General features: G+C 65.4%; 55 protein-coding genes and 1 tRNA gene (2 of these 56 cut by a window edge). 23 read left to right on the top strand and 33 right to left on the bottom strand.

The features are described 5' to 3' along the window. From RLN94_RS08105 to RLN94_RS08095, 3 genes are all read right to left on the bottom strand, one after another. Window positions 1-1,430, bottom strand: the 5' portion of a protein-coding gene (locus RLN94_RS08105; protein WP_350065598.1) for a hypothetical protein. It extends 58 nt beyond the left edge of the window; the window shows 1,430 of its 1,488 coding nt (coding positions 1-1,430); its start codon is at window positions 1,428-1,430; its stop codon lies beyond the left edge, outside the window. 71 nt (window positions 1,431-1,501) lie between these two features. Next, window positions 1,502-3,067 carry a DUF6538 domain-containing protein gene (locus tag RLN94_RS08100; RefSeq protein WP_350065600.1) on the bottom strand — a complete coding sequence of 522 codons (1,566 nt, stop codon included), beginning with the start codon at window positions 3,065-3,067 and terminating at the stop codon, window positions 1,502-1,504. A 91-nt stretch (window positions 3,068-3,158) separates the two neighbouring features. Next, window positions 3,159-3,235 (bottom strand) — tRNA-Ile (locus tag RLN94_RS08095). A gap of 294 nt (window positions 3,236-3,529) precedes the next feature. Here RLN94_RS08095 and purM point away from each other — a divergent pair. The 3 genes from purM to rnd all read left to right on the top strand — a co-directional run bounded on the left by purM (window position 3,530) and on the right by rnd (window position 6,467). Then, entirely contained in the window at window positions 3,530-4,576 is a 1,047-nt protein-coding gene (gene purM / locus RLN94_RS08090) for a phosphoribosylformylglycinamidine cyclo-ligase (protein WP_350168769.1), read from the top strand. Beyond that, on the top strand, window positions 4,573-5,184 hold the full coding sequence (gene purN / locus RLN94_RS08085) for a phosphoribosylglycinamide formyltransferase (protein WP_350125282.1): 612 nt from the start codon (window positions 4,573-4,575) through the stop codon (window positions 5,182-5,184). Before purM ends, purN begins: the two co-directional genes overlap by 4 nt. 125 nt (window positions 5,185-5,309) lie before the next feature. After that, complete coding sequence (rnd, locus tag RLN94_RS08080) at window positions 5,310-6,467, top strand: ribonuclease D (protein WP_350125307.1); 1,158 nt, start codon at window positions 5,310-5,312, stop codon at window positions 6,465-6,467. A 34-nt stretch (window positions 6,468-6,501) separates the two neighbouring features. On the opposite strand, the gene RLN94_RS08075 is transcribed toward rnd, so the two are convergent. Then, window positions 6,502-7,089, bottom strand: a complete 588-nt coding sequence (locus RLN94_RS08075; protein ID WP_350125285.1) for a hypothetical protein — start codon at window positions 7,087-7,089, stop codon at window positions 6,502-6,504. A 130-nt stretch (window positions 7,090-7,219) separates the two neighbouring features. Here RLN94_RS08075 and RLN94_RS08070 point away from each other — a divergent pair, with 130 nt between their 5' ends. Beyond that, the gene (locus RLN94_RS08070; protein ID WP_350125288.1) at window positions 7,220-7,630 is read left to right on the top strand and encodes a SufE family protein; all 411 of its coding nucleotides are present in this window, start codon (window positions 7,220-7,222) and stop codon (window positions 7,628-7,630) included. A 63-nt stretch (window positions 7,631-7,693) separates the two neighbouring features. On the opposite strand, the gene RLN94_RS08065 is transcribed toward RLN94_RS08070, so the two are convergent. Together RLN94_RS08065 and RLN94_RS08060 are read right to left on the bottom strand one after the other, a co-directional pair. After that, a complete protein-coding gene (locus RLN94_RS08065) occupies window positions 7,694-8,329 on the bottom strand; it encodes a DUF1638 domain-containing protein (RefSeq protein ID WP_350125291.1) in 636 nt (211 codons plus the stop codon). 69 nt (window positions 8,330-8,398) lie between these two features. Beyond that, window positions 8,399-9,103 (bottom strand): cobalamin B12-binding domain-containing protein, encoded by a 705-nt coding sequence (locus RLN94_RS08060; protein ID WP_300894508.1) that lies wholly within the window; start codon window positions 9,101-9,103, stop codon window positions 8,399-8,401. Window positions 9,104-9,308: 205 nt separating this feature from the next. On the opposite strand from RLN94_RS08060, the gene RLN94_RS08055 reads away from it, so the two are divergent. Then, window positions 9,309-10,403, top strand: a complete 1,095-nt coding sequence (locus RLN94_RS08055; protein WP_350125295.1) for a PA0069 family radical SAM protein — start codon at window positions 9,309-9,311, stop codon at window positions 10,401-10,403. 6 nt (window positions 10,404-10,409) lie between these two features. On the opposite strand, the gene bmt is transcribed toward RLN94_RS08055, so the two are convergent. Both bmt and RLN94_RS08045 read right to left on the bottom strand, forming a co-directional pair. Beyond that, a complete protein-coding gene (gene bmt, locus RLN94_RS08050) occupies window positions 10,410-11,435 on the bottom strand; it encodes a betaine--homocysteine S-methyltransferase (protein WP_350125298.1) in 1,026 nt (341 codons plus the stop codon). A gap of 151 nt (window positions 11,436-11,586) precedes the next feature. Next, on the bottom strand, window positions 11,587-11,901 hold the full coding sequence (locus RLN94_RS08045) for a DUF1476 domain-containing protein (protein ID WP_350125301.1): 315 nt from the start codon (window positions 11,899-11,901) through the stop codon (window positions 11,587-11,589). A gap of 186 nt (window positions 11,902-12,087) precedes the next feature. Here RLN94_RS08045 and purC point away from each other — a divergent pair, with 186 nt between their 5' ends. The 8 genes from purC to RLN94_RS08005 all read left to right on the top strand — a co-directional run bounded on the left by purC (window position 12,088) and on the right by RLN94_RS08005 (window position 21,551). Next, entirely contained in the window at window positions 12,088-12,849 is a 762-nt protein-coding gene (gene purC / locus RLN94_RS08040) for a phosphoribosylaminoimidazolesuccinocarboxamide synthase (RefSeq protein ID WP_350159169.1), read from the top strand. A gap of 20 nt (window positions 12,850-12,869) precedes the next feature. Continuing rightward, a complete protein-coding gene (purS, locus tag RLN94_RS08035) occupies window positions 12,870-13,109 on the top strand; it encodes a phosphoribosylformylglycinamidine synthase subunit PurS (protein ID WP_350128412.1) in 240 nt (79 codons plus the stop codon). Next, window positions 13,109-13,624 (top strand): hypothetical protein, encoded by a 516-nt coding sequence (locus RLN94_RS08030; RefSeq protein ID WP_350128409.1) that lies wholly within the window; start codon window positions 13,109-13,111, stop codon window positions 13,622-13,624. Before purS ends, RLN94_RS08030 begins: the two co-directional genes overlap by 1 nt. After that, complete coding sequence (gene purQ / locus RLN94_RS08025; protein ID WP_350128406.1) at window positions 13,621-14,289, top strand: phosphoribosylformylglycinamidine synthase subunit PurQ; 669 nt, start codon at window positions 13,621-13,623, stop codon at window positions 14,287-14,289. The genes RLN94_RS08030 and purQ overlap by 4 nt, the downstream gene beginning before the upstream one ends. 40 nt (window positions 14,290-14,329) lie before the next feature. Continuing rightward, window positions 14,330-16,117, top strand: coding sequence for a sensor histidine kinase (locus RLN94_RS08020; protein ID WP_350128403.1), 1,788 nt, complete (start codon window positions 14,330-14,332; stop codon window positions 16,115-16,117). Between the two features lie 21 nt (window positions 16,118-16,138). Further along, window positions 16,139-17,473 carry a sigma-54-dependent transcriptional regulator gene (locus tag RLN94_RS08015; RefSeq protein WP_350128400.1) on the top strand — a complete coding sequence of 445 codons (1,335 nt, stop codon included), beginning with the start codon at window positions 16,139-16,141 and terminating at the stop codon, window positions 17,471-17,473. A gap of 61 nt (window positions 17,474-17,534) precedes the next feature. Beyond that, window positions 17,535-18,290, top strand: a complete 756-nt coding sequence (gene budC / locus RLN94_RS08010) for a meso-2,3-butanediol dehydrogenase (protein WP_350128397.1) — start codon at window positions 17,535-17,537, stop codon at window positions 18,288-18,290. Window positions 18,291-18,773: 483 nt separating this feature from the next. Beyond that, the gene (locus RLN94_RS08005; RefSeq protein ID WP_350128394.1) at window positions 18,774-21,551 is read left to right on the top strand and encodes an Rne/Rng family ribonuclease; all 2,778 of its coding nucleotides are present in this window, start codon (window positions 18,774-18,776) and stop codon (window positions 21,549-21,551) included. 61 nt (window positions 21,552-21,612) lie between these two features. Here RLN94_RS08005 and RLN94_RS08000 read toward each other — a convergent pair whose 3' ends face one another. Continuing rightward, window positions 21,613-21,843: a sulfurtransferase TusA family protein gene (locus RLN94_RS08000; RefSeq protein ID WP_350128391.1), complete on the bottom strand. Its 231-nt coding sequence runs from the start codon at window positions 21,841-21,843 to the stop codon at window positions 21,613-21,615. A gap of 92 nt (window positions 21,844-21,935) precedes the next feature. Between RLN94_RS08000 and RLN94_RS07995 the strand changes: the two genes are divergently transcribed. The 3 genes from RLN94_RS07995 to RLN94_RS07985 are packed head-to-tail and all read left to right on the top strand — an operon-like array spanning window position 21,936 to window position 25,317. Next, a complete protein-coding gene (locus RLN94_RS07995) occupies window positions 21,936-22,688 on the top strand; it encodes a cytochrome c biogenesis CcdA family protein (RefSeq protein ID WP_350128388.1) in 753 nt (250 codons plus the stop codon). Between the two features lie 53 nt (window positions 22,689-22,741). Continuing rightward, window positions 22,742-23,956 carry a hypothetical protein gene (locus RLN94_RS07990; RefSeq protein ID WP_350128385.1) on the top strand — a complete coding sequence of 405 codons (1,215 nt, stop codon included), beginning with the start codon at window positions 22,742-22,744 and terminating at the stop codon, window positions 23,954-23,956. Next, window positions 23,953-25,317: a cytochrome P450 gene (locus tag RLN94_RS07985; protein WP_350128382.1), complete on the top strand. Its 1,365-nt coding sequence runs from the start codon at window positions 23,953-23,955 to the stop codon at window positions 25,315-25,317. The genes RLN94_RS07990 and RLN94_RS07985 overlap by 4 nt, the downstream gene beginning before the upstream one ends. 199 nt (window positions 25,318-25,516) lie before the next feature. On the opposite strand, the gene RLN94_RS07980 is transcribed toward RLN94_RS07985, so the two are convergent. The 4 genes from RLN94_RS07980 to ppk2 form a co-directional block, all read right to left on the bottom strand. Next, window positions 25,517-25,993, bottom strand: coding sequence for an arsenate reductase ArsC (locus RLN94_RS07980; RefSeq protein ID WP_350128379.1), 477 nt, complete (start codon window positions 25,991-25,993; stop codon window positions 25,517-25,519). 46 nt (window positions 25,994-26,039) lie between these two features. Then, complete coding sequence (locus RLN94_RS07975) at window positions 26,040-26,156, bottom strand: lipoprotein (RefSeq protein ID WP_177228371.1); 117 nt, start codon at window positions 26,154-26,156, stop codon at window positions 26,040-26,042. A 32-nt stretch (window positions 26,157-26,188) separates the two neighbouring features. Further along, complete coding sequence (locus RLN94_RS07970; protein ID WP_350128376.1) at window positions 26,189-28,021, bottom strand: extracellular solute-binding protein; 1,833 nt, start codon at window positions 28,019-28,021, stop codon at window positions 26,189-26,191. 275 nt (window positions 28,022-28,296) lie between these two features. Beyond that, on the bottom strand, window positions 28,297-29,217 hold the full coding sequence (gene ppk2 / locus RLN94_RS07965; protein ID WP_350128373.1) for a polyphosphate kinase 2: 921 nt from the start codon (window positions 29,215-29,217) through the stop codon (window positions 28,297-28,299). Window positions 29,218-29,406: 189 nt separating this feature from the next. On the opposite strand from ppk2, the gene RLN94_RS07960 reads away from it, so the two are divergent. Together RLN94_RS07960 and RLN94_RS07955 are read left to right on the top strand one after the other, a co-directional pair. Next, window positions 29,407-30,180 (top strand): 3-hydroxybutyrate dehydrogenase, encoded by a 774-nt coding sequence (locus tag RLN94_RS07960; RefSeq protein WP_350128370.1) that lies wholly within the window; start codon window positions 29,407-29,409, stop codon window positions 30,178-30,180. A gap of 37 nt (window positions 30,181-30,217) precedes the next feature. Further along, window positions 30,218-31,234 carry a patatin-like phospholipase family protein gene (locus tag RLN94_RS07955; protein ID WP_350128368.1) on the top strand — a complete coding sequence of 339 codons (1,017 nt, stop codon included), beginning with the start codon at window positions 30,218-30,220 and terminating at the stop codon, window positions 31,232-31,234. A 3-nt stretch (window positions 31,235-31,237) separates the two neighbouring features. On the opposite strand, the gene RLN94_RS07950 is transcribed toward RLN94_RS07955, so the two are convergent. From RLN94_RS07950 to RLN94_RS07940, 3 genes are all read right to left on the bottom strand, one after another. Then, on the bottom strand, window positions 31,238-31,936 hold the full coding sequence (locus tag RLN94_RS07950) for a DUF502 domain-containing protein (protein WP_350128365.1): 699 nt from the start codon (window positions 31,934-31,936) through the stop codon (window positions 31,238-31,240). A gap of 72 nt (window positions 31,937-32,008) precedes the next feature. Then, complete coding sequence (locus RLN94_RS07945; protein ID WP_502949444.1) at window positions 32,009-32,923, bottom strand: pseudouridine-5'-phosphate glycosidase; 915 nt, start codon at window positions 32,921-32,923, stop codon at window positions 32,009-32,011. Window positions 32,924-32,928: 5 nt separating this feature from the next. Continuing rightward, window positions 32,929-33,822, bottom strand: a complete 894-nt coding sequence (locus RLN94_RS07940; protein WP_350128360.1) for a PfkB family carbohydrate kinase — start codon at window positions 33,820-33,822, stop codon at window positions 32,929-32,931. 232 nt (window positions 33,823-34,054) lie between these two features. On the opposite strand from RLN94_RS07940, the gene RLN94_RS07935 reads away from it, so the two are divergent. Then, window positions 34,055-34,672, top strand: coding sequence for a hypothetical protein (locus RLN94_RS07935; protein WP_350128357.1), 618 nt, complete (start codon window positions 34,055-34,057; stop codon window positions 34,670-34,672). Between the two features lie 7 nt (window positions 34,673-34,679). Here RLN94_RS07935 and RLN94_RS07930 read toward each other — a convergent pair whose 3' ends face one another. Together RLN94_RS07930 and RLN94_RS07925 are read right to left on the bottom strand one after the other, a co-directional pair. Further along, window positions 34,680-35,876 (bottom strand): leishmanolysin-related zinc metalloendopeptidase, encoded by a 1,197-nt coding sequence (locus RLN94_RS07930; RefSeq protein ID WP_350128354.1) that lies wholly within the window; start codon window positions 35,874-35,876, stop codon window positions 34,680-34,682. 156 nt (window positions 35,877-36,032) lie between these two features. Continuing rightward, window positions 36,033-36,299, bottom strand: a complete 267-nt coding sequence (locus tag RLN94_RS07925) for a hypothetical protein (RefSeq protein WP_350128351.1) — start codon at window positions 36,297-36,299, stop codon at window positions 36,033-36,035. 211 nt (window positions 36,300-36,510) lie between these two features. Here RLN94_RS07925 and rpsB point away from each other — a divergent pair, with 211 nt between their 5' ends. Beyond that, a complete protein-coding gene (rpsB, locus tag RLN94_RS07920) occupies window positions 36,511-37,401 on the top strand; it encodes a 30S ribosomal protein S2 (protein ID WP_350123756.1) in 891 nt (296 codons plus the stop codon). A 76-nt stretch (window positions 37,402-37,477) separates the two neighbouring features. Then, on the top strand, window positions 37,478-38,356 hold the full coding sequence (gene tsf, locus RLN94_RS07915; protein ID WP_350123753.1) for a translation elongation factor Ts: 879 nt from the start codon (window positions 37,478-37,480) through the stop codon (window positions 38,354-38,356). A 390-nt stretch (window positions 38,357-38,746) separates the two neighbouring features. Here tsf and RLN94_RS07910 read toward each other — a convergent pair whose 3' ends face one another. The 3 genes from RLN94_RS07910 to RLN94_RS07900 form a co-directional block, all read right to left on the bottom strand. After that, window positions 38,747-39,502, bottom strand: coding sequence for a LuxR family transcriptional regulator (locus RLN94_RS07910; protein ID WP_350123750.1), 756 nt, complete (start codon window positions 39,500-39,502; stop codon window positions 38,747-38,749). After that, the gene (gene aroQ / locus RLN94_RS07905; protein WP_350123747.1) at window positions 39,499-39,942 is read right to left on the bottom strand and encodes a type II 3-dehydroquinate dehydratase; all 444 of its coding nucleotides are present in this window, start codon (window positions 39,940-39,942) and stop codon (window positions 39,499-39,501) included. Before aroQ ends, RLN94_RS07910 begins: the two co-directional genes overlap by 4 nt. A 328-nt stretch (window positions 39,943-40,270) precedes the next feature. Further along, window positions 40,271-41,188, bottom strand: coding sequence for a LysR substrate-binding domain-containing protein (locus RLN94_RS07900; RefSeq protein WP_350158557.1), 918 nt, complete (start codon window positions 41,186-41,188; stop codon window positions 40,271-40,273). 96 nt (window positions 41,189-41,284) lie between these two features. On the opposite strand from RLN94_RS07900, the gene RLN94_RS07895 reads away from it, so the two are divergent. Then, entirely contained in the window at window positions 41,285-42,274 is a 990-nt protein-coding gene (locus tag RLN94_RS07895) for an ornithine cyclodeaminase family protein (RefSeq protein ID WP_350123741.1), read from the top strand. A gap of 47 nt (window positions 42,275-42,321) precedes the next feature. Here the strand turns inward: RLN94_RS07895 and RLN94_RS07890 are convergent, their stop codons facing one another. Next, window positions 42,322-43,545 carry an acyl-CoA dehydrogenase gene (locus RLN94_RS07890; protein WP_350123738.1) on the bottom strand — a complete coding sequence of 408 codons (1,224 nt, stop codon included), beginning with the start codon at window positions 43,543-43,545 and terminating at the stop codon, window positions 42,322-42,324. 103 nt (window positions 43,546-43,648) lie between these two features. On the opposite strand from RLN94_RS07890, the gene RLN94_RS07885 reads away from it, so the two are divergent. Next, complete coding sequence (locus tag RLN94_RS07885; RefSeq protein WP_350123735.1) at window positions 43,649-44,560, top strand: LysR substrate-binding domain-containing protein; 912 nt, start codon at window positions 43,649-43,651, stop codon at window positions 44,558-44,560. Between the two features lie 3 nt (window positions 44,561-44,563). Here the strand turns inward: RLN94_RS07885 and RLN94_RS07880 are convergent, their stop codons facing one another. From RLN94_RS07880 to RLN94_RS07830, 11 genes are all read right to left on the bottom strand, one after another. Continuing rightward, window positions 44,564-44,740, bottom strand: a complete 177-nt coding sequence (locus tag RLN94_RS07880; RefSeq protein WP_350123732.1) for a hypothetical protein — start codon at window positions 44,738-44,740, stop codon at window positions 44,564-44,566. Between the two features lie 90 nt (window positions 44,741-44,830). Beyond that, entirely contained in the window at window positions 44,831-45,520 is a 690-nt protein-coding gene (gene phoB, locus RLN94_RS07875) for a phosphate regulon transcriptional regulator PhoB (RefSeq protein ID WP_300895477.1), read from the bottom strand. A 47-nt stretch (window positions 45,521-45,567) separates the two neighbouring features. After that, a complete protein-coding gene (gene phoU / locus RLN94_RS07870) occupies window positions 45,568-46,284 on the bottom strand; it encodes a phosphate signaling complex protein PhoU (RefSeq protein ID WP_350123728.1) in 717 nt (238 codons plus the stop codon). A 9-nt stretch (window positions 46,285-46,293) separates the two neighbouring features. Next, window positions 46,294-47,091 carry a phosphate ABC transporter ATP-binding protein PstB gene (gene pstB, locus RLN94_RS07865; protein ID WP_350158558.1) on the bottom strand — a complete coding sequence of 266 codons (798 nt, stop codon included), beginning with the start codon at window positions 47,089-47,091 and terminating at the stop codon, window positions 46,294-46,296. Between the two features lie 15 nt (window positions 47,092-47,106). Beyond that, a complete protein-coding gene (gene pstA, locus RLN94_RS07860; protein WP_350126991.1) occupies window positions 47,107-48,435 on the bottom strand; it encodes a phosphate ABC transporter permease PstA in 1,329 nt (442 codons plus the stop codon). Then, a complete protein-coding gene (gene pstC, locus RLN94_RS07855; RefSeq protein ID WP_350126988.1) occupies window positions 48,432-49,904 on the bottom strand; it encodes a phosphate ABC transporter permease subunit PstC in 1,473 nt (490 codons plus the stop codon). The genes pstA and pstC overlap by 4 nt, the downstream gene beginning before the upstream one ends. Before the next feature lie 93 nt (window positions 49,905-49,997). Continuing rightward, on the bottom strand, window positions 49,998-51,038 hold the full coding sequence (locus RLN94_RS07850; RefSeq protein ID WP_350126985.1) for a substrate-binding domain-containing protein: 1,041 nt from the start codon (window positions 51,036-51,038) through the stop codon (window positions 49,998-50,000). A 194-nt stretch (window positions 51,039-51,232) separates the two neighbouring features. Next, window positions 51,233-52,291 carry an ATP-binding protein gene (locus RLN94_RS07845; protein WP_350126982.1) on the bottom strand — a complete coding sequence of 353 codons (1,059 nt, stop codon included), beginning with the start codon at window positions 52,289-52,291 and terminating at the stop codon, window positions 51,233-51,235. An 18-nt stretch (window positions 52,292-52,309) separates the two neighbouring features. After that, window positions 52,310-52,831, bottom strand: coding sequence for a gamma carbonic anhydrase family protein (locus RLN94_RS07840; RefSeq protein ID WP_350126979.1), 522 nt, complete (start codon window positions 52,829-52,831; stop codon window positions 52,310-52,312). Next, window positions 52,828-53,469, bottom strand: a complete 642-nt coding sequence (gene gmk / locus RLN94_RS07835; RefSeq protein ID WP_350126976.1) for a guanylate kinase — start codon at window positions 53,467-53,469, stop codon at window positions 52,828-52,830. Before gmk ends, RLN94_RS07840 begins: the two co-directional genes overlap by 4 nt. 62 nt (window positions 53,470-53,531) lie before the next feature. Further along, window positions 53,532-54,120 carry the 3' portion of a YicC/YloC family endoribonuclease gene (locus tag RLN94_RS07830; RefSeq protein ID WP_350126973.1) on the bottom strand. It continues 302 nt past the right edge of the window, so the window shows 589 of its 891 coding nt (coding positions 303-891); its start codon lies beyond the right edge, outside the window — the gene reads right to left on this strand; the stop codon is at window positions 53,532-53,534.

The raw sequence follows: 54,120 nt of genomic DNA, 5'->3' as shown, positions 1-54,120 counted from the left end.
GGAGCCCTCAAGAAGAATTTTTTAATCCTGTTGGTTCCAGAGAAGATCTTTGAAATACACAAGGATGAGATAGCCAAGAGGATTATCGCAAAGTAAAAAAATGTGGTTGGTAGTATACTGGTAATGAAGAGCGTGTTGAACGGCGCACGGTAGCCCTCGATATCCCGACCGACTACTGCAAGGTCAGAATTAACCCCAGTGGCCCAAAATGAAGTTACGGTCAAGAACTGCTCACAACTGTTCAGTATCTCGACTGTACTAGAGTTAATTCTCAGCCTTTTCGTCAAAGCCCCGTCATCGAAACAAAGCGCTATCCGATCTTGACTGAGCTCCGAACCTACAGCGCTTTTGATCAACATTGATAAAGACTGTAGGTCAGTAGGGCCCAATACCGACGCAGGAAACGCATCCTCAAGCATGTCCGTCATAAAAAATGCCGATGTGTAAGCATCGGTCAAAGTACCACCCCTAAATACAGATCCATCTACTTCTGCGTTCAGTTTCAGTATTTTATGCTCGGAATCCTCACTGCCGAAATCTGCGAAGGAATCCATTTTGTTTATCAGTTCTTTGTAGACACGAAGTTCTTCGGGTTGCGAAACAAAAGAAGCTTCCAAATTAGTTAAATTTTGACTGGAGATACCCGTGAATACTGCCGCGCGGACGAGAGCGTCTCTGGGGTCAAAAGTGGAATAATAGTAAACTACAAGTTTTTCGGCGGTCTCTGGTGCTCCTTTTTCGATAAGGGCGCCCGTGATAGGACCCCAATACTTTATTCGGCCAACAAACTCTTCGTCCCGAAGCTCGTCGAATCTATGCCTATCTTCTTCTATATTGATTTCCATGCCCGGTCTGGCGTCTGGGACAACTAGCGATGCTTGGACAGGAGTCCAAACAAACCACTGCACGACGACCAATACGAAGAACGCGTAACATATAATAAACGTGTTCATCGTGACGATTAGATCAGCGCCGATAAAAACAAGCGAGCGAAAGATGCTTCTCGCAGACAAGGATGTTTCAATAAAAATTTTGGTTTGAATTATTGTCAGATAGTCGAAACAGACATTGAATCCTATAAAAGCGGAAAACAACGCAACTTGAAGTCCGTCGAATGGGATATTCGCGAACAGTTCAGGGAACATGTAAAGCTGTATTCCAATGACGATCGCAAACGAGATTACAGAGATCGTTGCAGCAGATGCGAAGAAACCTATTGAGAACAATCTTGAAGAGAAAAAACGACCGAAAATTATTGAATGAGCTCTCTCTAAGAATCTTGAAAATCTCTGGCTAAGGGAGAGGTCGTCACTGTTGGACTCAAGATACTCGGAAAGGCTTTTCCGTTCGGTCGACGAAACAAAAATACTGTCCAAAATTGCGCCCAACCCGCCTAGTAGCGCAATGTCAGTAAGAAACGAGTTAAGCATCGGGAGCTGATCTCATGGATTCGGCTTGCGGAAATACAATCAGTTGTAGAAAAGTGACGCTAAGCATACAACTAATTCATCACGAAGGCATAATTCGGTAGCGCCTCAATCACCCTCTCTTTTGCCTTCAACGTCACGTCGCCGTAGTTGTCGCCGGCTGTCCTGCCAGCATGACCACAAATCGCGTCTGTGACACGATCTGACGCACCAATCTCACGCGCGACGGTCTTGAACCGGTGCCGCCACGCATGGTTAGGCCAAACCCCCTCGGGTAAAAGGCCGGAATTGCGCAGCCATTTGGCGACCTGATCTGATACGCTACTCGCCGCCGTGGCGTATTTCTCGGGATCCTTGCCGGCATGGAACAGGGGGCCGGGCGAGGCGGCTTTGACAAAGTCGGCGAAGCCCAGCTCAATCACCTGGGGGTGCAGCGGCACATCGCGGTAGTTGCCCGCCTTCAATGAACCGGCGTCGGGCGTGATACGGATGATCCACCAGTCGCCCTCTTGGCGCACGTCCTCTTTACGAAGCTGCGTAATCTCTGAAATCCGGGCGCCGGTGAATGCGCAGATGATCGGGCACCATTTCTTCGCGGCCGCTTGGTGCGGCGTCTCACTGCGGCCGACCTCGTTGATTTTCCGCTTGTAGGAGAGGGCGGCGTTGAACACCGCGAGGGCCTCCGCGTCGGTGTATCCTCGTTCGCGGCCGTGCTGGCGGCGCGGTCTCGGCTGTCTCACGGTCGCGGCCACGTTGGCCGGCAGACGTTCGTTTTCTTCGGCCCACCCTAAGAGAGACCTGACCGTCGAAAGGTAGATATCGCTGACCGTCTTGGGGCCTCTTGTCTCCAAAAGTTTGTCGCGCCACGCCAATAGGTCTTTCTTGGTGATCCGCGCCGCATCGCTATGGCCAAGGTGCTGGCGCAGGTTCTCAATCACCGGGTTCTGGCGCCGCCCGTTGTCCTTCATGAAGCCAGCTTGCTTGCGGCTCGCCTTGTAGTCGCTCCAAAGCAGGGCGAGGTTGACCGGCGCAGGGGCATCGTCGGGCGGCTGGGCGTTCTTTATGAGGGGGTCTGAGGGTTGGCCGGCGAAGTCGCCCTCGTCGCGCTCTGCGGCCCTTGCCAGCGCCTCTAGCTCGGCGCTGCACAAGGCACGGGCCACGATCCGCCATTCGTCTGAGCCCGGCTTGGCCGACAGGTTGCCGGCTTTGCGGAATTGCTCGATCTGATAGCCGACCAGCTCGCGCAGCTCGTCGTCGCTGGCCCGGCCGGCGATGGCTTCGCGCAGCCGGGATACCAGAAGCTCGTCAACCGGGACTGAGGCATAGCGTGGATCGTTGCGCAGCTCGTCGTCGAATTCGAGGCGCCGCATGTAGTGACTGTGCGCGATCTGGTCAGGCGCCAGCGGATACCGCGGCGCCCCGATGCTGCGCTTGGTGCTGGCCTTCCGCTCGGCAAGGGCAATCTGGTGCTGTAGTTCAGCGACCGCGCCGGGCAACAGCCTGAGCGCGTGGCGGTAGTCACCGCCCAGCGGGGCGCGCAATTCCGTCTTGCCGACTATCGGGCGCAGGTCTTTCGGCACCACGAGTCGCGCGTGATATCGCCCACTGCGATTGATTAGGTGCCTGACTTTCCCGGCCATTGTCATCCCCGTTTTGTAACCAAAGTTGTAACCATCAAACGGACAAAGCCCTTGAAAGGCAAGGGTTTTGTTTAATTTCAAAGGGATAGTTTGGTAGGCCCGGAGGGACTCGAACCCCCAACCAAAGCGTTATGAGCGCTCTGCTCTAACCAATTGAGCTACAGGCCCGACCTGGAAGAACTGGTAGGCAAGGAGGCGGGGGGCGTCAAGACTTAGCGGGGGTCGTCAAGTCCTGGCGGGGGAGGGAGGGCGACCGCCCCACCGCACGCCCCGTTAACCCGGTCTCCCCACCGAAAAGAACACCGACAAAATACCGACGTTATACCGACGTGATACCGACACCCGGTTTTCCCGCCGTTTCAGCAGGTTAACCCCGATTCCCCGCCCCATGCCACGCAAGGTACTTCCCTTCACGTTACGCATAAGCTAACCCGGCGCCACCAAGCGGCGAGAGGTCTGACGATGAGCAAGGGCAGGAACGGCATCACCTATGCCGAGGCAGGCGTGGATATCGACGCGGGCAACGCCCTGGTCGAGCGGATCAAGCCCGCCGCCAAGCGTACTGCTCGCCCCGGCGTCATGGCGGGCCTCGGCGGCTTCGGCGCGCTGTTCGACCTCAAGGGGGCAGGGTACCAGGACCCCATTCTCGTCGCCGCCACCGACGGCGTCGGCACCAAGCTGCGCATCGCCATCGACACCGGCAATGTCGAGACCATCGGCATCGACCTTGTCGCCATGTGCGTGAACGACCTTGTCTGCCAGGGCGCCGAGCCCTTGTTCTTCCTCGATTATTTCGCCACGGGCAAGCTCGAGACCGAAACCGCCGCGCGGATCATCGAGGGCATCGCCGAGGGCTGCGCGCAATCCGGATGCGCGCTGATCGGCGGCGAGACGGCCGAGATGCCGGGCATGTACGAGGCGGGCGATTTCGACCTCGCGGGTTTCGCCGTGGGCGCCATGGAACGCGGCGCCGACCTGCCGGCAGGCGTTGCCGCGGGCGATGTCCTCCTCGGCCTCGGCAGCAGCGGCGTGCATTCCAACGGCTACAGCCTGGTGCGCAAGCTGGTCGAGCTGTCCGGCCTGGGCTGGGACGCCGATTGCCCCTGGTCCGACGGCACGCTCGGGCAAGCCCTGCTGGCCCCCACGCGGCTCTATGTCCGGCAGGCGCTCGACGCCGTCCGCGCCGGCGGCGTCCACGCGCTGGCCCACATCACCGGCGGCGGGTTGACCGAGAACCTGCCCCGCGTCCTGCCGGACGACACCGGCGCCGAAATCGACCTCGACGCCTGGGAATTGCCCGGGGTTTTCAAGTGGTTGTCCGAGACCGGCGGCATGGCGGAAGCCGAGATGCTGAAGACCTTCAACTGCGGCATCGGCATGATCCTCGTCGCCGCCCCCGACCGGGCCGAGGCGCTCACCGCGCTGCCGCAGGAGGCGGGCGAGACCGTCCACACCCTCGGCCACGTCGCCGAAGGGCAGGGCGTGCGCTACACCGGCGCGCTGCATTGACAAGACGGGTCGCCATCCTGATCTCCGGCGGCGGCTCGAACATGGTGGCGCTGGTCGACAGCATGACCGGCGAGCACCCGGCGCGGCCCTGCCTCGTGCTGGCCAACTCCGCCGATGCGGGCGGGCTGGCCAAGGCCGAAGCCCGTGGCATCCCCACCGCCGTGGTCGATCACCGCCCCTTCAAGGGCGACCGCCCGGCCTTCGAATCCGCCCTCCAGGCCAAGCTCGAACAGGCCGGCGCCGACATCCTCTGCCTCGCCGGTTTCATGCGCATCCTGACCGAGGGCTTCGTCCGCCATTGGCAGGGGCGCATGCTCAACATCCACCCCTCGCTCCTGCCGAAATACCCCGGGCTCGACACCCATGCCCGTGCCCTCGACGCCGGTGACACCCAGGCCGGCTGCACCGTGCACGAGGTCATCCCCGATCTCGACGCGGGCCCCGTGCTGGGGCAGGCCACCGTCTCCATCCGCCCCGGTGACACGCCCGACACGCTGGCCGCCCGCGTCCTGACACAGGAACATATCCTCTACCCGGCCGTCTTGCGCCGCTTCGCCTCGGGCGACCGCGCCCCGCTCACCATCGACGCCCGCGACATGCCCGGATAACCGGCGCCCGCACCCCCGCTGCGGGAGATTTCAACCATCGCCTTTTCTTTGCCGATCTGCTGTCATATACCGTGCCGAACTGGGGGCGAAGAGGCAGAATGACCAAGGAAAAAACCCGTTCGCGGATCACCACCATCACCACGACCGAGGCGCTGGCAGAGTTCTGCGCCCGCGCGGCCGACTGCGATTACGTGACCGTCGATACCGAGTTCCTGCGCGAGCGCAGCTATTATTCCAAGCTCTGCCTCGTGCAGTTGGCGCTGCCGACCCGGGGCGAGGACGATGCCGTTCTGGTTGACCCGATCGCCGGCGACCTGTCGCTCGAGCCGCTCTACGAGCTCTTCCGCGACAGCTCGGTCGTCAAGGTCTTCCACGCCGCCCGGCAGGATCTCGAGATCTTCCACGTCGATGCCGGGGTGATCCCAGAGCCGCTCTTCGACACGCAGGTCGCGGCCATGGTCTGCGGCTTCGGCGAGCAGGTGGGCTACGAGACCCTCGTTCGCCGCATCGCCCGGCAGTCGCTCGACAAGACCTCGCGCTTCACCGACTGGTCGCGCCGGCCGCTGACCGAGGCGCAGATGACCTACGCGCTGGCCGACGTGACCCACCTGCGCGACATCTACGAATACCTCGCCGACAAGCTGGCCGAGACCGGACGCGAGAAATGGGTGGCCGAGGAGATGGAGATCCTCAAGGATCCGGAAACCTACATCATCCGGCCGGAAGACGCCTGGAAACGGGTGAAAACCCGCAACGCCTCGGGCCGGTTCCTCGCCATCGTGCGCGAACTCGCCCGCTTCCGCGAGGACTATGCCCAGACCCGCAACGTCCCCCGCAGCCGGGTCTACAAGGACGACGCGCTGGTCGAGCTGGCCTCGACCAAGCCCGGCTCGCTCAACGAGCTGTCCCGCTCCCGCCTGCTGCTGCGCGAGGCCCGCAAGGGCGAGATCGCCGACGGCATCCTCGCGGCGGTGAAGGCGGGGCTCGAGACGCCCAATGACGATGTGCCCAAGCCCGACCGCTCGCGCGAGAAGCTGCAGGTCAACCCGGCGCTCGCCGACCTGCTGCGCGTGCTGCTGAAGGCCAAGACCGAGGAATTCGGCGTGGCCTCCAAGCTCATCGCCAGCGCCGCCGATCTCGATGCCATCTCCGCCGGCGAACGCGACGTGCCGGCGCTCAAGGGCTGGCGCGACGAGGTGTTCGGCCGCGACGCGATGCGGCTCTGTCAGGGCAAGGTGGCCCTGGCCACCAAGGGCAAGTCGATCGTGGTGGTCGACCTCTGAAGCCCAGATTGGCGCGAGACGGTAGCGACAGTCCCTAGCGGCGGGCGCTCTGGCGGGTGTTGCGCTTGGCGATCACCCGGATCGTCCGGATCTTCTCAAGGTCGCCATGGCTGAGCGGCTGCGCCGCCTGGATGCGGCGGGTGTGCTCGGGGCCCTGCGGCGTGTTGATCGGCTGCAGCGCCAGGAATTCGTAGGTCAGCACGCCATCCACCGGTTCGCCGTCGAACAGCGGGAAGAGCCGCACGTCATAGGCGCCCTGCCGCGTGGTGACGCCGACGGCGCGCACGATGGCGCCGGTGGCCGTCGGCTCGATCGTGAGGTCGGTCACCTGGCTGATCAGCGTGCCCTGGTAGATGACTTCCTTCTTGCGCCCGAAAAGGCCCGTGCGCTCTGTCGTCACCTTGCGGTTGGCCGCGCTCAGCTGCGAATACCCGCGCTCGCCGATCAGCGGGTTCACCTCCTGCACGCGCCCGTCCGCCGTGCGCACCATGGCCGGCTCCGTCTCGACCGAGGTGCTGCGCCCGAACCAGTTGGCCGGGTTCAGCCGCGAGTCTCGCAGGCCCCCGCCGCAGGCCGAAAGCAGCAAAGTCGAAAGGATGAGGGCGACAACAGTGAAACGCATGCACGATGACCTTTCCTTGGCTTTCCGCCTGTTACCGCAATTGGCGTGACTTGAAAAGCGCCCTTGGGGCTGGACGTGCCGCAAATCCGCGCCTAGGTGTCTGGGAGCGCAAGGAAAAGGGACCGGACCGTTGGCCACCGAGGCATTTGAGGAGATCGTCGAGGATTTCGAGTTCCTCGAGGACTGGGAAGACCGCTACCGCTACGTGATCGATCGCGGCAAGGCGATGGAGCCGCTCGACGACGCCCTGAAGGTGCCGGCCACAAAGGTCGACGGCTGCGCCAGCCAGGTCTGGCTCCACCCCCGGATCGAGAACGGAACCTTCAGTTTCGAGGGCGAAAGCGACGCGATGATCGTGCGCGGGCTGATCGCCGTGCTCAAGGCGCTCTATAACGGCCGTCCGGTGGCCGAGGTGCCGAAGGTCGACGCCCATGGCGAACTGGCCCGGCTGGGGCTGAACGACCACCTCTCCTCGCAGCGCTCCAACGGCCTGCGCGCGATGGTCGAGCGCATCCGCAACGTTGCGGCCGAGGCGGCCTGAGCGGGGAAGGGGCGCTGCCCCTCTTGGCCCTGCGGGCCAATTCACTTCAGAGGAAGCGGCAGGTCAGGCCCGGGCGGCGAGCGCGGTCTTAAGATCTCCGTAACCGGTGAAGCGATACTCGTAGTCGAGCCCGAGTCGCGCGGCGCAGTCCCGCGCCTTCGCTTCAAGCGCCGGGTCGTTAACCTGCGCTTGATAAACCAGCTTGGTGTAATTGCCGAAGATCATGTCGCGCAGCTCGGGGTGCCGGTCGAGGCCCATGGGCTTCCACACGAAGGCGTCGAACTGCTTCACCAGGAAATCGGTGAGATAGAAAGCGGTGATCTCGTCGCGCGCGGCGAAGGTGTCGCTGCCCTCGAAGAAGGAATAGCAATGCGGGCCCGCCACCATCTCGACCCCCAGCTCGGCACATTTCGCCTGCAAGAGGCCGCCGGTGCCGCAATCGGCATAGACCACGAAGATCTCGTCATAGGCGTCGCGGTTCTCGCGCACCGTCTCCTCTACGGCCTGCGTGATCTTCTCGGGGTAGAGGTGATACTTCGCCGGCAGGCATTGCAGCACCATGTGCTCCCAGCCATTGGCCCGCTTGAGCGCCAGGATCTCCCGCGCCAGCGCCCCGCAGGCGATGAGCAGGATGCGGCCCCGCGCCGGCTCGGCGAAGCCGTCCTCGGTCAGGGTGGTGTCGCTCGGCAATTCGGTCATCACGTCATCCCAAACAGAAACGGCCCGCACGATCCGGCGGGCCGTTCCGAATGCCTCTCTGGCGGCGGCTCAGCCCGTGGCGCCCTGGTTGTGCTTGCGGCTGACGAAGGTCTTGGCGGTTTCCACCGCCACGGCCGCGTCGCGGCAGTAGGCGTCGGCGCCGATCGCCTTGCCGAATTCCTCGTTCAGCGGCGCGCCGCCCACCAGTACGATGTAATCGTCGCGCACGCCCTGTTCCACCATCGTGTCGATCACGACTTTCATGTAGGGCATGGTCGTGGTCAGCAGGGCCGACATGCCGAGAATGTCCGGCTGTTCGGTTTCCAGCGCCTCGAGATAGTTCTCGACCGGGTTGTTGATGCCGAGGTCGACCACCTCGAACCCGGCGCCTTCCATCATCATCGAGACGAGGTTCTTGCCGATGTCGTGGATGTCGCCCTTGACCGTGCCGATCACCATCTTGCCCACGCGGGGCGCGCCGGTTTCGGCCAGCAGCGGCTTGAGGATGGCCATGCCGCCCTTCATCGCGTTGGCCGCCAGCAGCACCTCGGGCACGAACAGGATCCCGTCGCGGAAATCCTTGCCGACGATGGTCATGCCGCCGACCAGCGCCTCGGTCAGGATCTGGTAGGGTTGCCAGCCACGCTCGAGAAGAATGTTCACCCCCTCCTCGATCTCTTCCTTGAGACCGTCATAGAGGTCGTCGAACATCTGCTGGACAAGTTCCTCGTCGTCCAGTTCCGACAGGATGATGTCGTCTTCTTCGTCGGACATGAGCCGTTCCTTGCATTCGCTGGCGCCGCGCGCGTGTGTTTCTCGCGAAGCTATCGTCAATTTGTCGCAGGCGCACTTTCCGAATTACGACACTGCCGGTCTCGCTTCCGACGCGTCGCGCGATTTCGCGCCGGGGCTGGCGTCTTCACCCCAACCTGATCCATGGGTTATTGCAAATGTTCCCCTAATGTTCCATGAATGACCCATGGATCAGGACCTGCCCGATACCGTCGACCCGAGGCTCCGGCGCCGCGCCCGCGGCGCCCGCAGCAATGCCGCCGGCCGGTACGAACGGCATGGCCGGGTCTACGAGGATGATGGCTGGAACCGGGACCCCGAGGAGGAGGCGCCGCTGCGCACCCAGGTCAGCCTCGAGGTGCCGCGGCGGATGATCACCTACAACCGCTCACCCGACCTGCCGTTCGACCGCTCGATCAACCCCTATCGCGGCTGCGAGCATGGCTGCATCTACTGCTTCGCCCGGCCCAGCCACGCCTGGCTCGGCCTGTCGGCGGGGCTCGATTTCGAGACCCGGCTGGTGGCCCGCCCCGACGCTCCCGAGGTGCTGACGCGGGAGCTGTCGAACAGACGCTACCGGCCTGCCACAATCGCCATCGGCACCAATACCGATCCCTACCAGCCGATTGAAAAGTCACATGAAATCATGCGCGCCTGCCTCAAGGTGCTGAGCGATTTCAACCACCCCGTGGGCATCGTCACCAAGGGACCCCTGATCGAGCGCGACATCGACATCCTGTCGGACATGGCCGCCCGCGGGCTGGTGCGCGTGGGGCTTTCGGTCACCACGCTCGACCCCGAACTTTCCCGCAAGATGGAACCTCGCGCGCCGTCGCCCGCCCGCCGGCTGAAGGCAATTGAGCGGCTGAGCGCGGCCGGCATCTCGGTCAGGATCATGACCTCGCCCATCGTCCCGGCCATCAACGACCACGAGATCGAGGCGCTGCTCAAGGCCGGCAAGGACGCCGGCGCCGAGGGGGCAAGCTGGGTCATGCTGCGCCTGCCGCTGGAGGTGTCGCCGCTGTTCCGTGAATGGCTCGAGACGCATTTCCCCGACCGGGCCGCGCGGGTCATGGGGCTCGTGCGCGGCATGCATGGCGGCAAGGATTACGAGGCGCAATGGGGCCGCAGGATGCGGGGCGAGGGGGCCCATGCCGAGATGATCGCAGCCCGCTTCCGCGTGGCCGCCGCCCGGCTGGGGCTCAACAAGCGCCTGCCGCCACTCCGCACCGATCTCTTCGCCATACCGCCCCGCGCGGGCGACCAGCTCGCGCTGTTCTGAGGCGCCTCAGCCCCGGCGCCGACGCCCGCCACGGCCCCGGCGGGCCGATTGCGGATCGCTGTCCTCTTCCGTGCCGTCGACGGCCGACGAGAACGGCCCCAGCGCCTCGGTGATCCGGTCCAGCGTCGGCCGCCCGCCGCGCTCCCGCGTCTCCAGCGCCTCGCGCATCTGCGACAGGTGCTCGGGCATCGTGCCACAGCAGCCCCCGATGATCGTGGCCCCCGCATCGCGGGCCAGCACGGCGTATTCCGCCATCAGCTCCGGCGTGCCGTCGTAATGGATGTGCCCGTCCACGTATTTCGGGATACCCGCGTTGCCCTTGGCGATGATCGGCCGCCCGGTGCCCTGTGCCACGAAGCCCAGCACCGTGCGCATCAGGTCCGACGCGCCCACGCCGCAATTCGCGCCGTAGGCGAGCGGCGGCGTGTCGAGCTTCTCGACCATCTCGGCCATCCCGGCCGAGGTCAGGCCCATCATCGTGCGGCCCGCCGTGTCGAAGCTCATCGTGCCGCACCACGGCATCCCGGCCAGCCGGAACGCCTCGGCCGCGGCCTGGTATTCCTCGGGCGCCGAGATGGTCTCGAGCCACAGCACGTCGGCCCCGCCTTCCTTCAACCCGTCGGCCTGCTCGTGGAAAATCTCCACCGCCAGCTCATGGGTGAGCTTGCCCATCGGCGCCATGATCTCGCCCGTCGGGCCCACCGAACCCGCCACGATCACCGGGCGGTCCCGCCGGTCGGCCACCTCGCGCCCGATCTCGGCCGAGATGCGGGACAGTGCCCGCGCCCGTTTCTCCGCCCCGTGCAGCTTCAGCCGCGCGGCGTTGCCGCCGAACGAGTTGGTCAGGAACAGGTCGCTGCCCGCGTCGACGGCCATGGAATAGAGCGTCTCGATCCGGTCCGGATGCTCCTCGTTCCACATCTCGGGCGCGTCGCCAGAGCTGAGCCCCATGTTGAAGAGGTTCGTGCCCGTGGCGCCATCGGCCAGGATCCAGTCGCGGGTTTCCATCATGCGGGAGAGGGCGTCGGTCATTCGGATATCCTGTGAAAAGACTGAGGTTTCATCTGTCACGTTCCCGCTTTGCACGCAAATACAAAACATGCATCATTTACATGAGCGCGGCATGAAAAAGGGGCGCCCCCGCAGCCGCGAAAACGCCCCTCTAAGTTTGCAGATCAGGGGCTTACGCCTCTTTCATCACCTGGTCCTTGGCGATTTTCAGAAGCTCGTCCATCTTGCCGCGGATCGTGTCGGCATCGGCCAGGTCGCCCAGGTCGCCCGCGACCTTGCGCACCACGTCCTCGTGGCCGGCTTCCTCGAAATCCGATTTCACCACCTCGACGGCATAGGCGTTGGCATCCTCGCCGGTCTTGCCCAGCAGCTCCGCCGCCCAGAGGCCCAGAAGCTTGTTCCGGCGCATCTCGGCCTTGAACTTCATCTCCTCGTCATGGGCATACTTGTTTTCGAAGGCGTTTTCGCGATCGTCGAATGTGGTCATGTCTCCGCTCCCAGGCAAAGCGTTTCGGTTTCCCCTTGGGTATGCCCTCAGGGGCCGCGTTCCGCAAGGGGGCAGGGCGCCGCGGGGCCCTTGTCCCCGGTGCTTGCGGCAGAGGGTCCCATGCCTTATGGAGAGCGCAAAGGCAGGACGGGGAGTCGCCCGGCACCTGCAGTATCTGGAGTCAGCATGGCGCGTCGCAAGAAAATCTACGAAGGCAAGGCGAAAACCCTGTACGAGGGGCCGGAACCGGGCACCATCGTGCAGTATTTCAAGGACGACGCCACCGCCTTCAACGCCGAGAAGAAGGACGTGATCGAAGGCAAGGGCGTGCTCAACAACATGCTGAGCGAGTATTTCATGACCGGGCTGACCAACGTGGGCATCCCGAACCACTTCCTGAAACGGCTCAACATGCGCGAACAGCTCGTCCGCGCCTGCGAGATCATCCCCCTCGAGGTGATCGTGCGTAACTACGCCGCGGGCTCGATGGCCAAGCGGCTGGGCATCGACGAGGGCACGCAGCTTCCCCGCCCGATCGTGGAATACTGCCTGAAGAACGACAAGCTGGGCGATCCGCTGGTCACCGAGGAACACATCGCCGCCTTCGGCTGGGCCACCCAGCAGGACATGGACGATATCCTGAGCCTCGCGCTGCGGGTCAACGACTTCCTGTCGGGCGTGATGTTCGGCGTCGGAATCAAGCTGGTCGACTTCAAGATCGAGATCGGCCGCGTCTACGAGGGCGATTTCATGCGCCTGATCGTGGCGGATGAAATCTCGCCCGACAGCTGCCGGCTGTGGGATATCGAAACCGGCCAGAAGCTCGACAAGGACGTGTTCCGCCGCGACCTCGGCAGCCTGACGGATGCCTATTCGGAAGTGGCCAAGCGGCTGGGTGTCATGCCCAAGGCATCGACCCCGATGACCAAGCCACACCTGATCAACTGAGCAGAAGAGGGGCAGGGCCGATGAAGGCACGTGTGCAAGTGATGCTGAAAACCGGTGTGCTCGACCCGCAGGGCGAGGCGGTGCGCCACGCGCTTGGGTCGCTGGGCTTCGACGGGGTCGAGGGCGTCCGCCAGGGCAAGGTGATCGAGATCGACCTCGCCGAGACCGACAAGACGAAGGCCGAGGAAACCGTCACGCAGATGTGCGAAAAGCTGCTCGCCAACACGGTTATCGAAAGCTACACGGTCGAGATCGCCTGATGGACCGCCCCCGGGGCTATACCGGGGCAATCGTGGCATGGGCCCTGTCGGGCCGGCTCGCACGGATGACCTGGCGCCAGCGCGTCGCGGTGATCCTCTTCGCCTTTCCGGTGCTGATGCTGCTTGCGGCGGCGCTCTTCGGACTGGAAAGCGCGGTCTACGTGCTCCGCTCCGAACGCGTCATCGGCACGGTCGTGGAACGCTACGAATGGCCGGGCGAGACGATCTTCGACCGCGGCACGGTGAATTACGAACCGGTCTTCACCTACGAGATCGACGGCGCCCCCCGCCGCGCCAGCGTCGGCAGCGCGCATGCCTCCTTCGACATCGAGGTGGGCGAGACCGCCGCCATCCGCGCGATTCCCGCCTCCCGCGGCAACGTGCGGCTCGACACCTGGCAGGGCTTGTGGTTTATGCCCGTTATCCTTGGGCTCATCAGTCTTGTCGGCTGGGCCGTCGCCGGTCTGCTCTGGCTCGCCACCGACAGGATCTTCTTCAGAAAGGACACGACATGAAAGCGGCAGTGGTGGTCTTTCCCGGCTCGAATTGCGACCGGGACCTGAAAGTGGCTTTCGAGAACGCCGGGGCCGACGTGACGATGGTCTGGCACAAGGACACGCAGATGCCCTCCGGCATCGACGTGATCGGCGTGCCGGGCGGCTTCTCCTTCGGCGACTACCTGCGCTGCGGGGCGATCGCGGCGAACTCGCCCATCTGCCAGTCGGTCATCGCCCATGCCGAGCGGGGCGGCTATGTCCTGGGCGTCTGCAACGGCTTCCAGGTGCTGACGGAAACCGGCCTTCTGCCGGGGGTCCTGCTGCGCAATGGCGGGCTGAAGTATGTCTGCAAACCCGTTGAACTCAAAGTGGAAACCGCCGACAGCGCCTATACCTCAGGCTACAGCCAGGGCGACACGATCACCATCCCGATCGCCCACCATGACGGCAACTACTATGCCGACGAGGACACGCTCAAGCGCCTCAACGACGAGAACCGCGTCGCCTTCCGCTACGTGCAGAACCCCAATGGCTCGCTTGAGGACATCGCCGGCATCCTGTCGGAAAACCGCCGCGTGCTGGGCATGATGCCCCACCCCGAGCGGATGGCCGACCCCCTGCACGGCAATACCGAGGGGCGCATCCTCTTCAACAGCCTCGTCGACCAGTTGCAGACCGCGTGAGCCCTTGTTGCAACGGCTGCGGCGGCGTATCCTGACCCGCATGGCAACGTCGTCGGACAAAGAGCCCTCGGGCGGCTCTCGCAGGCGGTTGCGCACGCTGAGCTGGCGGGCGCGGCTTGCGCTTGCGATCCTCGTGGTGCTCGCTGTCTCGACCGTGGCGGTGACCAACAGCCTGCTGACCGACCGCTTCACCGAGACGACGCGCAACCGGGCCGAGCTGCGGCTGGTGCTCTACAGCGGCAACCTTCTGAGCGAGCTGCGCCAGAACGCCATCGTCCCGCAGCTCCTGTCGCGTGACCCGACGCTGATCTCGGCGCTGGCCACTTCGGATTTCTCGCAATCCTCGCAACGGCTTATCTCGTTCAACGAGGAGATTTCGGCGGCCTCGCTGACGCTTCTGGGCAATGACGGCCGGGTGGTCGCCTCGACCGACCGGGAATCGATCGGCCAGTCCTACCGCGAGTCGCCCGTGTTCATCGAGGCGACGCGCTCGAAAGACAACATTTTCAACATCCTCCGCGACGATGCCGGCCGCTTCCGCTTCTTCTATTCCCGCCGGGTGGAGACACAGGCGGGGCTGGCGGGCGTGATCCTCGTCGAGGTGGGGCTGGGCAAGTACGAACGCGCCTGGGCCGGTATTTCCGACGCCGTCCTCGTCACCGACAGCGAAGGGCGGATCATCCTTGCCACCGAACCCCGCTGGCGCGGCCTGACCGAGGAGGAGGCGCTCGCCAAGGAGCCGCCCTCCAGCGCCATCCAGCGCGCCCTGCAGGCCACCGCCGACTGGAACACGCTGCCGCCCGACGCCTATGTCCAGGGCGAGGCGGTGATGCGCGTGGGGGGCCGCGTGGCCTTCCGCGGGTGGCGCATCGCCAGCTTCACCACCTATGCCAGCGTGCGGGAAAAGGTGAACGGTTTCCTCGCGCTCGAGATCATGTGCTTCGCCATCCTGCTGGCGCTGGCCTTCTATTTCCTCAACCGCAAGGCCACCGTGCGGATGGCGCTCTTCCAGCGCGAGTCGGCGGAGCTTCGCGCACTGAACATGCGGTTGCAGCGGGAAATCGCCGAAAGACAGAGGGTTCAGGAAAACCTCGCGGTGGCCGAACAGACGCTGGCGCAAAGCTCCAAACTGGCCGCATTGGGCGAGATGTCGGCGGCGGTCAGCCACGAGTTGAACCAGCCGCTGGCGGCGATGAAAACCTATCTCGCCGGCGCCCGCCTGCTGCTCAACCGCAACCGCCCGGAGGAGGCCATCTCCTCCTTCCAGCGGATCGACGACCTGATCGAGCGGATGGGCGCGATCACCCGGCAGCTCAAGTCCTACGCCCGCCAGAGCGGCGACGAGCTTGCGCCTGTAAACATGGCCGATGCGCTCAATTCCGCCCTTGCCATGATGGAGCCGCAGCTGCGCCAGCGGCAGGTCAAGATCACCCGCACGCTGCCCGACGGGCCGGTCATGGTGATGGGCGACCGGGTGCGCATCGAGCAGGTGATGATCAACCTGCTGCGCAACGCGCTCGACGCCACCAGCACCGTGCCCGACGCCACCATCGACATCATCCTCGCCGCGGGCGAGACCGCCGTGCTGACCGTCCGCGACAACGGCATCGGCATCGAGAACATCGAGAACCTGTTCGAGCCGTTCTACACCACCAAGCAGCCGGGCGAGGGGGTCGGGCTGGGCCTTGCCATTTCCTCGGGCATCGTGAACGACTTGGGCGGGCGCCTGACGGCACGCAACGCCGCATCGGGCGGGGCTGTATTTGAAATGCAGCTACCTATCTTACCGGAAGACACGCAGACGGCCAAACGGCCGGCCGCAGAATAATTGGCAGCGGAGAAGAACAAGATGCCAAGCGCCATGAAGATCGCGATCATCGACGACGAAAAGGACATGCGCCAGTCGATCAGCCAGTGGCTGGCTTTGTCCGGCTACGACACCGAGGCCTTCCCATCGGCCGAGGAGGCGCTGAAGGTGCTGGGCCCGGATTACCCCGGCATCGTCGTCACCGACATCAAGATGCCCGGCATGGACGGGATGCAGTTCCTCAAGAAGCTGATGGGCACCGACTCGAGCCTGCCGGTGATCATGATCACCGGCCATGGCGACGTGCCCATGGCGGTCGAGGCGATGCGGATGGGGGCGTTCGACTTCCTCGAAAAGCCCTTCAACCCCGACCGGATGAACGAACTGGCCAAGAAGGCCGCCAATGCCCGCCGGATGACGCTCGATTCCCGGGCGCTGCGGCGCGAGCTGTCGGATGGCGGCCAGCTCATGAAAAAGCTGATCGGCCAAAGCCCGGTGATGGAGCGCCTGAAAGAGGACATCCTCGATCTCGGGCAGGCCGACAACCACGTGCTGATCGAGGGCGAGACCGGCACCGGCAAGACGCTGGTGGCCCATGCCCTGCACGCCGTGGGTGCCCGGGCCGGCAAGAAGTTCGTGCTGATCTCCTGTGCCGCGCTGGAACAGGACGTGCTGGTCAAGCGCCTGCTGGGCCCGATGAACCCCGAGGACAACCAGCTTCCCGCGGTGGAAGAGGCCCGTGGCGGCACGCTGGTGCTGGAAGACATCGAGTCGCTCAGCGACGCGGCACAGGCCAAGCTGCTTACCTTCATCAACGACGAGGGCACGCCGCCGGAAACCCGGATCGTGGCCATCTGCAACCTTCAGGAACAGGACCGCACCTGCGAAGACGCGCTGCGGCCTGACCTGTTCTACCGGCTGGCCAGCCTGCGGATCACCGTGCCGCCGCTGCGCCAGCGGGGCGAGGATATCCTGACGCTCTTCACCCGCTTTTCCGACCAGTTCGCCGAGGATTACGGCTGCGACGCGCCGCAGGTCAGCGCGCAGGAAGCCGCCCAGCTGCTGCAGGCCCCGTGGCCCGGCAACGTCCGCCAGCTCATCAACGTGGCCGAGCGCGCCGTGCTTCAGGCCCGGCGCGGCAGCGGCACCATCGCCTCGCTGCTGATGTCGGATCACCAGGACATGCAGCCGGTGATGACGACCGAGGGCAAGCCGCTCAAGGAATATGTCGAGGCGTTCGAGCGGATGCTGATCGACAACACGATGCGCCGGCACAAGGGCTCGATCGCCTCGGTGATGGACGAGCTGTGCCTGCCGCGCCGGACGCTGAACGAGAAGATGGCCAAGTACGGGCTGCAGCGGTCCGACTACCTCTAGCGCGCCGGAACCAGCCCGCGGACCACGCGTTCCTCCTTCAACACGAAAAGGAGAGAGCAGCATGACCCGCACCGCCATCATCACCGGCGCCGGCTCAGGTATCGGCGCCGCCACGGCCCGGCGGTTTGCCGAGGACGGCTGGAACGTCGTCCTCAACGGTCGGACGAAGGAAAAACTTCAGGACGTCGCCAAGGACCTGCCCGAGATGCAATGTCATGTCGTGCCGGGAGACGTGTCGTCCGCCGCCGAGGTCGAAAAGCTGGTCGAGGAAACGGTCGCAACCTTCGGCGGCCTGACCTGTCTGGTCAACAATGCCGGCATCGCCCGCGGCGGCGGCCCGGGTGAGCTGTCCCATGACGACTTCGAGGAGACCATGCGCATCAATGCCGGGGGTGTCTTCAACTGCGTCACCGCCGCGCTTCCGCATCTTCGGAAAGCGGAGGGCGCCTGTATCGTCAATACCTCCTCGGTTTCGGGCGAAGGTGGCGACTGGACGATGTTCGGTTACAACGCGTCCAAGGGCGCGGTCAGCAACATGACCCGCGCCATGGCGCTGGACCTTGCGCCGGATATCCGCGTCAACGCCGTGGCGCCGACGATGACCGAGACCGCTATGTCGGAAGGAATTCGCGAGGATGACGCCCTGATGACGCGCTTCAAGGACCGCATCCCGATGGGCCGCGGCGCCCAACCCGAAGAGGTGGCCAGCGTGATCGCGTTTCTCGCCTCGGCCGACGCGCGTTTCGTCAACGGCGTGGTCCTGCCGGTCGATGGCGGGCTCATGGCGTCGAACGGTCAGCCCAACTTCTCCGCCTGACCGGACTGGCGCCCGCGCGGGCCAGTGCCTCGCAGGCGAAACGTCTCCGCGCATTTCGCGCCCCGGTGAGCCCCGACCAGCCCCGCCGCGCGTGCGCGAATTGGCGCGCGGTCACGATTACCCATTGTGTTTTACCGCCGTCCCCCGTTATTTAGGAGACATGATCCACCGATGGTGGACCATTTCAGAGTTTCGCTGCCTCAGCCCGAAAAACGGATTGCGAGGCAACCGATTGGGTCCTTTGATGGACCACGAGACGCCGACACATCCCGAATGATGATGCGGCACATGAACGGGGGCGGGGGCCGAGGCTCCGCAGCCCTGGAGAAGAACCGCGATGACGCGCGCGAGAACATCGACGTTCCACGGAAAGACCCGATCCGGTCGGGCCTTCCGCGCGTTGCATATCGCTTCAGAAAGACATGACCAACGCCCGCTCGCACCCCCGGGGTGCAGGCGGCCCTTGTCGTGCAACGGACATAAATGGCTAAGAAGATGCTTATCGATGCCACCCACGCGGAAGAGACCCGCGTCGTGGTGGTCGACGGAAACAAGGTCGAGGAATTCGATTTTGAATCCGAGAACAAACGGCAGCTCGCCGGAAATATCTACCTCGCAAAGGTAACGCGGGTCGAACCGTCGCTTCAGGCGGCCTTCGTCGATTACGGCGGAAACCGGCACGGCTTCCTCGCGTTTTCGGAAATCCACCCGGATTACTACCAGATCCCCGTGGCCGACCGCGAAGCCCTGCTCGAGGAAGAGCGCGCCTATGCCGAACAGCAGCGCGCCCGCGAGGATGACGACGAGAAGCCCAAGAAATCCTCCTCGTCGCGCCGCTCGTCGTCGCGCTCGAAGGCCGCGAAGGCGAAATCCGACGATGCCGTGACCTCCTCCGAGGAAATCTCGGGCATGGAGACGATCGAGCTCGACGAGGGCACCGGGGCAGGGGACGAGGAAGGCCTCTCGCCGATGGAGACCGTGGCGGAAACCCCGGTCGAGGAACCCGAAGAGGACAGCGCCGGCGCGGAGACGTCGGAAGGCGACGACAAGTCTGCGGCCAAGGACGCCAAACCGGCCGAGGACGATCACCAGGATCATGCCCACGACGACAACGGCAACGGTAACGGCAACGGCGCGTCCAAGGGCCGGACCTCGTCGAAGCGCTCGGATGCGGCGTCGAAGGACGACACGATCGAGTCGATCGCCGACGATGACGACACCGACGACATCCGCCCGCCGCGCAAACCCCGCCCGCGCCGCTACAAGATCCAGGAGGTCATCAAGGTCCGCCAGATCCTGCTGGTGCAGGTCGTCAAGGAAGAGCGCGGTAACAAGGGCGCGGCGCTGACCACCTACCTGTCGCTGGCCGGCCGGTACTGCGTGCTGATGCCCAATACCGCCCGCGGCGGCGGCATTTCCCGCAAGATCACCAATGCCGCCGACCGCAAGAAGCTGAAGGAAATCGCCTCCGAGATCGACGTGCCGAAGGGCGCCGGCCTGATCGTGCGCACCGCAGGCGCCAAGCGCACGAAATCCGAGATCAAGCGCGACTACGAATACCTGCAGCGCCTGTGGGAGCAGATCCGCGAGCTGACGCTGCAATCCATTGCGCCCGCGAAGATCTACGAGGAAGGCAACCTGATCAAGCGGTCGATCCGCGACCTATACAACCGCGACATCGACGAGGTGCATGTCGAGGGCGAGGCCGGCTATCGCGTGGCCAAGGACTTCATGAAGATGATCATGCCGTCCCACGCCAAGAACGTGAAGCATTACGGCGACCAGATGCCGCTTTTCGCCCGTTACCAGGTGGAAAGCTATCTCAGCTCGATGTTCAACCCGACGGTACAGCTCAAGTCGGGCGGCTACATCGTGATCGGCGTGACCGAGGCGCTGGTGGCGATCGACGTGAACTCCGGCCGGGCCACCAAGGAAGGTTCGATCGAGGAAACCGCGCTCAAGACCAACCTCGAGGCCGCCGAGGAAGTGGCCCGCCAGCTGCGCCTGCGCGACCTTGCCGGCCTGATCGTGATCGACTTCATCGACATGGACGAGCGCAAGAACAACAACGCCGTCGAGAAGAAGCTGAAGGACAAGCTGAAATCCGACCGCGCGCGCATCCAGGTCGGGCGCATCTCGGGCTTCGGCCTGCTGGAGATGAGCCGCCAGCGCCTGCGCCCCGGCATGATCGAGGCGACCACACAGGCCTGCCCGGCCTGCCACGGCACCGGCCTGATCCGCTCGGACGACAACCTCGCCCTGTCGATCCTGCGCCAGATCGAGGAGGAAGGCGTGCGCCGCCGTTCGCGCGAAGTGCTGGTGAAATGCCCGGTGGGCATTGCCAACTTCCTGATGAACCAGAAGCGCGAGCATGTCGCCCAGATCGAGATGCGCTACGGCCTGTCCGTGCGGATCGAGGGCGACCCGGTTCTGATCAGTCCCGACTTCAGCATCGACAAGTTCAAGACCGCCACCCGCCACGTGCCCGAGGCCGCGCCGGTGGTGTCGGTCGACAGCTCGCTGATGGACGATGTCGACGAGGACGAAAGCACCGAGGAGGATCAGGCCCAGCAGGCCGAGGAGGCCCCCGCGTCGAACAACGGCGAGGATGACGGCAAGCCCAAGAAGCGCCGCCGCCGGCGCCGCCGCCGGTCCAAGTCACGCTCGGGCAATGGCGAGGATCAGAGGACCGAGGACGCATCGGAGGACAGCAAGTCTTCGGAAGATGCCGGTTCGGAGTCCGATGCCAAGCCGGAGGCCGCGGCAGAGACAGCCGGTGACGATCAACCCGAGAAGACCGAAACCGCAGAGGCGAAGGCCGAAGAGGCCGAGCCCGCCGCGAAGCGCACGGTGACGCGCAAGCCGCGCAGCTCGTCGAAATCCAAAGCCAAGGCCAAGACCGAAGCGGCCGAGGCAACGCCGGAGGCAGCGGAGGCCGCAGAGGCCAAGCCCGAAGAGGCCAAGCCGGAACCGGAAGCGGCCGAGGCATCGGACAGCGCGGAGGACGGGGCCGCCAAGAAACCGGCGCCGAAGAAGACCACCCGGTCGCGCGCGAAGAAGGCCGAGCCGGCGCCTGAACCGGCGCCGGAGCCCGAGCCCGAAGCCGCGCCTGAAGCGGTCTCGGAACCGGCCCCGGCAGAGCCTGCCAGCGCGCCGGAACCCGAACCGGAGCGTCAACCGGAACCCGCCAACGCCACGGCGGAACCGGCCGAGGAAGACGACAAGCCGAAACGCCGCGGCTGGTGGTCGATCGGGCGGTAGATCCGGTCAGAGAAACGAATGATCCCGGCCCCAAGCGGCCGGGATTTTCATGTCCGGCGCCTCAGCCGGACTTGCGCACGCGGTAGGCGGTAAAGCCGTCCTGCTCGTCCATCCCGAGGAAATCATGGCCGGATTCGCTGCAGTAATGCTGTACGTCGATCACCGCGGCCGGATCGTCGGCCCACAGCTCGAGCACGGCGCCAATCTCCAGTGACTTCAGCCGCTTGCGCAGTTTCAGCACCGGCAGCGGGCAGAGCAATCCGCGGGCATCGAGGGTGAGATCGGCTTCCATGCGCGCGGGATAATCCACGCATCACGGCAAGTCTACAGGGTTGTGACAGATGGCCTCGTGACCCGGCCCCGCGAATGGTCTATGTGAGCGCCATGTTCGGAATCGAGATCATCGACGCGGCCCTTCTTCCGGCCATGGCCGTGGCGCTTGCCGCGGGGATCATTTCGTTTCTCAGCCCCTGTGTTCTGCCCGTGGTGCCGCCCTACCTGGCTTATATGAGCGGGATCACCGTGGGGGATCTTTCCGCCTCCGGACAGCCGCGGTCACGGGCCGTTCTGCCGGCGCTGTTCTTCGTGCTGGGGCTGTCGACGGTGTTCCTCCTGCTGGGGTTCGCGGCTTCGGCGGCGGGCATGGTGTTCCTGCAATACCAGGGTTATTTCAATACCTTGGCGGGCGTTGTTGTGATGATCTTCGGGGCGCATTTCGTGGGCGTCTACCGGATCGGCTTTCTCGACCGCGAGGCGCGGATGGATGTGGGCGACCGGGGCGGATCGTCCTTCGGGGCCTATGTTCTGGGCCTGGCCTTCGCCTTTGGCTGGACGCCCTGCATCGGCCCGCAGCTTGGGGCGATCCTGTCGCTGGCGGCGTCGGAAGGATCCGTCACGCGGGGAACAGCGCTGCTGGCGGTCTATGCCGTGGGGCTGGGCGTGCCGTTCCTGCTGGTCGCGGCCTTCCTGCCAAGACTGGGCGGGCTGATGGCGTGGATGAAACGGCACATGGAACAGATCGAACGGGTCATGGGCCTGCTGCTCTGGACCATCGGGCTCTTGATGCTGACGGGGGGCTTTTCGGCCTTTTCCTTCTGGCTTCTCGAGACATTCCCGGCACTTGCCACCCTCGGTTAGGTCTTACTCTTGCCAAAAAGCTGCGCTAGGCTGTCGCCCAACAGAGGTGAGGTATGAGCAGCTTGCCCCAGCAAACCGTGCGCCGCCGGCGCGTCTTCTACATCCCGGGCTATGACCCGATCCATCCCCGCCGCTATCGCGAGCTCTATCGGAAAGAGGGCGCGGAGCAGGCGGATATCTCGGGCTATGCCATCGACCTGCAGGCCAAGCGCGGCAAGAAGCGCTATGGCTGGAGCGTCCGGGGCGAGATCGATGGCGCGACGGTCGATGCCGAGTTCGACGTGCTGGTCTGGTCCGATATCGTGCGGGACAGCATGGAGCGGGGCATCGTGGGGACCTACCTGCTGATGATCCGCACGGCGTGGGTCTATATCGCCTCGGGGGCGCTCTTTCGCCTGATGCGGCTGCGCAAGGGGCCGGTGATAGCGGCACTTTACCCGGTGGGGTTCCTGCTGGTGCAGTTGCTGATCGCGCTGGGGCTGGCCTGGGGACTGGGGAGCCTGTTGGCGGCCTATGTGCATTCCTGGCTGTTCTGGGTGGGGCTCGTCGTGGCGCCCTTCGCGCTGGAGTGGTTTCGCAGGAAGGACAACAAGTTTTTCGCCTATTACCTGATGCATGACTATGCCTATTCCGCCCGGCACCGCGGCGCCGAGCCGCCGGAGCTGGAGACACGGATGGCGCGGTTCACGGCAGAGATTGCCGATGCGATGAGGTCGGATGTGGACGAGGTGCTGGTCGTCGGGCATTCCTCGGGGGCGCATCTGGCGGTGTCGGTGCTGGCCGACCTGATCCGGCTGGGATACGTGCCGGCGAACGGGCCGACGCTGTCGTTCCTGTCGCTGGGGCAGGTGGTGCCGATGGTGTCTTTTCTGCCTGATGCCAAGAGGTTACGGCGCGATCTTGCGTTCCTATGCACCCGGGACGAGCTGACCTGGGTCGATGTGACGGCGCCGGGGGATGGCTGTGCCTTTGCGCTGTGCGACCCGGTGGCGGTGTCGGGCGTGGCGCCGGAGAAGGGCAAGCGCTGGCCACTGATCCTGTCGGCAGCGTTCACGCAGACGCTGAGCCCGGAGCGGTGGAAGGCGTTGCGCTGGCGGTTTTTTCGGCTGCATTTTCAATACCTTTGCGCCTTCGACCAGCCGGGGGATTATGACTATTTCCGGATCACCGCCGGGCCGATGACCCTGTCGGAGCGGTTCGAGAACCGCCCGCCATCGCCCAGCCGGATCGAAATCGCTGCGTCGAAATACACGAGCACGGCGGCATGACCCTGCCGCCCAAGCCCCCCGCGCGGGAGGGTGCGGTATCGCTTCGGCGGTATATGCGGTTGTTTCGGCAGGATATTTTGTCGGCCCAGCCGGCAAGATTGTACCGGGCCTGGATGGCGGAATACCGGACGCCGTTCTTTCGGTCTTTCCTTTGCAATCAGCCGGAACTGGTCGACCTGATCCTGAAGGAACGGCCGGACGATTTCCCGAAATCGGACCGTATTCGGGAGGGGTTGAGGCCGCTTCTGGGGAACTCGGTGTTCGTGACGAATGGCGAGGTGTGGAAGCGGCAGCGGCGGATCATCGATCCGTCTTTCGAGGGCGGGCGGCTGCGCGATACGTTCCCCGCGATGCTGGAGGCGGGGCAGGGTGCGGTGGCGCGCGTGAGGGCGAGGGCCGATGGAGAACCCATTGAAATAGAAGAGGAAACCAGCCACGCGGCGGCGGACGTGATCTTTCGCACGCTGTTCTCGATCCCGATCGAGCATGCGGTGGCGCGGGAGGTCTTTGCGGAGTTCAAGGAGCATCAGCGGAGCCAGCCGGTGCTGAACCTCGGGGCGCTGATCCCCTTGCCACGTTGGTTTCCGCGGTTTCACCGGAGGAAGACGAAGGCTACGGCGGCGACGATCCGGCGGCTGATCACGCAGTTGACCACGGAGCGGATGGCGGAGATCAAACGGGGGGAGGCGCCGGACGATCTGGCGACCAAGATCATGACCACGGCGGACCCGCAGACGGGAGAGCGGTTCGACACGGAAGAGATGGTCGATCAGGTGGCGATCTTCTTCCTGGCGGGGCATGAGACGAGCGCCTCGGCGCTGGCCTGGGCGCTGTATCTGCTGGCGCTTTATCCGGAGTGGCAGGAGAAGCTGGCAGCGGAGGCAATTGAGGTCTACGGCAACGGGGTTCCGGGCTTTTCCGACATGGGCAAGCTGCGGGTGGCGAGGGATATTTTCCGTGAGACTCTAAGGCTTTACCCGCCGGTGCCGATGATGGTGCGGGAGGCCGCGTGCCCGGAGAGGTTCCGCGACAGGGAGGTGCCGAAGGGCAGCCAGATCGTGCTGAGCCCATGGCATTTGCAGCGGCATGAGAGGCTTTGGGAAAGGCCCGACGCGTTTGACCCGGCGCGGTTCGCGACGGAGAACGGGAAAGAGTGTTTGCGCCATGCCTATATGCCGTTTTCGGCGGGGCAGAGGGTGTGTACCGGGGCCGGGTTCGCGATGATCGAGGGGCCGCTGATATTGTCGCTGCTGGTCAGGGAACGCCGGTTCGAGGTGGTGCCGGAACGGCCGGCGATGCCGGTGGCGCATCTGACGGTCAGGGGGAAGGACGGGATCTGGCTGAGGGTGACGCCGCGGTGATTTCGGAGCTGTCGACAGGGATTTCGGGCGAATCGGGTTAACGGGCTTATTTTGCTGTGGATGCCGTGTCGGTATCGCGTCGGTAATACGTCGGTATCACGTCGGTGTTTCGGTCAGTTTCGCTTGGTGTTGATGCGCCGTACAGCGCGCAACAGGCAAGATGTTGTGTGCCGCGCAACAGGGGCGATTGGCAGGTGGGTCAGCCCTGCTGACCAATGCGGTCGAGCATGGCCTTCAACTCGCCCTGTTCCATGGTCTCGAAATTCATGTCGAGCAGGGCCAGGGCGCGGGCCTCCAGCTTGTCGTAGGCCTCGTTGAACGCGGCCTCCCATTCCGCCTCGGGCGCCTTGGCCGGGTCGTCCACGCCCCAATGCGCGCGGACCGGGGCGCCGGGCCAGACGGGGCAGGTTTCGCCCGCCGCCGAGCCGCAGACGGTGATCACCATGTCCATCAGCGGCGCGTCGTCGGCGGCGAATTCATCCCAGCTTTTGGAGCGGGCATGGGTGATGTCGTGGCCCTTCTCCTCGAGCAGCCTGAGCGACTGGGGATGCACCCGGCCGGCCGGTTGCGAGCCGGCGGAGAACGCGCGGACGCGGCCGACGCTTTCGGTGTTCAGGATCGACTCGAGCAGGATCGACCGGGCGGAATTGCCGGTGCAGAGGACAAGAATATTCATGCCTCGCGCCCTAGCGGAAGCATGTGACAATCAGATGACGCTGGTCCTAGAACCAGCTTTGAACGCCGCGTGCCGCGCCCGAGATATCCCGGCCGACACCGTCGACCGTTGCGCAGCCTGACACGGCTACAGCGATCAGCGCCAAAGCAATCAGCCTTTTCATTGGTCCACCCTCGTGGTTTCTTGTTTTGCCTGTTATCGGTCTTCTGCCTCGTACCACCAGACCTGCGGGAGGAACCAAACCCCGTCCCCGTAGACTGGAAGGTGGTCCTGTGGATAACTCAATTCCTTCAAATGCGCAATCCGGCCCTCGGAATATTGATGGATCGGAATGACATAGCGACCCGAAATCAACACCCGGTCGAGCGCCTGGACGGCGGCGAGGAAGTCTTCGCGGCTGCGGGCGGAGAGCATTTCGTCGATCATTGCGTCGGCGGCGGCGGATTTCATGCCCATCAGGTTGCGCCCGCCGGGCTGATCCGCGGCCTCGGCGCCCCAGTAGAGGCGCTGTTCGTTGCCGGGCGAGAGCGAGAGGTCGCGGCGCATGAAGGTGATGTCGAAATCGTACTCCGCCTCGCGGGCGAGATACTGGGCGTTGTCGATGGTCTCGATGCGCAGGTCGATGCCGAGCCGTTCGAGCGCCTGTTTGTAGATCTCCATGTAGGTGGTGACCTGGCTGAGGAGCGCGTCCTGCCGGAGGAGGACGTTCAGCACGAAGGGGCGGCCCTCGGGGTTCTTGAGCACGCCGTTCTCGACGCTCCAGCCGGCCTCGTTCAGGAGTTTCATGGCGGCGCGGATGTTGCCGCGGTTGCGCTTGGTGCCGTCGCCCTCGGGCAGATGGTAGCCTTCGAGCGTGCCGGGGGGCAGGGTGTCGGCGAAGGGCTCCAGCAGCTCGCGGACGCGGCCCTTGGCGGGGCCGGGCTGGAGGGCGAGGTCGGAGTTGGAGAAATAGGAGGTGATGCGCGGCTGGCGGCCGCCGGTGAGCGTGTCGTTGACGTATTCGAAATTGAAGGCGCGGATCAGCGCCTCGCGCACGCGCCAGTCGTCCAGCGGGGGGCGGCGGGTGTTGAAGACGAAGCCGGTGATGCCGGAGGGTTTCTGGTGCGGGATCTCGGTCAGCACGATGTCGCCGCGTTCGACGGTGGGGAAGTTGTACTGTGTCGCCCAGCGTTCGGCGTTGAATTCGCGCAGATAGGAGACGGCCTGGGCCTTGAAGGCCTCCTGCAGGACGGTGTTGTCGCCGTAGAATTCGATGCGGATCTCGTCGAAATTCATCGTGCCGCGGCGGAAGGGGAGGTCGTTGCCCCAGTAGTCGGGGTTGCGCCGGAGGGTGACGTGGCGGCCGATCTCGTAATTCTCGACCGTGTAAGGGCCTGTTCCGATTGGGATATCCTCGAGCCGGGAGGCGGCGAAATCGAGCTCGTTCCATTGCGATTTCTTGAGGATGGGGCGCATGCCGGCGAGGAGGGCCAGTTCACGGTCCTCGGTGGTGAAGGTGAGGCGAATGGTGCGCGGGCCGGTGGCCTTTATCTCGCCCACCTGGGACCAGAAGGCGCGGTATTTCGGATGCCCTTCCTCGCCGATGGTGCGGTAGGACCAGATCACGTCCTCGACCGTGACGGGGGAGCCATCGGAGAAGCGGGCGTCTTCGCGGAGGGTGAATTCGACCCACTCGCGATTCGGGCCCGTCTCGACCGATTCGGCGAGAAGGCCGTAGAGCGTGAAGGGTTCGTCGTAGGATCGGCCCATCAGCGACTCGTGCGTGAGGTAGGATAATTGCCACGGCGCCTCGCCCTTCAGGGTGAAGGGATTGAGGGTGTCGAAGGTGCCCACGTTGCCGGTCACCACGGCGCCGCCGCGGGGGGCGTCGGGGTTGGCGTAGGGCAGGGACACAAAATCCGGGGGGAGGGCGGGATCGCCATACATAGCTATGCCATGCGCGGGCTCTGCGAGGCTTGCGGAGGCGGAGAGGACGAGGGCGGCGGAGGCGACGCAGAACCGGGCGCGCCTGAAAAATTCTGATCTCATTTCGGCAACAATCCCGTGAGGACTTTGTATGGCTGGCCGGGACCGTAAAGACGGATTCACGTCTTTTCAAACTTTTAGCTTGGATCGCGGCGCCGGATTGCTTATAAAGGGGTTACTGCTCGATAGGTTTCTTGCCTGTATGAAACCTGCCTCAATAACTTAACGCCGGCCTCGTGCCGGCGTTTTTTTTGGTTTGCGGGTTGGGTCATCGGGCTTCCCCCTTCAACGAGAAAGGGCGCCGAAGCGCCCCCTGCATCGCGGCCCTGGCGGGCCGGTCAGTATTTCTGTGGAACGTACAGGTCGTCGGGTAGCACGCGGCGTTCGTAATCGGAATTGTAGACGCGGTCCGGCAGGGTCACTTCCTCGTGTTCGACGGGTTCGTAGGGGATCAGGCCCAGCAGGTGGTCGATGCAGTTGAGGCGGGCGCGCTTCTTGTCGTTGCCCTGGACGATGTACCACGGCGCCTCGGGGATGTTGGTGCGCTCGAGCATCTCTTCCTTGGCCTTGGTGTAGGCCTCCCACTTGACGCGGCTTTGCAGGTCCATCGGCGAGAGCTTCCACTGTTTCATCGGGTCGTGGATGCGCATGAGGAAGCGGAGCTGCTGTTCCTCGTCGGTGATGGAGAACCAGTATTTCACCAGCCTTATGCCGGAGCGGACGAGCATCCGTTCGAATTCGGGCACGTCGTGGAAGAAATCCTCGACCTGGCCCTCGGAGGCGAAGCCCATGACGCGTTCGACGCCGGCGCGGTTGTACCAGGAGCGGTCGAAGAGCACGATCTCGCCGGCGCCGGGGAGGTGGGGGACGTAACGCTGGAAATACCATTGCGTCTTTTCCCGGTCGGAGGGGGCGGGGAGGGCCACGACGCGAACGATGCGGGGGTTGAGGCGCTGGGTGATGCGCTTGATGACGCCGCCCTTGCCGGCGCTGTCGCGGCCCTCGAAGATGACGACGATCTTTTCGCCGGTGGCCTGGACCCAGTCCTGCAGCTTGATGAGTTCGGATTGCAGGGTGAGCAGCTTGACGAAGTAATCCTTGCGCTCGAGCGAGGGCGGGTGCGCCTCGCGGTAGATGCGGCGGATTTCCATCGACAGGGCGGGTTCGGACATCTCGAGCTCGACATCCTCGTCGAGGGCGTCGGCGAGTTCGGCGGCGAGCCAGTCGGAGGGGCCGTCTTCGTGGTCAAAGTCGTGCATGGTGTGATCTTTCCGGGTCGTCTGGGGTTTGTCCTGACGGTTAAACACGGTGAAATCAACAAAACTGTGAAATCGGCGCGGGGCGGGGGATAATCACGTTTATTTTGCACGCGCAGCATGGCAGGCTCCGGCCGCAGGGCTTATGTGAGGGCCCTGGACCAATTGAAACCGCTTCCGGAGGGAAAAACCATGTCAGTTTCGGGCAAGACAGCAATCGTCACGGGGTCGAATTCGGGGATCGGGCTTGGTGTGGCGCGGGAACTGGCGAAGGCCGGGGCGGAGGTGGTGATCAACTCGTTCACCGACAACGAGGAGGATCACAAGCTGGCCCGTGACATCGGCGAGGAGTTCGGCGTGAAGGTGCGCTATATCCAGGCCGACATGTCGGACCCCGACGCCTGCCGCAAGCTGGTGGAAGAGGCCGGGCGCTGCGATATCCTGGTCAACAACGCCGGCATCCAGCATGTCGCGCCGATCCAGGATTTCCCGGCGGCGAAGTGGGATGCGATCATCGCGATCAACCTGAGCTCGGCCTTCCATACCACGGCCGCCGCGCTGCCGATGATGCGCAAGGCGGGCTGGGGCCGGGTGGTCAACATCGCCTCGGCGCATGGGCTGACGGCGAGCCCCTACAAGTCGGCCTATGTGGCGGCCAAGCACGGGGTCGTGGGGCTGACCAAGGTCACGGCGCTGGAGACGGCGGAGGAGCCGATCACGGCCAATGCGATCTGTCCCGGCTACGTGCTGACGCCGTTGGTGGAAGCGCAGATCCCGGACACCATGAAGGAATATGACATGGGCCGCGAAGAGGTGATCAAGAACGTGATGCTGACGCGCCAGCCCTCGAAGGAGTTCGCCACGGTCGAGCAGATCGGCGGCACCGCGCTTTACCTGTGCTCGGACGCGGCGGCGCAGGTGACGGGCACCACGATCAGCGTGGATGGCGGCTGGACGGCGCTGTAAGCCGGGTGGCGCGCGGTCGATGCATTGGGGGTGACCCATGACCAAGCGGATCAACCTTGCCCTGCAGGGCGGGGGCGCGCATGGCGCGTTCACCTGGGGCGTGCTGGACCGGCTGCTTGACGAGGAGGATATCGAGGTGGCGGCGATCACCGGCACCTCGGCGGGCGCGCTGAACGGGGCGGCCTACAAGTCGGGCTGGCTGAGCGGCGGGCGCGAGGGGGCGCGGGCGAGCCTCGACTGGCTATGGCGGCAGATGGGGGCGCTGAACGATCTGCGTCTGCCGGGGTGGATGGCGGGCAACCCGATGATCCCCGGGCAGGTGGCCACCGCGCTGGAAGCCTCGCCGCAATTCCTTGTGGCCGACGCGATGACGCGGGTGATCTCGCCCTATGCCTATGGGCCGTTCTACGTCAATCCGCTTGAGCGGATCGCGCGGGAGTTCTCGTTCGACAAGGTCTGTGCCCACGAGGGGCCGTATCTGTTCGTGGGCGCGACGAACGTGCATTCCGGCAAGATCCGGATCTTTTCCGGCGACGATATCAGCCCCGAGAGCCTTCTGGCCTCGGCCTGTCTGCCGACGCTGTTCCAGGCGGTCGAGATCGACGGGGCGCATTACTGGGATGGGGGCTATACCGGCAACCCGGCGCTGTTCCCGCTGTTCCGGCCGGAGTTGCCGGCGGATATCGTGATCGTCAACATCAACCCGCTGGACCGGCCGGAAGTGCCGCGGTCGCCGCAGGAAATCCAGAATCGGATCAACGAGATCAGCTTCAACAGCTCGCTTCTGCGGGAATTGCGGGCGATCAATTTCGCGCAGCGCCTGCTGGAGCAGGACATCATCGACGAAGGTGCGATGAAGCGGCTGTTCGTGCACATGATCTCCGACGACCGGCTGATGCGGGACATGTCGGTGGCCACGAAGCTGATGCCGACGCCGCTGACGCTGAGCCGGCTGAAGGCGGCGGGGCGCCGGGCGGCGGAGGGGTTCCTGGAGCAGCACCGCGACGACCTGGGCGCGCGCGGCACGGTCGATTTGGCGGATGCCTATTCCTGAGGCTCAGGCGGCGCGGTCGCGCTTGGCGGGCGTGCCTTCGCCGGGGGCGGGCATGTTGGGGTAGACGAGGCCGGCGGAGATCACCAGCTTGGCCGCGTCCTCGATCGACATGTCGAGTTCGATCACGTCTTCCTTGGGGAAATAGAGCAGGAAGCCCGATGTCGGGTTGGGCGTGGTGGGCACGAAGACCGAGAGCAGCTCGCCCCCGGTGACGGCCTTGTCGGTGATCTCGCCTTTGGCGACGGTCGAGATGAAGCCGATGGCCCAGATGCCCTTGCGCGGATACTCGATCAGGCAGGCCTTTTCGAAGCTGCGCTCGGTCTGGGCAAAGACGGTTTCGGCGATCTGTTTCACGCCCGAGTAGATCGAGCGCACCACCGGCATCCGGTCGACGAGGGATTCCGCGAAGCGGATCATCGACTTGCCGATCAGCCCCTTGGCGATCCAGCCGACGATGATGGTGAAGAGCAGGAAGATGATGACGCCGACGCCGCGCAGGTTGATCCCGATATAGTTCTCGGGGCGCATGTTGTAGGGCACGAGCGGCAGGACGAAGCTGTCGACCCAGCCCATCAGCGTCCAGATCAGCCAGATGGTCAGGCCCACCGGCGCGATCACGACGATACCGGTCAGGAAGCTGGCCCTGAGCCCGGCGAAGAGGCCGGGGCGCTTGGGGGTGTCGTCGTCGAAAGGCGTATTCATTTCAATTTTACTGCCGCAGGTGAACAGACGTTAATTAAAGCCTTATGCATCGCGCCACAATGGGAATTCCTGTCACGCGGGGCCGGTGGCCGGTTTGGCGATTTCCGTGGCGATGGCGGCGGCGAGGGCCGCATTATTGAGCACCAGCGCGATATTGGCGTCAAGCGAGCGGCCGTGGGTCAGCTCGAAGAGGCGGTCGAGCAGGAAGGGGGTGACGGATTTGCCGGTGATGTTCTTTTCGGCGGCCTCTTCCGTGGCGCGGGCGATGATGGGCTCGATTTCTTCGGGCGGGATCTCGGCCGTGGTGGGGATGGGGTTGGCTATGAGCTGGCCGCCGGGGAGGCCGAGCGCGGCGCGGGCGAGGTGGGCCTGGGCTATCTGCGACGGCGTGTCGAGGCGCAGCGGCGCGGGCAGGGGGGAGGTGCGCGACCAGAAGGCGGGGAAGCTGTCCTGACCGTAGGCGATGACCGGGACGCCGAGGGTTTCCAGCACTTCCAGCGTCTTGGGCAGGTCGAGGATGGCCTTGGCGCCGGCGCAGACCACGGTGACGGGGGTTTGCGCCAGCTCGTGGAGGTCGGCGGAGATGTCGAAGCTTGTTTCCGCGCCGCGGTGGACGCCGCCGATGCCGCCGGTGGCGAAGGTGGCGATGCCGGCGTGTCGGGCGGCGATCATGGTGGCGGCGACGGTGGTGGCGCCGGTGCCGCCGCGGGCCATGCAGACGGCGAGGTCGGCGCGGGAGAGCTTGGCGACATCCTTGGCCTTGGCGAGGGTTTCGAGCTGGGGGTCGGTGAGGCCCACGTGCAGCGTGCCGTTCAGCACCGCGATGGTGGCCGGGGTGGCGCCGTGGTCGCGGACGGTCTGTTCGACGCGTTGGGCGGTCGAGAGGTTGTCGGGCCAGGGCATGCCGTGGGTGATGATGGTGCTTTCGAGGGCCACGACGGGGGCGCCGTTGGTGAGGGCGGTGGCCACTTCGGGGGAAAGTTCCATGTTGGTCAAAGGCTTGTATCTCCGGACACGTGGTGGGCGGCGGCGTCGAGGGCGCGGGTGAGGGCGGCGGGGCGGTCGGCGCCGGCGGTTTCGGCAGCGATATGGGCGGCCATGAACGTGTCGCCCGCGCCGGTGACGCGGGTGACCAGCACCTGGGGCGGCTGGCCGGTGAGCACGCTGTCGCCCAGCCCGTCGGCGGCGGGGTTGCCGCCATCGGTGACGATGGCCCGGCGGGCGCCGCGTTTCAGGAGGCCGTGAGCGGCCTCGGGCGCGGAGGCGAAGGGCTGCTGGCAGAGGAGGCCGGCCTCCTCGAGGTTGACGTAGAGGGTGCCGCGCGCGTGTTGCAGGAAGGGCAGGAGGCGCTCGGCCTTGCCGGGCGAGGCGGGAGCGACGCGGAGGTCGGCCGTGGCGAAGAGGGGGCTTCGGGCGATCTCGGAGAGGAGTTCGGCGGTGAGGTTGCCGTCGAGCGCGACGGGGCCGGTGTAGGGCTTGTTTTCCTGAGCCAGACGCCCGTCGCGCAGGGGGTCGAGGATGCGGGGGCCGGCGGCTTCGAGCGTGTGGGCGTCGGCGATGGCGGCGATCAGGCCGTTGGCGCCCTCGACCGCCATGTAGCGATCGGTGGGCAGGTCGTCGGAGCGGTAGACATGGGCGGTCTCCATCCCCATGGCGGTGCAGCGGGCGAGGAGTTCCTCGCCCTGCCGGTCGCGGCCGACGGCGCTGAGCAGGACGGGGCGGAGGCCGAAGCCCAGCAGGGTCATGGCGATGTTGAGGGCGACGCCGCCGGGGAGGCGGGTGATGCGGCCCGGCACGTCGGAGCCCTGCCGCATGACGCTGGCGGAGCGGCCGATCACGTCCCACAGGACGGAGCCGATGCAGAGGATGTCTGTCATGGGGCCCATGTTGCGTGTCGGGAAAGCGGGTGCAAGGCGGATTCCGGGGCAGGGGGCGCGAATCGGGGGTAACGGGTTGGTTCGGGGGAGAAAAGCGGGGTCGGTATCGTGTCGGTATCACGTCGGTATTTCGTCGGTGTTTCTGACCGACGGGCACGCGGTTAACGCGGCGCGCGGTGCGGTTCGGGGCTTGAGGCGGGCGAGAGGCTGGGGGATACCGGGGGGCAGGGAACGAGGGGCGATGGGTGTGAAGCGGCTTTTGCGAAAATACCGGTACTATCTTCTGGGCCTGCTGGGAGCGGCGGGGCTGGCGGCGAACCTGCCGCAGGGCTGGCTGATCGGGCAGAGCGAGGAGGCGCGGCGGAGCGAGGTGATCTCGGACTTCCTGAACCTGTCGGTCGATCCCGGCGCCGGCGGGCTGTCGGGTGTGCGGATGGACTGGCTGGTGCAGACGCGGCAATTGCGGGAGCGGCGGGAGGCGCGGCTGGCGCATGTGCCGGGGGCGCTGCTGGCGGGCTACGCGGCGGAGATGGGGCTGACGGAGGCGGAGCTGCGGGCGGTGCTGACCGATCCCGAGCGGCACGATCCGTTCGAGATTTCCGGTCACGATTTCGGCCATGTGGAGGATATCGCGCATGGCACAAAGGGGCCGTGGCGCTGGGGGCTGGTCGTGGCCGAGCGCGAGGACGAGGTGGCAGAGCCGGGGCCGGCGCTTTCGGGCTGCGGCATGTGGCTTCTGTTCTGGGACGAGGGCGCGTGGTTCTATGCGCCGGTGGGAAGCCGCGAGTTGAACGGCCTGCTGGAGGACGCGGTGCCGGCGTTGGCGGGCGTGGCGCCGGAGCGCGTGGCGCGCTGCTGAGGCAGGGTCAGGCGATGAGGTCGGCGTTCATCGGGTCGGCCGGGATCGGGCCGAAGAGGTCATCGGGGTCGTAGGGGTCGTCGAACACGGTGTCGTAGCCCATGTCCTCGAGCGTGGCGATGGTCGTGACCGAGACGTAGCTGCCGTCGTCGATATAGCCGGTCATCAGTTCCTCGTTGAAGAGCGCCTCGTCCCAGTGGCCGCCGGCAGTGCCGGAGCCGCCATCGGTTTCCACGGACACGCCGGTCAGCGACCCGGGATCGGCGGCGGCGACGCCGGGAAACTCGGTATTGTAGGTGTCGGTGGCGTTCTGGCCGGTGAAGCGCAGGGTGTCGGCGGCGACCGAGCCGCTGAGCAGGCCCATGAGCGACCAGAGCGGGCCGAAGCCCAGGGCATGGAGCGTCTCGTGCAGCACCACGGCGCCCCAGTTGCCGGCATCGTCGAGCGCCTCGGCATCGGCGATGTCGAAGGTCATCTCGCCCGTGGCGGGCAGGTAGGTGCCGTCGTTGCGCAGGATGCGGGGGCCGGCGCTGCCCAGCACGCCGCCGGCGCCGTCGATCGTGTCGAGCGTCGCGGTGATGACGATGTCGTCGATCAGCGTGCCGTCGACGAAGATGTCGGGGATATCCTCGAGGATGAGCGTGCCGAGGTAGTCGGCGGCGTCGATGAAGGCCTGTTGCAGCTCGACCGTCCAGGTGCCCTCGAAGACGATGGTGACGTTGTAGCTGCTGCCGGCGGGGCCGGGGCTGGTGTAGGTGGCGACCGGGCCGGTGGGGAGCGTGGGCTCGGCCCCGGGCGGGCGGCCGAAGGCGGCGTTGGTGTCGGGCGGCGGCGGCGCGGGGGGCGAGGGGGCGGGCGTGCCGGGCTGGGCCCCGGCGGGGCGGCCGTTCTCCTGCGGGGCGTCGGGGTCGGGCGTGGACGGCTGGGGCGGCGGGGCCGGGTCGGGATCGGCGTCTTCGGCGAGGGCAGAGGGGGCGGGGAGGAGGCCGCCGTCGTCCTCGGCGGTGACGACGAAATCGAACGCGTCGACCGCGTCGAGCGAGGAGAGGTGATCGGGGCCGCTCGGGGCCGGGCGGGGGGCGGCGGGGGCGAGCCAGTCGAAGAGCAGGGCGGGATGCGGAGCGGGGGCCGGTTCGGGGGCGGGGGCCGGAGTCGTGCGGGCCAGCAGGTCGGCGAATTGGGCGGGCAGGGCAAACCGGGTCATCGGCGGGACCTTCTGTTGGCGCGGCGGGGCGGCGCGGGTTCCTTGCGGTCAGGGTAACATGGGGGGACTGTCGCGCAATGGTGGAGGCCGGGTGGGGGCGCTTTCTTGGGAAGAAAGCGTGTCGAAATCGTTTCAAGATTTCGGGGCCGGGGCGCTTCAGAGCAGGCCGGAGCGTTGCAGACGCCAGCCGAGCAGGGCCAGCGCGGCGATGGTGACGATGTAGCCCTTGGGCCCCAGGAGCACCCGCATCAGCCAGTTGAGCAGCACGAAGCCCAGCATGATGCCGGCGATCAGCAGGGATTTCTCGACCGAATGGCCGGCGAGGCGGATGACGATGAAGGTGGCGAGCGTCATCAGCGCGGCGGTCATCGGCATGATGCGCTTGAGATAGGCGAACTGTTCCTCTTCGGTGCGGCGGGGCATGGCGCTGTCTCCTTGTGCCGGGCCAGGATAGCACGGATCGCGCCGATCGCACCGGGGGGCTTGCGCCAGGGCGCTGCTGCGTTTATATGCGCGCCATTCAATCCCGCAGGCATGGGCGGGCTGATCGGGGGAGACATCCCCGGCGGTCCACCGGTTGAAGCATCCCGCTTCTCTTCCCGTGCCGAGGCGTAAACCGGAAAGGAAAAAGACCATGGCTCTTCCCGAGTTCAATCTGCGTCAGCTTTTGGAAGCCGGCGTTCACTTCGGCCACCAGACGCAGCGCTGGAACCCCCGCATGGGCGAGTTCATCTATGGCGCGCGCAACGGCATCCACATCATCGACCTGACCCAGACCGTGCCGATGCTTGACGCGGCGCTGAACGTGATCCGCGAGACCGTCGCCAAGAACGGCCGGGTGCTCTTCGTGGGCACCAAGCGGCAGGCGAGCGCGCCCGTCGCCGAGGCGGCCGAGAAATGCGCACAGTATTACATGAACCACCGCTGGCTGGGCGGTACGCTGACCAACTGGCAGACGGTTTCCAAGTCGATTCAACGGCTTGCGCATATCGACGAAGTTCTGGGCGGCGGTGCCGAGGGCATGACCAAGAAGGAACGCCTCGGCATGGAGCGCGAGCAGGAGAAGCTGCAGGCGAGCCTTGGCGGGATCCGCGAGATGGGTGGCCTGCCGGACCTGCTGTTCGTCATCGACGTGAAGAAGGAAGCGCTGGCGATTGCCGAGGCGAAGAAGCTGGGCATCCCGGTCGTGGCCGTGGTCGATACCAACTGCTCGCCCGACGGGGTGGATTACATCATCCCCGGCAACGACGACGCCGCGCGGGCGATCTCGCTTTACTGCGACCTGGTTTCGCGGGCCGCGCTTGACGGCATGACGGCGCAGATGGGTGCCGCGGGTGTCGATCTGGGCGCGATGGAAGAGGCGCCTGCCGAGGACGCGGCGGCCGAGCCCGAATCGACCGGTGTCGTGACCGGCGAGGTAAGCGAAGAGACCGCGCATGACGATACCGTGGCCAAGGACGCGCCCTACGACCTCGAATCGGCCGAAGAGGTCAAGAAAGAGGCCGAGGAAAAGGCCGAAAGCTGAGCCGCTTTCACGAAACTGACACGGGCGGCGGGGTAGTCCGCCGCCACACGATCCTGAAGATTTGAGGAGAGCCGAGATGGCGATCACTGCTGCGATGGTGAAGGAACTGCGCGATACGACGGGCGCAGGGATGATGGACGCGAAGAAGGCGCTGACCGAGAACGATGGCGACATGGCTGCGGCCGTCGATTGGCTGCGGACCAAGGGTCTGGCCAAGGCCGCCAAGAAATCGGGCCGCACCGCGGCCGAGGGCCTTGTGGCCGTGCAGGTCGAGGGCGGCCGGGGCGTGGCTGTCGAGGTGAACTCGGAGACCGATTTCGTCGCCAAGAACGCCGATTTCCAGAAGATGGTGTCGGACATTGCCGGCGTGGCGCTTGGCGTGTCGGATGTCGAGGCGCTGAAGGCGGCCGACCTGGGCGGCAAGAGCGTCAACGACGTGATCACCGACAAGGTGGCCACGATCGGCGAGAACATGTCGGTGCGCCGGATGGCCAAGATCGAGGGGCAGACGGTTGTCTCGTACATCCACAATGCCGCGGCTGACGGCATGGGCAAGATCGGCGTGCTGGTCGCGCTGAACGGCGGTGACGAGGCGTTCGGCCGGCAGATCGCGATGCATATCGCCGCCACCAACCCGGCGGCGCTGAACGAGGCGTCGCTGGATGCCGAGATCGTGGAAAAGGAACGCCAGATCCAGATCGACATCGCCCGCGAATCCGGCAAGCCGGAGCAGGTGATCGAGAAGATGATCGAGGGCCGGATGCGCAAGTTCATGGCCGAGGTCACGCTTCTGGGGCAGGCCTTCGTGATCAACCCCGATCAGACGGTGGCCGAGGCCGCCAAGGAAGCCGGGGCCGAGATCGCCGGCTACGTGCGCCTCGAAGTGGGCGAGGGGATCGAGAAGAAGGACGAGGATTTCGCCGCCGAGGTCGCCAAGACCGCCGCGGGCGGCTGAACCGTCCGATCCGGAAAAATCGTTTGATCAGGGCGCCTTGGGGCGCCCTTTTCATGTGGCGGATTGGTAGGGAAGGGGCCCTAGAATCAAAAGCGGCACTGGCCCATGGGGAGAGCACAGTACCGCTTAGACCCCGCCGCGCGCATCATGGGGATGAAATGGCGGAAGGTAAGCGCCGGCTGGACGCCCGAACAAAAAAACGCCACAGCCGGCATCCGGCGCACTGCCGGGAGATCGGAGAGCCCTGAAATCGCAAAGGATTTCCGATCTCGCGTTCCAGGCTTTAAGCCACCACTCACGGAACGGTGATAGATTGCAATGTTACGTCACGTCAGGAAAGTACGGGATTCCTTACCATCCGGTAAAATTCGGTATCCCAGCGTACATTCTTCAGCGTTCCACGACGAAAATCTGGTTCTGGAAGGCGGCCTTGAGCACGGCCTGGGCCGTGGTCTCGACGCTGAGCGCCTTGCGCGCGAGGCGCAGGTGCTTTTCCACCGTGGGCGGCGTGAGCCCCATGAGCAGCGCGATATCCTGCACCGTCTTGCCGTCGCCGACCCATTCCAGCACCTCGCGCTGGCGGTCGGTCAGCGCGCGGGCCGGGCCGGTATAGGGCAGGGTCATGATCCGCAGGTGGGTGAGGTTGTTGAGCAGCAGGATGTCTTCGCCATGTTCGGCCCAGATCTCGTCGACCTCGGCCTGGGTCATGCCGGCGCGGGCGGTGAGGGCGATGGCGCCCTTGGCGCGGCTTGAGACCGACTTGAAGCTGATCGAGTAGCCGGCCACCACGTTCATCGAGCGGTTGAACTCGACCACCTTGCGCTCTTCCTCGGTCAGGGCGCCGATTCCGATCATGTCCTGCAGGAGCGACCAGGAGCGTGCGCCGTCGTTTTCCAGCGCCCAGCGGACCATGGGGGCGTTGAAATAGAGGCCCTGGCCGATGAAACGGTCGGTATAGGCGGTGTCGTGGTTGCTGAGCAGGACGAAATCGTCGGGATCGCCGAGGGAATGGCGCGTGAGGTAGCGGGTGAAGCCGTAGATCAGCCGGTCGAAGCCGTACCCCTCCATGTGGCGGGTGTGCATGTCCCAGAGAAGCTCGATGCTGGGCGCCGTGATCAGCGCGTTGAGCTCCTCCGCCGGGATCACTTTCGCGCCTCGAGGTGACGCGCCATGGCGTCGATAGCCAGCTCGTATCCGGCCGGGCCGAAGCCGCAGATCACGCCCACGGCGACGCGGGCGATATAGGAGGTGTGGCGAAAGGACTCGCGGGCGTGGACGTTGGAGAGGTGCAGCTCGATGGCGGGCAGCTCGACCGAGCTGATCGCGTCCATCAGGGCGATGGAGGTGTGGGTATAGGCGCCGGCGTTGAGGATGAGGCCGTCGTGGGTGCCCTTGGCGGCATGGATCGCGTCGATCAGCGCGCCTTCGGAATTGCTTTGCATGAAGTCGAGGCCGAGCTTCATGTCACGGGCCTTGGCGCGGCAGGTCTCCTCGATCTCGGCCAGCGTGGTGGCGCCATAAACCTCCGGCTGGCGCTGACCCAGCAGGTTGAGGTTGGGACCGTTGAGAACGAGGATCGAAGTCATTGATTATGCGCCCTTATTGCGGGGCATTTAAACCGGAAGTCGGGGAAGCTGTCGAGGAATCATCCGTTCCGTGTGACAGGACGGATGGCAGGTGTGGCGAAGTTGCCCGGTGGGGTGTCGTCTACGAGGCGTGCGGTGGGGTTCGAGGATGTCGGGGCATCGGGGGTGGAGGATGTGTTCTGGCGGAGTTTCGTGAGATAAGGTATTGCGGATGTTGAGGAAATCAGCTTATCCGTATATCAGTTTATTTAACATAATATATATTATGCGCCAAATGGATGCGCGCCGCGATCTACATGTGAATGCGGCGTTTCCCGCGTCGCCGGGCTCACACGTCCGCCCCTTCCGTGTCCCGCAACCTCTGAGCGGTGGCCGCGGCCTCGCGCCGGAGCCAGCGCAGGACGCGTTTCAGTGCCGGGCGGCGGGCCTGGCGTGCGGGGAATGTGAGCCAGTACGCCTCGCCGCAGGTTACCGCCACCGGGAACGGCGCGACGAGCTGGCCGTTGGAGATTTCATCCTGCACCAGCGCGCGGAACAGCAGCGCGACGCCCTGCCCGGCAATGGCCGCCTGCCGGAGCGCGCCCGTGTCACTGATCTGCTGGCTGGTCGGGGTGACGCCGGCGAGCGACTGGCGGGCGAACCATGTGGCCCAGTCTTCGGTGCGGAACTCGTGGAAGAGCTCGCAGCGGAGGAGCGATGCGGGGTCGTCGGGGTCGATGCGGGCCCGGGCATAGTCCGGGCTGCAGACCGGGATCAGCTCGCCCGACAGCAGCGGTTCGGCCACGATGCCCGGCCGCTCGGGCCGCAGGCTCCAGTTGAGGCCGATGTCGATGCTGTCGACGTCGAAATCCGGCGGGCTGTAGGCATGGGTCAGCCGGATGTCGAGATCGGGATTGTCGCGCAGGAAGCCCAGCAGGCGCGGCGTGAACCACGCGGCGGACAGGAACGGCGCCACGGAGATGTGGAGGACGGGATCGGCTGTGGCGTTGCGGGCGGCGGCGATGCCGCGGTCGATCTGCGCCAGCCCGTGGGAGATTTCGTGGTGGAGCGCCCTGCCCTCGTCGGTCAGCGTGCAATGCCGGGTGGTGCGGTCGAAGAGCCGGCACTCGAGGTCGCGCTCGAGCGCGGCGACATGGCGGCTGACGGCCGACTGGCTGATCCGCAGTTCGGCGGCAGCGCGGGAGAAGCCGCCGTGGCGGCCGACGGCGGCGAAGGCGCGCAGGGTGCTCATGGAGTAGCGGGACATATATGATCTGCCGTCATTAATGATGTCACTGAATATATTTGTCCGACTCGGCCGGATTGTGAAGGCTGAACTTCGGATGAAGAACGGAGACCAGTGATGACGGAGCGAAAGAGTGCCGCGGAGATCCGCAAGGGCGAGCAGCGGGTCATGATCCTGAGCGAGGCGGACGTGGAGCGGTTCATCGCGCCGCGCGCCCTGCTGGACGGGCTGCGCGAGGGGTTCCGGCAGGTGGCCCGGGGCGAGATGCAGGTGCCGCCGCGGCCGGAGATCAGCGTGCCCGGCAAGGGGTTCATGCTGTCGATGCCGGCGTGGCGGGCCGGCGGGCCGATGATGGTGAAGATGGTGAACGTGTTCGAGGGGAACCTTGAGCTGGACCTGCCCAATCACCTGGCCACGATCGTGCTGTTCGACGAGGCCACGGGGGCGACCCGCTGCATCATGGACGGCACCTATATCACCGGGGTGCGCACGGCGGCGAGCGCGGTCGTGTCCGTGGAGGTTCTGGCGCGCGAGGACGCCCGTGTCGCGACGGTCGTGGGGGCCGGCGTTCAGGGGCGCGAGCACCTGGGGCTGTTGCCGCTGGTGCGGGATTTCGACAGGATCTACGTGACCTCGCTGGTGCACGAGGACGCCGTGCGCCTTGCCGCCACCTGCCCCGTCGCCGAGGCGGTCGAGGATGTCGAGGGCGCCGTGCGGGCGTCGGACGTGGTCTGCCTTGCGAGCCATTCCTACGCGCCGGTGATCGACAGTGGCTGGGTGCGGGAGGGCACGCATGTCTCGTCGGTGGGCTATGCGCCGCCGAAGGGGGAATTGCCGGTCGAGCTGCTCCGCCGCGGTCGGCTGTTCGTGGAGGACCGGTGCGCGTTCGAGCCCGTTCCGGTGGGCTGTGCCGAGCTTGCGGGGCTGGACCCGGATTGTGGCACGGTGCTGGGAGAGGCGCTGTTGCGGTCGGACCGGCCGCGGCGCGATGCGCGGGAGATCACGGTGTACAAGGCGATGGGCATCGCGATGGAGGATCTTGTCGCCGCGCGGCTTGCCTATGACGGGGCCGTGGTGGCTGGGCACGGGACGGCCGCCGTGTTCTGAGCCCCTGCCCCCGCCCGGCCGGCGGGGGGCGCGGTTTGGGGCCTCGATCAGAAGAACGCCTGCAGCCCGGTCTGCGCCCGGCCGAGGATGAGGGCGTGGACGTCATGCGTGCCCTCGTAGGTGTTGACCGTTTCGAGGTTGAGGGCGTGGCGGATGACGTGGAATTCGCCGGAGATGCCGTTGCCGCCATGCATGTCGCGGGCCTGCCGGGCGATGTCGAGCGCCTTGCCGCAATTGTTGCGCTTGATGAGCGAGATCATCTCGGGCGCGGCGGCGGCCTCGTCCATCAGGCGGCCGACGCGGAGGGCGGCTTGCAGGCCGAGGGTGATCTCGGTCTGCATGTCGGCGAGCTTCTTCTGGAAGAGCTGGGTGTTGGCCAGCGGACGGCCGAACTGGTGCCGGTCGAGCCCGTATTGGCGGGCGGCGTGCCAGCAGAATTCGGCGGAGCCCATGACGCCCCAGGCGATGCCGTAGCGCGCGCGGTTGAGGCAGCCGAAGGGGCCCTTCAGGCCTTCCACATTGGGCAGGAGCGCGTCCTCCCCTACCTCGACGCCGTCCATGACGATCTCGCCGGTGACGGAGGCGCGGAGGGAGAGTTTCTTCTCGATCTTCGGCGCCGAGAGGCCCTTCGCCCCCTTGTCGAGGACGAAGCCGCGGATCTTGCCGTCATGCGCTTCGGACTTGGCCCAGACGACGAAGACGTCGGCGATGGGGCTGTTGGAGATCCACATTTTCGAGCCGGTGAGCTTGTAGCCGCTGTCGGTCTTCACCGCGCGGGTCTTCATGCCGGCCGGGTCGGAGCCGGCATCGGGTTCGGTGAGGCCGAAACAGCCGATGAGCTCGCCCGAGGCGAGGCCGGGGAGGTATTTCTGGCGCTGTTCCTCGGTGCCGTAGGCGTAGATCGGGTACATGACGAGGCTGGATTGCACCGACATCATCGAGCGGTAGCCGCTGTCGACGCGCTCGATCTCGCGGGCGACGAGGCCGTAGCTGACATAACCCGCGCCGATGCCGCCGTATTCCTCGGGGATGGTGGTGCCGAGGAGGCCAATCTGGCCCATTTCGCGGAAGATGCCGGGATCGACGGTTTCCTTTTCGAAGGCCTCCATCACGCGGGGTTGCAGCACCTCCTGGGCGAAGGAGCGGCCGCTTTCGGCGATCATGCGCTCGTCTTCCTCGAGCTGCTTGGCGAGGTAGAACGGGTCTTCCCAGTCGAAGCTGGAGAGGTTGGGTTTGTCCTTGGCGCGGATCTTGGGGGCGTCGAGGCTCATGGCGGTCTCCTTATGCGCGTTCGTCAACTTAATTGTAATGTATCGCGGGATCGGGGTAGAAAACAGCGAGAATTCCGCATCAATCCATGAGGGAACCGCATATATGCCCCCTGCCCCACGCCGCTTCCTGCCCTCGACCGCCGCGCTGCGCGCGCTGGAGGCGGTGGACCGGCTGGGCAGTGTCACGGCGGCGGCGGAGGACCTGAACCTGACGCAGGGGGCGGTGAGCCGGCAGGTGCAGGCGCTGGAGGAGCAGCTGGGCGTGCCGCTGGTGATCCGGCGGGGGCGGCGGGTGGTGCTGACGCCGGAGGCGGCGCATTACGCTGCCGATATTCGCGGGGCGTTGCAGAAGATCACGCAGGCGTCGCTGCGGCTGACGGTGAACCCGACGGGGGGGAGTTTGGATTTGGCGATATTGCCCACGTTCGGGATGCGCTGGCTGGTGCCGCGGCTGGCGGATTTCGCGCGGCGGCATCCGGAGGTGACGATCAACCTGACGACGCGGCTTCGCCCGTTCAACTTCGCCTCGGAACCCTTTGATGCGGCGATACATTTCGGCAATGCGGATTGGCCCGGTACGGCGGCGATGAAGCTTCGGCCCGAGGCGGTGGTGGCGGTCTGTGCGCCGGGATTGCTGGAGGGGGCGTATCCGGAAAAGGCGGAGGATCTGCTGCGCCTGCCGCTTCTGCATATCGAGACGCGGCCCGAGGCGTGGGCGGCGTGGTTTGCCGAGCACGGTGTCGAGGGGGCGCAGGTGACGGGGCAGATCTATGATCAGTTTTCCACGATCACGCAGGCGGCGCTGCATGGGCTGGGAGTGGCGCTGTTGCCGGATTACCTTGCAGAACAGGACCTTGCGACGGGACGTTTATGCAAGGCTTGGGGCGGGCCGACGCCCTCGCCCGGGGCGTATCACCTGGTCTGGCCGGTGGAGAAGTCGCGCGACCGGGCGCTGTTGAAGTTCCGCGACTGGCTGGCGACACAGACCGAGGATGACGAGCGGTTGCCGCGGTGAGGATTACGGGATGGAGCGGGTCACGCGCCGGCGGGCGGCGTCGGTGGTATGAACCCGCCCTGCCCTTGCGTCTGCCTGTCCGCGTTCGACGGAGGCGATGAACGCCTCTTCTTCGGCACGGCAGTGTTCGTGGGCGTCGTTGCCGAGGGGATGGAAGGTCACGGCGGAACGGTTGGGCATGGCGACTCTCGGTGTGTCGGATCTGTTCTCGGCAAAGGGGCGAAATCTTGAAAAGATTTCTGTCCGAATTCTTTTAAAGAATTCGGTGAGTTAGCCGAGGGCGTAGCCGGCGCCGCGGACGGTGCGCAGGGGGTCCTGGCCACCGTGCTGGCAGAGCGCCTTGCGCAGGCGGCCGATATGGACGTCGACGGTGCGGGTGTCGACGTAGATGTCGCGGCCCCAGACGCGGTCGAGAAGCTGTTCGCGGCTCCAGACCCGGCCGGGTTTTTCCATGAAGGTGGAGAGCAGGCGGAACTCGGTCGGGCCCAGCTTGAGCTGGTTGCCGTCGCGGGTGACGCGGTGGGTCTCGCTATCGAGCAGGATATCCTCGTATTCAAGCCGCTCGCCCACGGTCGAGGGCCGGGTGCGGCGCAGTTGCGCGCGCACGCGGGCCATCAGTTCGATCACGGAATAGGGTTTGACGACATAGTCGTCGGCGCCGGTTTCCAGCCCCCTGACGCGGTCGACCTCTTCCGAGCGGGCGGAGATCATGATGATCGGCACGCCGCGGGTGGAGGCGCGGGTCTTGAGTTGGCGGCAGACTTCGATGCCGGAGACGTTGGGCAGCATCCAGTCGAGCAGGATGATGTCAGGCGCCGCCTCGTCGACGAGCATCAGCGCCTCCTCGCCATTCTCGGCCTTGGTGACGGCGAAACCGTCGGCTTCGAGGTTGTAGGCCAGCACTTCGCGCTGTGCGGGTTCGTCTTCGACCAGAAGAACGCTGGGTTGTTCAGAGGCCATTTTTCTCGGTCCTGCTCAAAGTCCTGATCAAAGTCCTGCTCATCGCCTCATGCCGGGGCGACGCCGGGGTCGGTGGAGGTGCGGTCGCTTTTGGGGCGCTTGTCCTCGGGGATCTCGCCGGTGACGAGGTAGATCACCTGTTCGGCGATGTTGGTGGCGTGGTCGCCCATCCGCTCGGTGTTCTTGGCGATGAAATGCAGGTGCATGCAGGCGGTGATGTTGCGCGGGTCTTCCATCATGAAGGTGAGGAATTCGCGGAAGAGCGCGTTGTACATCTGGTCGACGTCTTCGTCGCGGTGGATGACCTCGTTGGCCATGCCGGCGTCGCGCTGGACGAAGGCGTCGAGCACGTCCTTGAGCATGCGCTCGACCTCTTTCGCCATGCGGCGGATCGAGGCGGTGGCGCCGTGGATCTGGCCCATCTGGCTGAGGACCGTGGTGCGCTTGGCCATGTTCTTGGCGTAGTCGCCGATGCGTTCGAGGTTGGAGGCGATCTTCATCACGCAGAGGATGACGCGCAGGTCGACCGCCGCCGGCTGGCGGATGGCGATGATGCGGGCGGCTTCCTCGTTGATCTGCTCTTCCAGCTCGTCGATGGCGCGGTCGGCGTTGCGGACCTCTTCGGCCAGCTCCTCGTCGCGGGTTTCGAGCGAGGTGGCGGCCTTGAGGATGGCATCCTCGACCAGTCCGCCCATCTTCATGATGTGCGCCTGGATCGTTTCGAGATCCCGGTCGAAGGCCGAGGCGATATGTGTGTCGGTCATGTCTGCTCCTTACCCGATACGGCCGGTGATGTAGCTCTCGGTCCGCTCGTCCTGTGGGTTGGTGAAGATCTGGCCGGTCTCGCCGAATTCTACCAGATTTCCGAGATGGAAGAAGGCCGTCTTCTGGCTGACGCGGGCGGCCTGCTGCATCGAGTGGGTGACGATGATCACCGAGTAGTTGGTGCGCAGCTCGTCGATCAGCTCCTCGACCTGGGAGGTGGCGATGGGGTCGAGGGCGGAGCAGGGTTCGTCCATCAGCAGCACTTCCGGCTCTGTCGCCACGGCGCGGGCGATGCAGAGGCGCTGCTGCTGGCCGCCGGAGAGGCCCGTGCCGGGGGCGTGGAGCCTGTCCTTCACCTCGTTCCAGATGGCGCCGCGGCGGAGCGATTTCTCGACGATCTCGTCGAGCTCGGCCTTGTTCTTGGCCAGCCCGTGGATGCGGGGGCCGTAGGCGATGTTGTCGTAGATCGACTTGGGGAACGGGTTGGGTTTCTGGAACACCATGCCCACCTTGGCGCGCAGCTGCACCGGGTCGACCTTCTTGTCGTAGATGTCTTGCCCGTCGAGCAGGATGTCGCCCTGTACCCGGCAGACGTCGATCGTGTCGTTCATGCGGTTCAGGCAGCGCAGGAAGGTGGATTTGCCGCAGCCGGAGGGGCCGATGAAGGCCGTGACGGTCTTGTCCTCGATGTCGACGTCCACGTCCTTGATGGCGTGGGTGTCGCCGTAATAGACCTGCACCTTTCGGGCGGAGAACTTGGTTTCGTTCTTGGTCACGGTTCTCTCCGTATTGGGGGTGTCATACATGAGGTCTGTCCTTGATTACCAGCGGCGCTCGAAACGGCGGCGCAGAATGATGGCGAGGATGTTCATCGACAGCAGGAAGACCAGCAGCACGATGATACCACCCCAGGCCTTTTCGTAGAAGGCCACGTCGGCGCGGGCGGCCCAGGTGTAGATCTGGGCGGGCATGGCCGAGTTCGGATCGGTGAAGCCGGCGACGATGCCGTCGGGATAGCCGCGGGCGACGAAGCCCACCATGCCGATCAGGAGAAGCGGTGCGGTTTCGCCGAGCGCCTGGGCGAGGCCGATGATGGTGCCGGTGAGGATGCCGGGCATGGCGAGCGGCAGGACGTGGTGAAACACCGCCTGCATCTTGGAGGCGCCGACGCCGAGGGCCGCGTCGCGGATCGACGGCGGGACCGCCTTGAGCGAGGCGCGGGTGGAGATGATGATCGTCGGCAGGGTCATCAGGGTGAGCACCAGCCCGCCCACCAGCGGGGCCGATTGCGGCAGGTGCATGAACTGGATGAAGACGGCAAGGCCGAGGATGCCGAAGACGATGGAGGGCACGGCGGCGAGGTTGGAGATGTTCACCTCGATCAGGTCGGTGAAGCGGTTCTGGGGGGCGAATTCCTCGAGGTAGATGGAGGCCGCGACGCCGATGGGCAGCGAGAGCAGCAGCACCACCAGCATCATGAAGAAGGAGCCCACGACCGAGGCGCCGATCCCTGCCCCGCCGGGGTTGTCGACGCCGGAATCGGCGCCGGTGATGAAGTTCCAGTTGAAGGCCGAGCGCATGATGCCGGCCTCGTGCAGCGCGTCGACGATGTCGAGGTCGGTCTTCATCAGGAAGCGGCTGTCCTGCATCCCCTCGCGGGTGACGCGGCCGTTGAAGTAGCCGTCGACGCGGGAGGAGGCGGCGAGTTCGAAGCGGACCGGCTCGCCCAGCATGTTCGAGTTGCCCTGGTAGTATTCGCGGATCGTACCGCCGGTCTTGCCCAGCAGGCGCTCGATCGCCTCGGCGTCGAAATCGACCTCGAGGCCGCGCTCCTGAAGTTGGGCTTCGAGCTTGGCGATGAACAGGTCCTGGTAGGCCTTGGTCTTGAAGAGCTCGCTTTCGGCGGCCTCGTACTCGGCTTCGGTGATGGTGAACTCGACATCGACCACGGTCTTGGTGAAGGCCGGGATGCCGGAGCGGATGATGGTGACCGCGAGCACCACGAGGAAGAAGAGCCCGATGCCGATGGCGATCATGCCGTAGGCCTGGAAGCGCTTCTCGGAGGCGTTGCGGCGTTTGGTGCGGGCGTCGCGGGCGGTGAGCGAGCTGCTCTTGCCCGGGCCGTCGCCGTTCAGGGTCGCATCGGTCATTCGTATTGCTCCCGGTATTTGCGCACGATGTAGAGCGCGAAGATGTTGAGGCAGAGCGTGATCACGAAGAGCGTCATGCCGAGGGCGAAGGCGACGAGCGCCTCGGGCGAGGCAAAGTCGGCGTCACCGGTGAGCTGGCTGACGATCTTGGCGGTCACGGTGGTCATCGCCTCGAAGGGGTTGAGCGAGAGCCGGGCCGCGGCCCCTGCCCCGAGCACCACGATCATGGTCTCGCCGATGGCGCGGGAGGCCGCCAGGAGGATGGCGCCGACGATGCCCGGCAGGGCGGCGGGCAGGACGACCTGCTTGATGGTTTCGGAGCGGGTGGCGCCGAGGCCATAGGAGCCGTCGCGCATGGCCTGCGGGACCGAGTTGATGATGTCGTCGGACAGCGAGGAGACGAAGGGGATGAGCATGATGCCCATGACGAGGCCGGCCGTCATCACCGCCGTGCCCGATTGCATCCAGTCGAGCCCGTTGTCGCCGAAGACCTTCAGGAGCAGCGGCCCGACCGTCAGCAGCGCGAAGAGGCCGTAGACGATGGTGGGGATGCCGGCCAGCACCTCGAGCATCGGCTTGGCGAAGGCGCGGACCCGGGGACTGGCGTATTCGGAGAGGTAGATGGCGGCGAAAAGCCCGATGGGCACCGCCACCGCGAGGGCCACGATGGAGATGTAGAACGTGCCCCAGAGGAGCGGCAGGACGCCGAGATCGGAGCTGCCGCCGCGGCCCGAGAAGCTGGGCGCCCAGTTGGTGCCGAAGAAGAAATCGGCAGCCGGGTAGAGGCGGAAGAACTCGATCGTGTTGAAGACCAGCGACAGGACGATGCCGATGGTGGTGAGGATGGCGATGGAGGCGGCGCCGACGAGGATGGCGCGGACGCTGTGCTCGACCACGTTGCGGGCGCGGAACTCGGACTTGCTTTCGCGGAGGCCGTAGAGGAACCCCAGCACGGCGAGGATCAGCACCGCGATGGTCATGATCAGGTTGCCGGTGTCGTTCATGATCCGGTAGCGCTGGGCCGCGCGGAGGATCGGCTGGGTCACTTCGGAGGTGACGATCGAGCCCGCGTCGCGCAGCCGCTGGGTGACGTCGGTGAATTCGGCGCGCAGGTTGCGGGCCTCGTCATCGGTCATCAGGCCCTGGGCCACGGCGGCGTCGAGGCCGTTCGCGGCGCGGCGCACCTCGGCCATCACGAGCCCCAGCGAGGAGCCTTCCTTGACCGAGCTTTCCGGGATCATGCCGGATACGGCATTGCCCACGTAGATGGGCTGGATCAGCAGCCATGCCACCACCAGCAGGAAGGCCGGCACGATCGCCTTGATGGCCACGTTGGAGCCGTAATAGGACGGCAGCGAATGCAGCTTGCGGTTGTCGCCCCCGGCGCTGGCGAGCGCGCGCTGCCGGCCAAGAACGTAGCCCGCCACCGCGATCGCGAGCACGATCAAGATGAGCCAGAGTAAAGGCATGTGCCCCCCATCCCCTTGGTTTGAGAAAAATGTCCTAAAAGGCGTGGCGGGGGCGGCGAAATATGCCGCCCCCCATGATCAGGCCGGGCCTGATTACATGCTTTCGCTCATGGTCGTTTCGTTCTCGACCTTGGACTGGGTATCGGCCAGTTCCGGATCGGCCACGAGGCCGTAGTTGGAGAGCGGGCCGCCCGGGCCTGCGATTTCGTCGGCGACGAAGAACTGGGCGTATTCCTTGAGGCCGGGGATCACGCCGATATGGGCTTTCTTGACGTAGAAGAACAGCGGGCGCGAGACCGGGTATTCGCCGGCGGCGATCGTCTCGGTCGTGGGCTCGACACCGCCCATGGTGGCGACCTTCAGCTTGTCGGTGTTGTTCTCGTAGAACGCGAGGCCGAAGACGCCGATGCCGTTGGTGTTGGCGTCGATGCGGGCCAGGGTCTCGGTGTAGTCGCCGTCGATGTCGACCGACTTGCCGTCCTGGCGGACGTCGAGGCAGGCATCCTCGGCGTCGTCCTCGTTCATGCCGCCATCCATCATGGCCTGCATGGCGCCGGTGGCTTCGCAGCCTTCCAGCAGCACCTTGTCTTCGAAGACTTCACGGGTGCCGTGCTTGGTGCCAGGGATGAACATGGCGATCTCGGCATCGGGCAGGTCGCTGTTGAAGTCGGACCAGTTGGTGTGCGGGTTGTCGACCACTTCGCCGTCGACCATCACCTTGGCGCCGATGGCATTGAAGATGTCGGAGGGTTCGAAGGCGGTGAACTCGGGGCCCGACTGCTGGCTGGCGAAGACGATGCCGTCATAGCCGATGCGGACTTCGATGATGTCGGTGACGCCGTTGTCGGCGCAGGCCTGGATCTCTTTTTCGCGGATGGCGCGCGAGGCGTTGGCCACGTCGATGGTGTTCTCGCCCACGCCTTCGCAGAAGCGCTTGAGGCCGGCAGACGAGCCGCCCGATTCGACGACCGGGGTCGGGAAGTCGGTGTTTTCGCCGAACAGCTCGGCCACGATCGAGGCGTAGGGCAGCACGGTCGAGGACCCGGCGACCTGCACGTTGTCACGTGCGGCGGCGGCGGTTGCGGAAACGGCAGCGATCGCCAGCGAGGAGGCGGTCAGTTTCACAAAGGACATGGATAGCTCCTGATTTCGGGTTGCGGGGCCACAACAGCAGATGGCCCTTGGCCGTTCTGCTAGTCCCCGGCGACGACGCTTTTGTTACAGGGATGTAACGGTTTTATGACAGCGCGCGTCCTGTCGGGAAAAAACGGCGTATTGACGCGGGGTCGGCCCCGAGTCGGCCGGTGGCGGGCGCCCGTGGGGCGGTTTCAGCGGGGCTGCTGGGCGCTGTCGCGGGGCAGGACGACGCGGAAGACGCTGCCCTCGCCGGGGCGCGATTCGATTCGCAGGCGGCCCCGGTGGCGCCCGACGATATGCTTGACGATGGCGAGGCCGAGCCCGGTGCCGCCCATCGCGCGCGAGCGGTGGCTGTCGACGCGGTAGAAGCGTTCGGTGAGGCGCGGGATGTGGACCGGGTCGATGCCCGCCCCCTCGTCGCGGACGGAGATGACGGCGGCGGGCCCGCGCACCAGCGGCTCCTGCTCGGTCATGGTGAGGGAGATGTGGACGGTCTTGCCCTGCCCGCCATACTTGATGGCGTTCTCGGTCAGGTTGGTGATCACCTGCTGAAGCTGGTCGGTGTCGCCCGGCACGACGAGCGGGGTGTCGGGCAGGTCGGCCATGAGGGTGACGCCGTGATCGGCCGCCAGCGGCGCCAGCGCGTGGCGCACGCTGCCGATCAGGCGGCAGAGGTCGACCGGGTCGGTGGGGCGGACGCGTTCCTGCCCCTCGACGCGGGAGAGCGAGAGGAGGTCGCGGACGAGCCGTTCCATGCGCTGCGCCTCGTCCTGCATGGTGCCGAGGAAGCGTTCGGAGGCCGCGGCGTCGCCCTTGGCGGGGCCGCGCAGGGTTTCGATGAAGCCCAGAAGCGCGGTGAGCGGGCTGCGCAGTTCGTGGCTCACGTTGGCGACGAAATCGCGGCGCATCTGTCCGGCCTGTTCGAGATGGGTGACATCCTCGAAACAGACGAGCACGCCGTGGCCGGCCTCGGTCTGGACCGGGGAACAGGTGACGTCGAAGGTGGTGTCCTGCGTGCCGTCGGAGGAGAGGTAGCGGGTGCTGCGCGGCTGGCCGTCGCGCAGGGCGGCCTCGATCGCGTCGAGGATGGCGGGCTGGCGCAGGGCGGTGATGAAGTGGCGCCCGACGATGGCCTGCCCCAGAAGCTGAAGCGCGCGGTCATTGGCGCCGAGGATGCGCTCGCCCCGGCCGATCAGGACCGAGGGCAGCGGGATGGCGCTGAGGAGGGACGAGATGTTGTCGGCGTTCATCGCCTGTCGGTGCCCCCGTCAGACCGCCGTGAGCCCGTCGCGGTAACGGCGCATGTTCTCCTGGTAGTGGAGCGCGCCGGCGGTGACCGCCTGAAGCGCCTTGTCGTCGAGCTGGCGGATGACCTTGCCGGGGGCGCCCATGACGAGGCTGCCATCGGGGATTTCCTTGCCCTCGGTGATCAGCGCACCGGCGCCGATCAGGCAGTTGTTGCCGATCTTGGCGCCGTTGAGGATGGTGGCGCCCATGCCGATGAGGGTGTTGTTGCCGAGCGTGCAGCCATGCAGCATGACCTTGTGGCCGATGGTGCAGTTCTCGCCCACCGTGAGGGGGAAGCCCATGTCGGTGTGCATGACGCAGTTTTCCTGCACGTTCGAGCCGCGGCCGATGGTGATAGGCTCGTTGTCGCCGCGCAGCGTGGCGCCGAACCAGACGGAGGCGCCGTCCTCGAGGATCACCTGGCCGATCAGGTTGGCGTCGGGGGCGACCCAGGTGTCGTCGGCGAGTTGCGGGGTGTGGCCGTCGAGGGTGTAGATGGTCATGTGTTCTCCTCGAATTCCTGCTGGAGTTTCTGCACATGGGCGTTGAGGCCCGGCTGCTGGATGCGCTTGAGGCGGGCGGCGGTGACGATGCTTTTGAGCCGCGCGTCGGTGGCGTCGAGATCGTCGTTGATGAGCACGTAGTCGTATTCGCCCCAGTGGCTGATCTCGTCCCAGCTTTTCTGCATCCGTTTCGAAACCACGTCGGGCGCGTCCTGTCCGCGCCTGACCAGCCGGTTGCGCAGCTCGGCGATGGAGGGGGGCAGGATGAAGATCGACAGCGTGTGCTGGCCGAGGCCGGAGTTCTGGATCTGCTGAGCGCCCTGCCAGTCGATGTCGAAGAGCACGTCGCGCCCCTGGCCTATGGCCTCTTCCACGGGCCCGCGCGGCGAGCCGTAGAAATTGCCGAAGACATGGGCGTGTTCGAGCATCTGGCCGGCGCTGACCGCGCGCTTGAAATTGGTTTCGGTCATGAAGTGGTAATCCTGCCCGTCCTCCTCTCCCGCCCGCGGGGTGCGGGTGGTGGCGGAGACCGAGAAGGAAATCGTGTCATCCCAGTCGCGCAGGCGCCGGGACAGGGTGGATTTGCCCGCGCCCGAGGGCGAGGAGAGGATGATCAGAAGGCCGCGCCGGTCAGCCATGGGCGCCCTGCCCTTTCATTGTTCCGAAAATACTCGAATCCCCCCTTGTCCGATATGCGCCGTCATTCGACATTCTGCACCTGCTCGCGCATCTGGTCGATGACGGTCTTGAGTTCGAGCCCGGTGGCGGTGAGCGCCTTGTTCTGGGCCTTGGAACAGAGCGTGTTGGCCTCGCGGTTGAATTCCTGTGACAGGAAGTCGAGCTTGCGGCCGACCGGGCTGCCGCTGGCGATAAGGTCGCGGGCGGCGGCGATATGGGCGCGGAGGCGGTCGATCTCCTCGGTGACGTCGGCCTTGACGGCGAGGAGCGCCAGTTCCTGGGCGACGCGGGCCTCGTCGGCGGTGTCGGCGGTGTCCATCACGCGGGCGAGCGCGGTGCGGAAGGCCTGTTCCATGTCCGGGCGGCGGGCCTCGGCGGCTTGCGCCGCGTCAGCCGTGAGGCGCTCGATCTCGTCGAGCTGGGCGGTGAGCACGTCGGCCAGCGCCCGACCTTCGGTCGCGCGCATGTCGAGGAAGGCGGTGAGCAGGGGTTCGAAATCGGCCAGCAGGGTCGTGCGGAGCGCCTCGGTATCCTCGTCCGCCGCGCCGGTGTCGAGCACGCCGCGCAGGCCGAGCAGGTCGGCGGCGGTGGCGGGCGCCAGGGTGACGCCG

Source organism: Roseovarius sp. (genome assembly GCF_040223625.1).
GTDB lineage: Bacteria > Pseudomonadota > Alphaproteobacteria > Rhodobacterales > Rhodobacteraceae > Roseovarius.
This window is presented reverse-complemented; position numbering and strand designations above follow the sequence as displayed.

Excerpts from the sequence above, each read along its gene's own strand:
- RLN94_RS07845 (WP_350126982.1), bottom strand. The coding sequence starts at position 52,291 with ATGAACGCCGACAACATCTCGTCCCTCCTCAGCGCCATCCCGCTGCCC.
- RLN94_RS07840 (WP_350126979.1), bottom strand. The coding sequence starts at position 52,831 with ATGACCATCTACACCCTCGACGGCCACACCCCGCAACTCGCCGACGAC.
- pstA (WP_350126991.1), bottom strand. The coding sequence starts at position 48,435 with ATGACCGATGCGACCCTGAACGGCGACGGCCCGGGCAAGAGCAGCTCG.
- RLN94_RS08030 (WP_350128409.1), top strand. The coding sequence starts at position 13,109 with ATGGACCGCCCCCGGGGCTATACCGGGGCAATCGTGGCATGGGCCCTG.
- RLN94_RS07980 (WP_350128379.1), bottom strand. The coding sequence starts at position 25,993 with ATGAATATTCTTGTCCTCTGCACCGGCAATTCCGCCCGGTCGATCCTG.
- RLN94_RS07955 (WP_350128368.1), top strand. The coding sequence starts at position 30,218 with ATGACCAAGCGGATCAACCTTGCCCTGCAGGGCGGGGGCGCGCATGGC.
- RLN94_RS07885 (WP_350123735.1), top strand. The coding sequence starts at position 43,649 with ATGCCCCCTGCCCCACGCCGCTTCCTGCCCTCGACCGCCGCGCTGCGC.
- rpsB (WP_350123756.1), top strand. The coding sequence starts at position 36,511 with ATGGCTCTTCCCGAGTTCAATCTGCGTCAGCTTTTGGAAGCCGGCGTT.
- RLN94_RS07895 (WP_350123741.1), top strand. The coding sequence starts at position 41,285 with ATGACGGAGCGAAAGAGTGCCGCGGAGATCCGCAAGGGCGAGCAGCGG.
- RLN94_RS07960 (WP_350128370.1), top strand. The coding sequence starts at position 29,407 with ATGTCAGTTTCGGGCAAGACAGCAATCGTCACGGGGTCGAATTCGGGG.
- RLN94_RS08055 (WP_350125295.1), top strand. The coding sequence starts at position 9,309 with ATGGATCAGGACCTGCCCGATACCGTCGACCCGAGGCTCCGGCGCCGC.
- purQ (WP_350128406.1), top strand. The coding sequence starts at position 13,621 with ATGAAAGCGGCAGTGGTGGTCTTTCCCGGCTCGAATTGCGACCGGGAC.
- RLN94_RS08075 (WP_350125285.1), bottom strand. The coding sequence starts at position 7,089 with ATGCGTTTCACTGTTGTCGCCCTCATCCTTTCGACTTTGCTGCTTTCG.
- RLN94_RS07950 (WP_350128365.1), bottom strand. The coding sequence starts at position 31,936 with ATGAATACGCCTTTCGACGACGACACCCCCAAGCGCCCCGGCCTCTTC.
- RLN94_RS07935 (WP_350128357.1), top strand. The coding sequence starts at position 34,055 with ATGGGTGTGAAGCGGCTTTTGCGAAAATACCGGTACTATCTTCTGGGC.
- ppk2 (WP_350128373.1), bottom strand. The coding sequence starts at position 29,217 with ATGCACGACTTTGACCACGAAGACGGCCCCTCCGACTGGCTCGCCGCC.
- budC (WP_350128397.1), top strand. The coding sequence starts at position 17,535 with ATGACCCGCACCGCCATCATCACCGGCGCCGGCTCAGGTATCGGCGCC.
- RLN94_RS08100 (WP_350065600.1), bottom strand. The coding sequence starts at position 3,067 with ATGGCCGGGAAAGTCAGGCACCTAATCAATCGCAGTGGGCGATATCAC.
- purM (WP_350168769.1), top strand. The coding sequence starts at position 3,530 with ATGAGCAAGGGCAGGAACGGCATCACCTATGCCGAGGCAGGCGTGGAT.
- RLN94_RS08020 (WP_350128403.1), top strand. The coding sequence starts at position 14,330 with ATGGCAACGTCGTCGGACAAAGAGCCCTCGGGCGGCTCTCGCAGGCGG.
- RLN94_RS07880 (WP_350123732.1), bottom strand. The coding sequence starts at position 44,740 with ATGCCCAACCGTTCCGCCGTGACCTTCCATCCCCTCGGCAACGACGCC.
- phoB (WP_300895477.1), bottom strand. The coding sequence starts at position 45,520 with ATGGCCTCTGAACAACCCAGCGTTCTTCTGGTCGAAGACGAACCCGCA.
- RLN94_RS07900 (WP_350158557.1), bottom strand. The coding sequence starts at position 41,188 with ATGTCCCGCTACTCCATGAGCACCCTGCGCGCCTTCGCCGCCGTCGGC.
- RLN94_RS08065 (WP_350125291.1), bottom strand. The coding sequence starts at position 8,329 with ATGACCGAATTGCCGAGCGACACCACCCTGACCGAGGACGGCTTCGCC.
- RLN94_RS07985 (WP_350128382.1), top strand. The coding sequence starts at position 23,953 with ATGACCCTGCCGCCCAAGCCCCCCGCGCGGGAGGGTGCGGTATCGCTT.
- RLN94_RS07940 (WP_350128360.1), bottom strand. The coding sequence starts at position 33,822 with ATGGGCCCCATGACAGACATCCTCTGCATCGGCTCCGTCCTGTGGGAC.
- aroQ (WP_350123747.1), bottom strand. The coding sequence starts at position 39,942 with ATGACTTCGATCCTCGTTCTCAACGGTCCCAACCTCAACCTGCTGGGT.
- RLN94_RS07850 (WP_350126985.1), bottom strand. The coding sequence starts at position 51,038 with ATGTCCTTTGTGAAACTGACCGCCTCCTCGCTGGCGATCGCTGCCGTT.
- purC (WP_350159169.1), top strand. The coding sequence starts at position 12,088 with ATGGCGCGTCGCAAGAAAATCTACGAAGGCAAGGCGAAAACCCTGTAC.
- RLN94_RS08015 (WP_350128400.1), top strand. The coding sequence starts at position 16,139 with ATGCCAAGCGCCATGAAGATCGCGATCATCGACGACGAAAAGGACATG.
- purS (WP_350128412.1), top strand. The coding sequence starts at position 12,870 with ATGAAGGCACGTGTGCAAGTGATGCTGAAAACCGGTGTGCTCGACCCG.
- RLN94_RS08000 (WP_350128391.1), bottom strand. The coding sequence starts at position 21,843 with ATGGAAGCCGATCTCACCCTCGATGCCCGCGGATTGCTCTGCCCGCTG.
- pstB (WP_350158558.1), bottom strand. The coding sequence starts at position 47,091 with ATGTATGACACCCCCAATACGGAGAGAACCGTGACCAAGAACGAAACC.
- pstC (WP_350126988.1), bottom strand. The coding sequence starts at position 49,904 with ATGCCTTTACTCTGGCTCATCTTGATCGTGCTCGCGATCGCGGTGGCG.
- RLN94_RS07890 (WP_350123738.1), bottom strand. The coding sequence starts at position 43,545 with ATGAGCCTCGACGCCCCCAAGATCCGCGCCAAGGACAAACCCAACCTC.
- gmk (WP_350126976.1), bottom strand. The coding sequence starts at position 53,469 with ATGGCTGACCGGCGCGGCCTTCTGATCATCCTCTCCTCGCCCTCGGGC.
- RLN94_RS07930 (WP_350128354.1), bottom strand. The coding sequence starts at position 35,876 with ATGACCCGGTTTGCCCTGCCCGCCCAATTCGCCGACCTGCTGGCCCGC.
- RLN94_RS08045 (WP_350125301.1), bottom strand. The coding sequence starts at position 11,901 with ATGACCACATTCGACGATCGCGAAAACGCCTTCGAAAACAAGTATGCC.
- RLN94_RS07925 (WP_350128351.1), bottom strand. The coding sequence starts at position 36,299 with ATGCCCCGCCGCACCGAAGAGGAACAGTTCGCCTATCTCAAGCGCATC.
- phoU (WP_350123728.1), bottom strand. The coding sequence starts at position 46,284 with ATGACCGACACACATATCGCCTCGGCCTTCGACCGGGATCTCGAAACG.
- tsf (WP_350123753.1), top strand. The coding sequence starts at position 37,478 with ATGGCGATCACTGCTGCGATGGTGAAGGAACTGCGCGATACGACGGGC.
- RLN94_RS07945 (WP_502949444.1), bottom strand. The coding sequence starts at position 32,923 with ATGGAACTTTCCCCCGAAGTGGCCACCGCCCTCACCAACGGCGCCCCC.
- RLN94_RS07970 (WP_350128376.1), bottom strand. The coding sequence starts at position 28,021 with ATGAGATCAGAATTTTTCAGGCGCGCCCGGTTCTGCGTCGCCTCCGCC.
- RLN94_RS07975 (WP_177228371.1), bottom strand. The coding sequence starts at position 26,156 with ATGAAAAGGCTGATTGCTTTGGCGCTGATCGCTGTAGCCGTGTCAGGC.
- RLN94_RS08060 (WP_300894508.1), bottom strand. The coding sequence starts at position 9,103 with ATGTCCGACGAAGAAGACGACATCATCCTGTCGGAACTGGACGACGAG.
- RLN94_RS07995 (WP_350128388.1), top strand. The coding sequence starts at position 21,936 with ATGTTCGGAATCGAGATCATCGACGCGGCCCTTCTTCCGGCCATGGCC.
- RLN94_RS08005 (WP_350128394.1), top strand. The coding sequence starts at position 18,774 with ATGGCTAAGAAGATGCTTATCGATGCCACCCACGCGGAAGAGACCCGC.
- RLN94_RS07990 (WP_350128385.1), top strand. The coding sequence starts at position 22,742 with ATGAGCAGCTTGCCCCAGCAAACCGTGCGCCGCCGGCGCGTCTTCTAC.
- bmt (WP_350125298.1), bottom strand. The coding sequence starts at position 11,435 with ATGACCGACGCCCTCTCCCGCATGATGGAAACCCGCGACTGGATCCTG.